This is a genomic window from Polaromonas sp. YR568 (genome assembly GCF_943372955.1).
Taxonomy (GTDB): Bacteria; Pseudomonadota; Gammaproteobacteria; order Burkholderiales; family Burkholderiaceae_C; genus Polaromonas.
In genome coordinates this window covers 1-56,762 of sequence record NZ_CALSAL010000007.1, presented here as the reverse complement: position 1 = coordinate 56,762, position 56,762 = coordinate 1, and the positions used below count along the sequence as shown (strand labels likewise).

The window sequence follows — 56,762 nt, the reverse complement described above, 5'->3', positions numbered from 1 at the left end:
CAATCAAGGCTTTTGGCGGGCCTATCCAGCGTTGGCGAAAGCTAATCTCAATTTTGCCGAGGTCGCCAGCCCTCGCACCTTTGAGCAGGATCCAAGCCTTGCCTGGGGGTTTTACGGCCACCGGCTTGATCTTTATCGCAAGACCGTGCCACACGCTGGATTCCATATCCTGCAGCGCTGGGCTGAACGAATGCCACTCGGTGCAAGGGTGTTCACGAGCAATGTAGATGGGCAGTTTCAGACGGCTGGGTTTTCTGAGGGGCATATTCATGAGTGCCACGGGTCCATCCATCACCTGCAGTGCATCAACCTATGCACACCAAGTGTCTGGAGCTCGGACGAATACGAGCCTCTGGTGGACGCCGACAACTGTCGACTGATGAACTCACCGCCACGCTGTCCAAATTGCGGAGAACTCGCGAGGCCGAACGTCCTGATGTTCAACGACTGGCATTGGGCGGAGGATCGTTCTCAGACGCAGGCTGGTATCGAAGCGAAGTGGCTAGCGACGATTGCAGAAAGTCAGGCGCGCATCGTTGTCGTTGAAACGGGGGCCGGGACTTCTATCCCGTCAGTACGACATTTCAGCCATCGAATCAGTCATGAGCTTGATGGATGCATCATTCGCATCAACCCGCGAGAGTGGCAGGTGCCAAGCTCCAGGGACATCGGTATAGCCGAAGGATCATTAGATGCCTTACGAGGCATTGATTTGGTTCTTGAAGACTGGTGAACCGCGCATTATTCTTGGTCCACGATATTTTGGCGGAGGGCACATCATGAGTGACTGGGATTTTCTGTACGAAATGAACGCACGTGGCTACAGCCCAGAGGAAATAGCTGATGCTGCAAGCTCTGGCGCAGCGCCTTGGGAGTGGGATTACCTGAGCAAAGAGTGGATTGAATCGGAGCTGAATGGCGAGCCAAGAAAAGATGTCCTCCCCGTTAAACCGAGCGAGACCTTCCGTAGCAGAGAGGGCTTTCCTTTCAGCGTCTCAGAGCAAGCCCATATTTTCCAGGAGCTGGTCTCCTGCGCATCTCGGCACTTTCAAAACACCGGCAGGTACTTGCAGGTTTGGGGTGAGTTGGGGGAAATTTATGCGGAGCTTCACTTTGGGCTGCGTCGGCACGAGACGCACCGGGCGGGTTCAGATGGCACGATTGACGGGAAGTTAGTCGAGGTTAAAACCATCTCCCCTGAGAAAAGTGGCGACCACGTCCAAGTCAAGAGTCAAGGTGATTTCGAGCAGTTGCTTATTGTTCGTATCGATCGCGACTTCCAGTTCCAAGGCAAGCTATTTAACAGGAGCGCCTTATTGGGTGGCTCTGGCAAGTTCCTCAGAGGTCGGATGAGGGATGGTGAAAGCAGCTCATAACAAGATAGTCGCCAAGACCATAGAAATTACTTGGGCATTGGCCAGTCAGCGCCAGAAAACCAGTCAGCAGAATGGCGATTCTTAGTCTTCGCACACTTGCGAGGTCGGGCCTCGGCAAACCGCTCCAGCTCAAGGCCACAGACATCGCCTGCAAGGTCAAGTACTGGAAATGCGTTGACGACAACTGGGCGGCGCCTCTCGCTACCTGCCAGAAGGCGTTGGGCTATGTCGAGTTCGCTCTTGTGTCTTGGCCAAACCAGTTTGATCTGGCGTCTTGTTCCCAGATGCCTGAGCTCATCAGACCTCATGATCTTGCAGAAGGCGTGATTGGATGCGACCAACTTGACGATCAGACGTAACTCAACAGGCGTTTGACGTGTAGCTGTTTTCAAAAGGTGATCAAGATCGACATAGCATTGATCATTTTGAGCGGTGCGAAGGCGAATGGCCTTGAGGTTCAGCTTGCTCGCCACCCTGATCAATTCCATCATGTCGGACTTAAAGCCCCGGGATTCAAGAATCTCCCAAAAGCGGGCTGGCGTCAGGCGCAATTCCCTGGCCAACTCATTCAGTGCTTCGAACTTCGGGCGAAGAGTGTCCCTCACTTCTTTGGCCTCTTGCTCGAGTTGGCTGGCGTCCTCAGTATCCATCCTGAAGAAATCCATCTGTGCTTTGGCGTTGAGGCTGAATTCCAATAATTCACCGCCGTCCTGAATACTCGTCCTCACTGTCAAACTTGAAATAATCTCTGGCGCCGCGAGGAGGTTCTTGATCGCCTCTATCAAGCGGTTCACGAGGCTTTGATGGCGATCGACAAGATAAGACTGATCATGATTTCGGACAAACAGATCAAAGAGCTTGATAGGCATGGATTTAGCCCTGTTTCTTTTGAAGAAATGCTGACATCGCGCCGACCAGAAAAGCCGAATGCACTTCGGTCATCCGACAAGCAGCCGATGGTGTCTTCTGCCCGTGAAAAACTGGTCGACGACAAACGATCAGATACCGAGACGCCCTGCCACCCCGCTTCCCCACACTTTCAAGCGATCGCTCGTGATCAAAGAGTGTGTGCGTAAGGTTCTGAATCTGAAGGTGCGTACCGCCTTCCTGTGCATGCTCGGCGGGGGTCGAAGCGCCACGAACAAGAAAATGTTCAGCAGGAACGCCTGCCTGCCTCATGAATTTGATGATCGGATCGCAATCTGAAGGCTTATCCAGCGAGATCGCTCCGCCCTTGAACGAGCGCAGCCAGCTTAGCCCAACTTCCTTTAGGGAGTCCGCATTCAGTTTCTTCAGGCCAGACCAGATCGACTGGTGAACGGAAAGCTTCGGTTGGTTGAAATTAAATCCCAGCTCGACTAGTCGCTGCTGGGTCAACTTCACCTTCACCTCCAGGGAATCGTACTGAGAATCCCACACGCTAGCCTTTTTCGTGCCGAGCAAGCCTCCGGTAATGTCCAGCGCGCACTCCACATGGGCAGTCAACGTGGACATGCTGATCCCGCAACGGCTGGTTATGGCAGTCGGCGGAAGGTCGCTGCAGATATCCATTAACACTTTCCGGATGAGCGTCACTTCATGGCGCTGCCTGGCAGTCGTTGATTTGAGAACATTTGGGGATTGGCCGTGTGACTGCTCCGAGGTATCAATATTGCGAGGCTCCGGTCCTGTTGCTACTGGGGCGACTGCGATCTGGGGAGGACCGATCAGACACGGAAACTTTGCAGCCAATTTCCGGTCAACCGCTTTGCGGAGCGCGGTGTGAGGGGTATGAAAGTAACAAATCAAGGTCGTTGCGACGCTTTTGTGGCCTGCGATGAATGCAATTTCTTGTAGACGTGCGGTGGCTTGGTTCGAATCAGTGATCTCAAAGGCTTGATTGATCATCCGTGTGACCACGCTGTGTCGCAAGGTATGAAAACTGACCGACGTGTCTCCTGTGGCCCATTTCAAGGTTTGATTCAAAGAACGAATACTCCTGCCGAACCGGTACAGCCTTTGTTCATCATGAGGGTCACCGAAGAGGAAGTGCTCACGGTGGGCATACTCCGTTTTTTCGCGCCGCTTTAACCAGTTCAAAAGTATCCCGCAGCTCTCCTCAGTCCCCAACGGTATGATCCGGCGGGCAGCTGTAGATTTGCCCTCATGAAGTCCACGGCGTGGAGCAATTTCCAACTGGACGTGTCTTGTACCGTGTACATCCATGAACCGTATGTTTAGTATTTGCAGCAGGCTGATTTCGCCAATTCGAATCGGGGCACGATCACCGATCCAAAGGATTACTGCCAGTTGTTCTTGCAGGCGTTCATCAGGCTCATGCGTTTTAATGAACTCGAAGGAAGCGCACAACTCGTTTGGCCACACGACGTTGGCGTGAACTGCCCGCTGCTCGACGGTTCCGTGATCGGGCAAGTAGGCTTCGATGCCTAGCTGGGATTGCAGGTATTTGTTGAGAGCGGCGATTGATTTGCTGCGAGTTGCTGTGGGTACGACGTTGCGCAGTGCAATTAGCTGGTTATGCCACGCCTCATCAGTGAGACTGAGTGGGTGGCAACCGGTCTTGGTAATCGCTGCGTGCAGATCCTTGGCCAGATCTTTCAAATAGCTCCTGATCAAATCTACATTCCCCTTAGCTGTTCGCGCCGTACCGCGATTCAGCATAAAGAGGGTGAAATCGAAAATCAAAGCTGCAGTAGGGTCGGCGGTCTCGAGGCTTCCAGAGAGCTTGGACAGGCTTCGAATGGCCGCCTCTCGTGAGCGGTCTGAGGATTTTCGTGGTCCTGCATCCCGATTTTCTTTTGACTTCAATGCGTCCAGAAGTGCTGTGATGAGCCACGCAGAGGATGAGGACACCTTAGCTTCAAAGAGCGAAGAACAAATTGCATCGCACAGTGTTTCCTCGTTCTGATCGGTGCGGCGCGGCGACGGCGAAAACTCAGCGGGATTCCTCGATGCCTGAAGTCGCCTGGCAAGCACGTCGGACGAGAGCGGCGTGATGGGTTGCTCATGACACAGGTCAGCAAACAACGGGCGCGGCAAATTGAAGTAATTCCACGCCGTGGCATCGTTGATGAGCCACTTGAGTAACGATTCTGGCGTCGCGCATTTCGGGAGCGGATACCAGTTGCTGAGAATCGTTGTGGCTTCTGCAAGGGCTGTGCTGGTATCAATCTCATCACTGCAAGGGATTCTTTGGAGAACCTTGTGTGTGTGGACAGAAAGCTCTTTGCAAAAAAGCCTGCGATTTCGAGCCCAATGGATGTAGATGGTCGGGTCAGCGCGATCCGATTTCAGCGCCGCCACAGTCATTTGCAGAATATCTTCTACTGCATGTGGCGTGTCAAAAACAGTGAGTGAGCAGATCAATGCACTGATAGGGTCGTTCAACCCGGGGATCCCAGCGGCGGCGCGCGTCAGAAACTCGTCATAGCGCTCGACAGCGACTCCAGTGGCCCTAGTGGGCGTCAAGTAACTGGCTCCGTTTGCGTCCCGAACGATGTTGAACATCCTCGGCGGTTGCATTGGCATAACTGCTTTCCGGCGGAGGATCATTTCTTCCTCCCCAGCCCAACGATGGGGCGAATTTTCATGTCTCCAAGTGTGGCGTCGATCGCGGCCGACATGGTCGACATCCAGTCTGAATCAATCCCCATACTGGTCATCAGATAGCTAGAGCGGCTACGGCTATGGTGACGCAGCCACGCCTCAGTCTCTTCGTGCGTCACCCCGAAACGTCGGGGGTCGTTCATGAAGAAGTGTCTCGAGAAATCGAGCGAAAGGCGAAGCTTCGCGTCCGTGAGATCACTGAAAATATCAGCCGACGAAGCTGGCTTGTAGCCATCTGATGCCAAAAACAGAAGCGGGACAGACTGCCGATCCAGTACACGCTGAATATGCCCGATGAGTTGGTTATGCGGGTCAATGTGTTCCATTCGGCGCATCAGTCGCTCAAGGTGGCAGAACCAGAGTTCAATCTGACACTTGAGCAGTTCGGGGCATGGGAGGACGCTCAAACCCATACTGGGGCCGTTGAGCTTGTGTTGGTAGTTGATCGTGCTCAGATGGGATGTTGGGTCGTCCGCTTGAATCGTCATCGGCGACTCATTACGGCTGCCAAGACATAGCGCCACCATCAAGGTAACTGCCCTGGTAAAGCAGTCATGAAAATGCAGGAGGCGAGGCAGCCCGCATCGACGTCCTGGTGCCGCCAAATGAACCTGCTCAACGCGCCACGTATACAGTGATTGAATGGCCTCTTGTGTGGGCGTCGAAGACGCCCCAACCGCCACATGGTGATCTGGACAAACGCTGACTGGATGACTCAGGCCGAGTGAGGTAAACCACTTCTGTTCTGCGACCAACATTTCCTTAGACGTGGCATTGAAGTAGGCGTGTGCGGAGTGGCCGATCAGACCAAACTGCAGGGTCAAATAAGCAGCCACTGCGGAGTCGACCCCAGCGCTGACAGCACTTGCGCCTGCGGTGGCAATGAGACGAGCGACCGTCACTCGGATCGCTCCCTCATGGATCCCGGGTATCGCAGTTTCTTCAGTGGAACCGTCCATCAGGTCGCTAAGGCGCTCGGCATTCGGGTTGTTGTAGTAAGCCTGTTGAATGACGACGCCAGCCTCTTTGGGAATCCGCAAGCGATGGACAGAACTTGTGGGCACAAATGATTGCCCCTCCTGCTTGTCCCGGTCATGGAAGACTTGAGCAAGGTCAATCAGGAATTCCATTGCCTGCACATCAAACTGAACCATAACTTCTGGTTTTCGAGCAGTCGCAAAAGGAATATTGAGAAATAAGGGCCAAGGCAGACCCACACGAAAGGCAGCTAGCTGGATGGCGGGCTTGAGCTCGTGGTGAAGGCAGCCGGAGTGCAAAGACTGGATGGTTGCCTGAAGCTCTATTGAGGTCAGCCGTGCCAATCCTGATCCTTCCCGATCTTCATGTTGCAGGCTGCGCGAGCGAGCGACTAAGCAGGCGGTTAGCCGCGCTTCGAACAGCAACTCGGCGCTCTTGAGGCCCCTTTTTTCAATACTGCAGTAGGAGCGTAAGTCGCCAACCAGACGGTTGGCGTAGTTTTTGATCTTCTGCTCATGGCGTAAGAAGGCGTCTTTGTCGAGTGTCTGCATGCAGGCGACCCGCGCCAGCTCAAGGGGCCCAGGACGCATCTGGCGATCGAGACGAACGGCTAAGAGGAACTCGGCTGCGATGAGCATGGCGGTTGACTGGCTAGCGTCTGCCGGCATCAGGGCAAGCAGGCTCCATGCGGGATGTTTTGTGGCGATCCCCCCCACGGCGTAGAGCTGAAGGCTGTCCTCCGCAGCACCCGCGTGTATCAGCTTGATCAGGTTGATCTTCAGGTCTAGCCACTCGACTGCCACGACAGGTTCAGAGACAAAGAGAGTGTCCATACACCTGATGAGATTCCGCCGCACGAAGGCTCGGGCGGGCTGACTCGCAGGTGCATTGAGTGCTTTATTGATCCGATAAGTCAGAAGCAAAATGTCGTATTGAGCGGGCGCATTTATGCCCGATGAAGAAGGGGAAATCGTCGTATCAAGGGTGTTTTCCATCACACAGCTCCAAAGTAGATTGAGTGGGGCCGATCCAGGGATCGCGAAGGAAATTGGGGCTTGAAATGCGCCCGACCGCATGTGCTGAAAACCATTGCATGCGACGCGCAGCAGCGCGCATCGCGAGGCAATTTGGGTTTTGAGCTATGTGACGAGACGCAAAATCGGTCTCGTAAGGATGAAAGGGTCTGTCAGACCCATGACGCGACTATGCCGTCGGTCAGGGCGGAGAAATGCTCTCCGCTGACTGGGATTTTCTTCGTGGCTGTGACCAGTCGGAAAATCTAGGCTGGGTTATTGGCCAGCTGCCACCCACTGCCTGACCCAAGGATGGGTTTTTCAGCGATTGATTTATTGAAGCACAGAATTTGACGCTTGCCAATATTTTGCAAGGCCTTCACATCAATTATTTCTACGGAGAGTCTTTGTCACTCGTTTGATTTGAAGGGTGGCGTAGCGTCGGCGACCGGATGAGGTGGTAGAAAAAAGCGGGCTTGTGGTCGGAAAACGCGGTTCTGTCTGGAAGGGCTGGTACGACCGCAGTGACGATTTTTGAAGTAGTTAATCGTGGTTAGATTGCATTTCCTTTGCCGACGCGGTTGATTTCTGACGGTGGCTAGAACCTGCTCGCTTCAATAAAATCAACGACTTAGCGTTTCGGGGTTAAGACTTGCAATCCAAATTGATGCACCAGCTCAGCAATTCTTTTGGCACTCCGAAGCCGTCATCCGATCAGTCGGTGCATCTGGAATACGCCAGCTTCGATTTGCTGGATGTCGGGCTCGAACTCAAGCCACGCGCTGCACATGACGCAGCAAACCTTCGCAAGCGTCCTCCACCAGATCAAGCACCTGATCAAACCCGCCCGCGCCGCCGTAGTAGGGGTCGGGTACCACCGGGCTGTCGTGTTGCAGGCAGAACTCGGTCAGGCGGCGAACCTTGCGCTGATGCGCTTCGGGGCAGATGTCCTGCACCAGCGCCAGGTTGTCCCAGTCCATCACCAGAATCAGGTCGTGTCGGGCAAGGTCGTCCTCGGTGATCTGGCGCGCCCGCAGATCGGAGAGGTCATAGCCGCGCCGGGCAGCGTGGTGGGCCGAGCGTTCATCGGGTGGACTGCCTGGGTGGTAGTTGTGGGTGCCAGCGGAATCGACGCGAATGCGGTCGGCCAGACCGGCTGCAACCAGCTTGTGGCGGAATACGCCGTGCGCGGTGGGGCTGCGGCAGATGTTGCCCATGCACACAAACAACACTGAAAACGTGGTCATGGATACTTTCCTGTGATGGCTATGGATGGATGCGCGCAATCGATTGCTGATGATTCGCGAAGGAGTCATGCATGCGGCAAGCGATCGACGCTGCTTGCCCAGGGGTGGCTCCTGCCACCGTGATTCTCTCTGATGCCCACCCGGTCTTTGCGGGAAACCGTGGTGTCGATCACGGGAATAAGGCTACGCTGCCGGCAAGCATGTGCAGAATTGGTTAACGTCCTTTAATCACATTTATTGCGCAACGGAGATTCCTATGCATGCATTCAAGACCGTAACGCTCGCTTTGTCGGTTCTGGTGCTCCTCGCGGGCTGCGCCTTCAAAGCGGTTGTTCCGGGCATGTCGCGTGAAGAGGTGCTGGCCAGTTACGGCAAGCCCACCCGCGTTGTGCCCTTCAACGGCGGCACACGGCTGCAGTACTCAACGCAGCCTGCAGGGCAAAACGCCGTCATGGTGGACCTGGACAACACCGGCAAAGTGGTGGCTGCACAGGAAGCGCTCAAGTCATCCGAGTTCTACAAGATTGGCATCGGCAAGTGGACGCGACCGGATGTTGAGTTGGCCTTCGGTCCACCCGCACTGGTGGACCGCGTGCGTTCGTGGCCGGGCGACATCATGACCTACCGCTGGCGCGATGGCAGCGAGAACATGCTGTTCTGGGTCTACCTCGATTCGAACAACGTGGTGCAACGAACCGGTCAGGGGCAGGATTACTCGATGGAAGCGCCCGATCCCAACTAGCGAGCCCACCGGGCCATTCAGTTCGGTGATGTGGGCGCGCGGCCGATCTCCGGCCAGCGCTGGTGCAGGTAAATCCAGGCGACCAGCCCGATGCACATCATGCCGAGCGAAACCAGCGCCAGTGCCTGCGTGGAATGCATCACCAGTGGCGCCACCACACCAGCCACCAGGCCATTGGCTGTCGAGCCCACAAAGGTCTGTAGCGACGAGGCCATACCGCGGCGATCCGGATGCAAATCAAGCACGAGCAGTGTGACCACTGGCACCATCAGGGCCCAGCCGAACGAGAACACCGCAATAGGCACCATGGCCCACCAGGCGTTCGGCACAAAGACGAAGTTGGCCACCACGTTCAGCAGTGATGTCAGCAGCATGATCACAAAGCCGTGTCGTATTTGCTGCTTGGGCGCGATCTTGCCAGCGAGCCGTCCGCTCAGCCACGCGCCCGACATGATGCCGGTGATGATGAGAATGAACAGCCAGAAATACTGGGTCGGTGCCAGCGCCAGATGCTCCCCCAGAAACACCGGGGCTGACAGAACATAAAGAAACATGCCGTTGAAGGGCACGCCACTGGCCAGCGCCAGCAGGAGAAAGCGCGGACTGGCACCGAGTTGCCAGTAGCCCCGCATCAGGTTGGGCACGCGGAAAGACTGGCGGTCGCTGGCGGGCAGCGTTTCCGGAAGAAAACGGAGATTCACCAGCCACAGCACTGCACCAATCCCGGTGAGGAACCAGAACACACTTTGCCAGCCCAGATGCACAAACAGCCAGCCGCCAAACAGGGGTGCAATGACGGGCGCCACACCAAAGTAAATGGTGACCTGGCTCATCACTTTCTGGGCTTGCGAGGGCGGATACATGTCGCGGATCACCGCGCGCGACACCACAATACCAGCGCCAGTTGAAAGGCCCTGCAGCGCACGGAAGAACACCAACTGGCCAATGCTTTCCGATAGCGCACAACCTGCCGAAGCGATGGTGAACATGGCGACGCCACACAGCACCACCGGCCTGCGCCCGAAGCTGTCGGCCAGCGCGCCGTGGAACAGGTTCATGAAGGCAAAGCCGAACAGGTAGGCCGACAGCGTCTGCTGCATTTCCACCGGCGTGGCGCCTAAGGACGTAGCGATGCCAGCGAACGCAGGGATGTAGGTATCGATGGAAAACGGCCCCAGCATGCCCAGCACGGCCAGCAGGGCGGCCAGTGTCCAGCGGGGTGCGCGCCAGAGCTGATCGGCGTTCGGGTTCATTCCTGCTTCAACTTCAATGCGGCTTCGTACAGCTCGTTGCGCGCTGCGCCAGTGATCTCGGCGGCGATGCGGACGGCGGTTTTCAGCGGCAGCTCGGCCAGCAGCAGGCGCAGCACCCGCAGGCCGTCGTCCAGCGATGCCAGAGGCGCTGCACCGTGCACAACCAGTGCGAATTCGCCGCGGGTGCGTTGCGGGCTGGTAGCCAGCCAGGCGGCAAAGTCCTCCGCCGGCATCGTGGCGATTTCTTCAAACTGCTTGGTCAGCTCGCGCCCCACGGTGAGGGGGCGTTCCTGCAGCGCGGCCAGCGCCTTGGCCAGCGCCTCTATGCGGTGGGGTGCCTCCAGCAGCACGGTGGCACGCGGGTCGGTCCGCAGCTGCTCAATCGCGTGATCTCGCTCACCGGCCTTGCTGGACAGAAAGCCCGCAAAGACAAAACCGCTGTGGCTGTCGGCGCTGCCCTCGGCGCGCGTCACGCCAGCGGCGCTGAGCAGGGTGGTCACGCTGCTGGCGCCGGGCAGCGGCACCACGCGAAAGCCGGCCGCCCTGACTGCTGCCACCAGCCGCGCACCCGGGTCGCTCACAGCCGGTGTGCCCGCATCGCTGACATAGGCCACGCGTTCACCGCGCTGAAGGCGCTCGATCACCCCTGCGGCGGCTTCGGCTTCGTTGTGCTGGTGGATGGCGAGCAGCGCCTTGTCGGCGCTGGTCTCCACGCCGTACTGGCGCAGCAGCGGCTGGGAGTGGCGTTTGTCTTCGCAGGCAATCGCGTTGACGATCTGCAGCACCTGCAGCGCACGCAGGCTGATGTCGGCCAGATTACCAATCGGCGTGGCGACCACATAGAGCGCCGCTTCCGGATAATGCTGCATGCCGGCTGCGGCATGTGCTGCGTCCCGTGCGAGATCGAAAGAAGCGTTCAATGTGGTTTTCCAGAAAACAGGGGGTCCGGTCAGCGACTGCTGCTGAGGCGGCGTCGGGGAAATCCGTGACCGGGCAGGTTACCACCAAGTCACGCGGCGATGCGGCCGAAGCAGCTGCTCTGCACCATCTGCAGCAGGCCGGACTGACGCTGGTCGAAGCCAATTATCGGACGCCCGGCCGGGGCGGTGGCGAGATTGATCTCATCCTGCGCGCGCGCGACGGCACACTGGTGTTTGTCGAGGTGCGGCAGCGCGCCAGCCAGTCCCATGGCGGGGCTGCGGCCAGCATCGGTGCGGTAAAGCAGCAGCGCATCATCTTTGCCGCACGCCACTACCTGATGCGCTTTGCCAGCCTGCCGCCGTGCCGCTTTGATGTGGTGCTGGTGGAAGGGGCACTGCAGGCAGGTGACCCGGCGCGCATCGAGTGGGTACAGGGCGCGTTCGACGCGTCCTGAATCGGGGACTACAGCTCCGTCACAGCCGCCAGCCGGCGCAGCACCTGCTGCACCACATCGGACTGCATGTCGCGGTAGAGCAGGCCTTCCTCCGCCTCTTTGGCCAGCACGGCCGACTCGTTGAAGCTGATGTCGCGCTGCTGCAGGATTTCTGCATCGGGAATCAGCATCTTGCCGGCCAGCGTGCGCAGCCGGAAGCGAAAGCGTAGCTTGAGCTGGAACTCACGTACTTGGCCAGACGCGTTGGTGCTGAGCACCACCTTCTCGCGCTGGTCCTGCAGCACATCGAGCACCACCTGCGCCTGGCTGATCAGTCGCGCATCGGTGATGACGCGCACCTTGCCGGTGGACTGCAGCGAGCGCCGGAGCTCCACGCCCAGCGGTGACGACTCTGCGATGCCGCTGTAGAGCGTGGTGAAAGCAAAGTTGGGCGCCTTGCGCAGCGCAAAGCCGCAGCCCGACAGACTGGCCGCAGCCACACCGGCAGTCGAGGCCATCAGGATCAGCAGGTTGCGGCGTTGCGGGGTTTGCATGGGTGGTACCTTGGTGGGTGTGGTGCGGTCGCTGTGGGTCAGATGACGATGTTGACCAGCCGGCCCGGCACGACGATGACTTTCTTCGCAGCTGCACCAGCGGCCTGTTTGATGAAGGCTTCAGACGCCAGCGCGGCGGCTTCGATGGCCGCCTTGTCGGCGCCTGCCGGGACAGTGACCGCACCGCGCAGCTTGCCGTTGATCTGCAGCACCAGCTCGATCTCGTCCTGCTGCAAGGCGCTGGCATCGACCTCGGGCCAGGGGGCATCGAGCAGGTCGCCAGCAGTCGCGGCATAGCCGAGTTCCGTCCAGAGGGCGTGGGTGATATGCGGTGTCGCGGGGTACAGGCAGCGCAGCAGGATGCCGAAGCCTTCGCGCAGCGCGGCTGCGGATGCGGGGCTGGCGGCGCCCTTGAAGTCTTCAAGCGCGTTGAGCAGCTTCATGCAGCCCGACACCACGGTGTTGTACTGCATGCGCTGGTAGTCGTAGTCCACCTGCTTGAGCACGGTGTGGATTTCCAGGCGCAGGGCTTTGGTGTCCTTGTCCATGGGTCCGGCGTTCCCCGATGAATCCAGCGCCTTGAGCTTGAAGCCGAAGTTCCACACCCGGCGCAGGAAGCGGTAGCTGCCCTCGACCGCCGCATCGTTCCACTCCAGTGTGGCCTCAGGCGGCGCGGTGAACATGGTGTACAGGCGCGCGGTGTCGGCGCCGTAGCGCTCGATCAGGTCCTGCGGGTCCACGCCGTTGTTCTTGCTCTTGCTCATGGTGCCCACGCCTTCGTAGTTCACCAGCAGGCCGTCGCTCTTGCGCTTGGCACCCGTCACCTTGCCCGAGGCGTCGTGGACGTCTTCCACCTCATGCGGCCAGAAGTATTCGATGCCGCCCTTGTCGCCCTTGCGCGAGTAAATGTGGTTGAGCACCATGCCCTGCGTCAGCAGCTTGGTGAAGGGCTCGTCGACCTTCACCAGACCCAGATCACGCATCACCTTGGTCCAGAAGCGGGCATACAGCAGGTGCAGGATGGCGTGCTCGATACCGCCGATGTACTGGTCCATCGGCATCCAGTAGGCCGCGCCTTCCGCGACCATGGCCTTGTCGTTGGTGGGATCGCAGTAGCGCATGTAGTACCAGGACGAATCGACAAAGGTGTCCATGGTGTCGGTTTCGCGGCGCGCGGGCTTGCCGCATACCGGGCAGATGACGCCCGCATGAAAACCTTCGTGCTTCACCAGCGGGTTGCCCGAGCCGTCGGGCACGCAGTCCTGCGGCAGGACCACGGGCAGGTCTTTCTCGGGCACCGGCACCGCGCCGTGCTCGTCGCAATGGATGATGGGAATCGGTGTGCCCCAGTAGCGCTGGCGGCTCACGCCCCAGTCGCGCAGGCGCCAGGTGGTTTTCTTCTCGCCCAGGCCTTTGGCCGCGAGGTCGCTGGCCACGGCATCTACGGCAGCCTTGTAGGCCAGGCCGTCGTACTTGCCGGAGTTGATGGCCACACCCTGCTGCTTGTCGCCGTACCAGTCAGCCCACGCGTCGGCGCTGTAGGTCTGGCCCTTCACGTCGGTGACCTGCTGAATGCGCAGACCGTACTTCTTTGCGAACTCGAAGTCGCGTTCGTCATGCGCGGGCACGCCCATCACAGCGCCGTCGCCATAGCTCATCAGCACATAGTTGCCCACCCACACCTCGACCTGCTCGCCGGTCAGCGGGTGTGTGACGAAGAGACCGGTGGCGATGCCCTTTTTCTCCTGGGTCGCCATCTCGGCTTCGGTGGTGCCGCCGGCTTTGCACTCTTCGATGAATGCAGCGACCTGGGGGTTTGATGCGGCCGCATGCAGCGCCAGCGGATGCTCTGGCGCCACGGCGCAGAAGGTCACGCCCATGATGGTGTCGGCGCGTGTGGTGAAGACATACATCTTCCCGTCGCCAATCAGTGTGCCCGATGCGTCCTGGATGCTGTGGGTGAACGCAAAGCGCACGCCTTCGCTTTTGCCGATCCAGTTTTCCTGCATCAGCTTGACGCGCTCGGGCCAGCCGGGCAGCTTGTGGCTCACGCAGTCGAGCAGCTCTTCGGCGTAGTCGGTGATCTTCAGGTAGTAGCCGGGAATCTCGCGTTTCTCGACCACCGCGCCGGTGCGCCAGCCCTTGCCGTCAATCACCTGTTCATTGGCCAGCACGGTCTGGTCCACCGGGTCCCAGTTCACGACCTGGGTCTTGCGGTAGGCGATGCCTTTTTCCAGCATCTTCAAAAACAGCCACTGGTTCCACTTGTAGTAGCTCGCATCGCAGGTGGCGACCTCGCGGCTCCAGTCGATGGCCAGTCCCATCGCCTGCATCTGCTTCTTCATGTAGGCGATGTTGTCGTAAGTCCACTGGGCGGGCGGCACCTTGTTCTTCAGTGCGGCGTTTTCGGCCGGCAGGCCGAAGGCGTCCCAGCCCATCGGCATCAGCACGTTGTAGCCCTTCATGCGCAGCTGGCGCGTGAGCATGTCGTTAATGGTGTAGTTGCGCACATGGCCCATGTGCAGCTTGCCGCTGGGGTAGGGCAGCATCGAGCAGGCGTAGTACTTCTTGCGCGTCGGGTCTTCTGTCACCCGGTAGGCGTCAGCCGCCGTCCAGTGGGTTTGCGCGTGGCGCTCGACGTCGAGATGGTTGTATTTGTCTTGCATGAAAAGCCTGGAAACCTGCGAAATCTGGTGTGCGCGGGGACATTCAGAAGATGTCCCGGCAAGGCGATGCCGCTTGCCGGCCCCACGTGGCGCCAGCGCGGCGAAACATTGATTTTAGAGGCTCGCCGCCAGATGGCGGGGCGGCGGTGTCAAGTCTGGCGCGGTGCGCGATTGAGCTAGCGGCCGGGGGCGGGTGCAGTGAGCCGATCCGCTCGATCTGCCACGAAGCCGATCCGGCTCAGCCCGGCCTGTTGCGCCATGCCCATCATCTGCACCACGCGGCCATAAGGCACGGCCTCATCGGCGCGCAACTGCACTTCGGTGTCGGGGTTGGCGCGGGCCGCTTCTGTCAGGCGCAGGGTCAGCGCTTCCAGGGTGGCGGGTTTGTCGTCGAGGAAAACTGCGCCGGACTTGTCAATCACCAGCGCAATGAACTCGGGGACTTCGGCGGATTTCGCGGCGTCGGTCTTGGGCAGGTCCAGCCGGATGGCACTGGCCAGCAGGGGCGCCGTCAGGATGAAGATCACCAGCAAAACCAGCATCACATCGACCAGTGGCGTGACATTGATCTCGCTCATGGGCTGCGGGCCCTGCGTGCGTTCAAGCCTCCCGAAACTCATGGTGCCCCCACGCTTGTCGCTGCGCGTACTTCGCTGCCCCCCGAGGGGGCTATTCTTCCTAGGGGCGGCCCGTCGGAAAAATGCATGGCTACCGTAATCACGGCTGGCTTGCTCACTTGGAGGTGCTGGCCGAAGCCACCAGTTCTCTTAAATCGCGGGCAAAGCCTTCAAGGTCTGCTTCGATGCGGCCGATCTGGCGACCGAAGACGTTGTAGGCCAGCACGGCCGGAATCGCCACGGCCAGGCCGGCGGCGGTCATGATGAGGGCTTCACCGACCGGGCCGGAAACCTTGTCGATGGTGATCTGCCCGGCCGTCGCGATGCCGATCAGCGCATGGTAAATACCCCAAACGGTACCCAGCAGTCCCACAAAGGGCGCGGTGGAGCCCACCGTGGCCAGCAGGACCTGACCATACTGCAGTTTGTGAAGCACGGCATGCAGTGCGTCACGCAGCACGCGCGTCAGTTGTTGCGAGAGGTCTCCCGCCGAGGCCAGTGTGTTGCCCGTTTGCAGTTGCGTCGCGGCGACCAGCGGCAGCACCAGCGCTTCGCGGTCAAACGCGGCCAGCTTCTCGCTGGCCTGCGTGATCGAGCTGGATTGCCAGAAGGCCGCAATGCTGCGGGTCACATCGCCAGAGGCGCGGTGCAGCAGCCACGCCTTCCAGACAATCACCACCCAGCTGGCGACCGACATGCCGAGCAGCAGCAGTGCCACGCCCTGGCTGACCGGGCCGCCCTGGGCGATGAGGGCCATGAAGTTCATCGATCAACCGCTGGCGCCCGGTGCCAGGCAGGCAGGGGCCAGACGCTCATTTCAGCCCCAGCACATCGAACATGTCGAACAGTCCGGTGGGCTGCGTTGCCAGAAAGCGCGCCGCCCGCAGGCTGCCCTGCGCGTAGGTGGCGCGGCTGGACGATTTGTGCGTGATCTCGATGCGCTCGCCGGTGCCGGCAAACAGCACGGTGTGGTCGCCCACGATGTCGCCGCCACGGATGGTGGCAAAGCCGATGCTGGACGGATCACGCTCGCCGGTCACGCCTTCACGGGCATAGACGGCGCAGTCTTTCAGGTCGCGGCCCAGTGCGCTGGCTATGACCTCGCCCATCTTCAAGGCGGTGCCGGATGGTGCATCCACCTTGTGGCGGTGATGGGCTTCAATGACTTCGATGTCGTAGCCGGTGGCCAGTGCGCGTGCCGCCATGTCCAGCAGCTTGAGTGTGACGTTGACGCCCACGCTCATGTTGGGCGCCATCACGATGGCGATGTCTTTCGCAGCGGCCGCAATCTCGGCCTTCTGCGCATCGGAAAAACCGGTGGTGCCGATGACGAGCTTGACGCCCAACGCGCGGCAGGCGGCCAGGTGGGCCAGCGTGCCTTCGGGGCGGGTGAAGTCGATCAGTACGCCTGAATGCTTCAGGCCGCTGTTGATGTCCGACTGGATCAGCACGCCGCTGGTGCGGCCGGCAAAGGCGGTCGCATCGAGCCCGATGGCGGGGCTGGAAGGAATGTCGAGCGCGCCGGTGAGCACGCAGTCATCGCTGGCGCTGACGGCTTCCATCAGCATCTGGCCCATTCGGCCGCTAGCGCCTGCAATGGCGATGCGGTGCGGGCGTGTCTCCAGGCCGGCCCCGCTCACTGCTTCGGGCTCTCGAGCGGTGGGTAGGCGGTGGCAGGTGCTGAAGCCCCTGCCGGAGGTGTGGCAGTGGCAGCCGGTTGCGCTGCTGACGGCTTGCTGGCGGCTTTGGCCAGCTGGTCTTCGGTGGCTTCGAGCACTGGCACTTCGCCCAGGGTGCGTTTGCTTGCCAGTCTGGAGATGAACTCCGACTCATTCGGCATGGTGTCGCCGGCGAAGCGCTCCAGCTGGTTGCCCTTGAAGAACACGGTGTACTTGTACGACTGCGGTTCCACGCCCTGGCGCTTGAGCGTGAAGACGTAATCCCAGCGGTCGGCATGGAAGAGGCTGCTGACCAGCGGCGTGCCGAGAATGGCCTTGACCTGCTCACGCGTCATGCCAGGGCGAAGCAGCTCCACTTGCTCGCTGGACACGAAGTTGCCCTGAATCACATCGACCTTGTAAGGGCTGACCCAGTTGATCGGGTTGAGGGAACTGGCGCTCATGCCGCTGGTCATGTCGCGCAGGCTGCTGCAGGCAGACAGCGCGGTACAGGTCAGGACGACAAGTGCGGTTTTGACGCTGTAACGATGATTTTCAGACATGGCTGACATAGTGGAAGGTGTGGCGATATGATCAATCATTGTAGCGGTTGAGGGTTTCCCGCCGGTATCCGGGCGCCTCGGGCTGACGGCTGTTGGCGAGCCCCTTCATGGCTGGTTTTACCGCAGAGAGTTTTCCATGAACAACATCGACGAACTGAAAAACACCGGCCTCAAGGCGACTTTGCCGCGGCTCAAGATTCTGGAGATCTTCCAGACCGGCAAGCAGCGCCACATGACCGCCGAGGATGTGTTCCGCGTGTTGCTGGAAGAGCGCTCCGACATTGGCCTGGCCACCGTTTACCGCGTGCTCACCCAGTTCGAACAGGCGGGTCTGCTGAACCGCAGCAATTTCGAGTCCGGCAAGGCGGTGTACGAAATCAACGAAGGGCAGCACCACGACCACCTGGTGTGCCTCGATTGCGGCAAGGTCGAGGAGTTCTACGACGCCGAAATCGAAAAGCGCCAACATGCAGTGGCCAAGTCCAAAGGCTTCGCCATCACCGACCACTCCCTGTCGATCTACGCCAACTGCACCAAGGACAAGTGCCCCAACCGCAACGGCACCCCGGTGCGGCATCACCACGCCTGACCGTCAGGTGGGCTGAGCCCTTCGATACGCGGAGCGTACCCTGCCCTGAGGTATCGAAGGGTCAGGGCGAACGGAAATTATTGAGACGGTCAAGAGATACGGAGGTATTCAGACCAGCGGAGCCGTGGAACCGGCTTAGCCGGGCCACAGGCGGACGGCCCCCTCGGGGGGCAGCGCATTACACGAAGTGAAAAGCGTGGGGGCTCAATCATCATTTTCCATCGCCCTCTTGTGCCGCTCCACAAACTCCTGATAGGTGTTGATGCCGCGCAGCTGCAGGATGGCGTTGCGCACGGCGGCTTCCACCAGCACGGCGATGTTGCGGCCGGCTTCCACCTGGATGATGACCTTGCGCACCGCCACGCCCAGCACGTCCTGGGTCAGCGGTTCGTAGGGGATGCGCTCGTAATCGCGCTCCAGCGTTTCGCGCCGCACCAGGTGCACGATCATTTTGAGCCGCATTTTGCGGCGCACGGCGGTCTCGCCAAAGATGGCCTTGATGTCCAGCAGGCCGATGCCGCGCACCTCCAGCAGGTTCTGCAGCAGCTCGGGGCAGCGCCCCTCAATGGTCGTCTGGTTGATGCGGTACAGGTCCACCGCATCGTCGGCCACCAGACCGTGCCCGCGTGAAATCAGCTCCAGCCCCAGCTCGCTCTTGCCGAGGCCCGACTCGCCGGTGATCATCACGCCCAGACCGAGAATGTCCATGAACACGCCGTGCATCGAGGTGCGGTCGGCAAAGTGCTTCGACAGGTAGGCCCGTAGCACGTCGATCACGAACGCGGCTGATTCCGGCGTCGAGAACATCGGCAGCTGGGCCCGCTCGCACAGCGAGATGAGCGTGTCGGGCGCGGTCTGTCCGTCGGCCACGACCAGCACTGGCGGCTCCAGCGTGATGATGCGGGAGATGCGGCGGGCGCAGTCCTCGGGGCTGGCGTTGGTGAGGTAGGCGACCTCGCGCTCGCCCAGAATCTGCACCCGGTAGGGGTGGATGTAATTGAGGTAGCCCACAAGGTCGGCGCCGGAGCGGGCTGCACGCACGGCGACCTCGTCAAACCGGCGTTCCGAGGCCCCAAGGCCAGCCACCCACTGCCATTTCAGCGAGCCGCGGTGGTCTTCAAACAGGACATCAGCACTGACAACGGTGGGTTTCATGCCGACCTGTGGGGTGGGAAGGCCCTGAAGGCCTAGGGGTGAACGGCGTGGGCGGACTGCCAGCCCGCAATCAGCCCGTGCAACGCGGCTGCGTCGATGCTGCTTTTCAGCTGCTCGCGCAAGGCGCTGTCGCTCAGCAGCTCAGCGATCTCCGACAGGATTTCCAGGTGTTTTTGCGTGGCCGCTTCGGGCACCAGCAGAAAAATCAGCAGTGCAACGGCCTGCTCGTCGGGGGCGTCAAATCCGATCGGCGCCTGCAGCAGGAACACGGCTGCCATTGGCGCCTTCAGACCCTTGATGCGCCCGTGCGGGATCGCCACGCCATGCCCCAGACCGGTGGAGCCCAGGCGCTCGCGGGCGAACAGGCTGTCGGTGATCAGCGCACGGTTCAGGCCGTGCTGGTTCTCGAACAGCAGGCCGGCCTCTTCAAAAGCGCGCTTCTTGCTGGTCGCTTCCACGCTGACCAGCACCTGGGAGGGGGGCAAAATTTGCGAAAGACGGTTCATGACTTTGGTCGCCGGATTATGCACTTTGCCGGGAAGATGACAAAAAAAGAGCGCAAAAAAGCCGCTTGACAGGACAAGCGGCTTTTGGTGCGCTCAGTGTGCGGTTCAGTGCACGGCGCGGGTGACTCAGAGTTCGCGCTTGGCCGTCGCGTGGTGGTGGTCCTGCTTCTTGGTCTTGTAGCGGCCCACCTGGCGGTCCAGCTTGTCGGTCAGTTCATCGACGGCGGCATACAGGTCAGCATGGGAGCTTTCGGCAAACAGGTCACAACCCTTGACATGCACATTGCACTCGGCTCGCTGACGTCGCTCTTTTTCCTTCATGTTGTCCACTGTCAGAAGGACTTTCACATCCACCACCTGATCAAAATGCCGGGTAATCCGGTCCAGCTTCGTGGTCACGTAGCCGCGCAGTGCGGGGGTGACTTCAAGGTGGTGGCCGCTGATCGTCAAGTTCATAAAGAGACTCCTTTTCCATGGGTTGGAAGGGGGTTGAAAATGCCGCACCCCGGTGCAAGGCGGTACGGCAGGCGGGACACTCTCTTGGATTCACTATGCGCCCGAAGCCTGTTGAATGCAACCTTGCAGCGCAATAAAAATGAAACCTTCTGAAAAAACCGGTGGCCTGACAGGCCCGCTGTGAACGCGCTCGCCGCCAGGGGCTGCGGCTTGATGGTTGACCGTCTCATCCAAGCCATTGATTTTTCAGCGATTTTTCGGCAAGGTGGCGGGCGGATTGCTGTGAATGAATGCAAATTGATGCGGGTTGGTGGCGGCTTGTCAGAACACGCGCCGTTGGCCGACAGATTCATGCAATCCATTCAAATCCGCACCCAAATCCACACCATCAACCCGGCCATCCACACCCACGCACCGATCCATGTCCCTGGAAACCATCATTTCTTCTGCCCTCACCCGCCCGGACGACGAGAACCCGGCACTGGTACTGATGGGCGGCGGCGCCCGCACCGCTTACCAGGCCGGCGTGCTGCATGCGCTGGCCAGCATGCTCAGTCTGGCGGGCACCCGCGGCTTTCCGTTCAGGATTCTGGTGGGCACCTCGGCGGGCGCGCTGAACGCCAGTTTTCTGGCCAGCCGCTCCAGCGAGGGGCTGCAGGCCTTCGCCGAACTGGCCAGCTTCTGGTCCGGCCTGCGCTCCTCACAGGTGTACCGCCTGAAGGTGCCTGCGTGGATACGTTCCAGCCGCATTGCCGCCGCGCTGTTTCTGTCGCAGCAGGTGCGGGCGCAGCAGTCGCTGCTTGACAGCACGCCGCTGGTCGACACCCTGCACCGCGCCATTTCGCTGGAGCGCATCGAGCGCGCCCTGCAGGATTGCACGCTGCGGGCGCTGGCGGTCACGGGCTCGAGCTACACCAGCGGCGTGCACTGGACCTTCTGCCAGATGGCCAGGCAAAAGCCGTCCGACCTGTGGAGCCGCCCGGGGCGGCGCGCCGAGTTCCAGCCTATCACCATCGAGCACCTGATGGCGTCCGCCGCCATTCCCTTTCTGTTCCCGGCCACGCCGCTGTGGGTGGACGGGCACCGCGAGTTTTTCGGCGATGGCTCGATGCGCCAGAGCTCGCCGCTGTCGCCGGCGCTGCACCTGGGCGCCAGCAAGGTGCTGGTGATCGGTGTCGGCCAGCCCGAGCGCGCCGGCCTGGTCAATCCGGCCGATGCCAGCATCAGCGGCCAGCCCACGCTGGGCGCGATTGCAGGGCACGCCATGGCCAGCGTGTTCCAGGACACCCTGCAGGCCGACGTGGAGCAGGCCCAGCGCGTGAGCCGCACGGTGCGGCAAATGCCGCGCGAGATCGCCGCGATCATGCCCTACCGCCCGGTCGATGTGCTGGCGATGGCGCCCTCGCAGTCGCTCGACGCGCTGGCGCAGGCGCACGCGGGCGAGCTGCCACCCGGCATCCACAACGCGCTGGCTGGCCTCGGTGCGTTGGGCGCCAAGGGCAGCCCGGGCGGTGCGGCGCTGGCCAGCTACCTGCTATTCGAGCCTGGTTTTGTGAAGGCCCTGATGGCTTTGGGCGAGCAGGACGCCTATGCCCGCAAGGACGAGCTGCTGGCTTTTTTCAACGAAGGTCCGGCGCGCATTTGAAGCTGCGCGAGGGTGGATGGAATGCGCCTGCGGTGCCATAATCGCAGCCAACTCAACGACGGAGAAATCCTTGGAAAGCAGCCCCAGTCGGCCGCTTTCAATCCCGTGCACCGACGCAGGCTGACCACCAGCAGCTGCCAGAAGGGGTTGAAAGCGATGCCACCATCCTTCCCCCTTTATTCCTGTGCGCGGCAGCTCTGGCTGCCTTGTGCCGGAGCTTGAATTCACAGGCAGCCCCTCATGCTGAACATCTTCACGCTCGCCAACGGGCGCCTCTTCCAGGAGGAAATCGAGTCCCTGGAAGAACTCTCCAAATTCCAGCCGATCTGGGTCGATCTTGAGTCGCCCACGGTCGAGGAAAAGCGCTGGATCAAACAGTACTACGGCCTGTCCATCCCGGAAGACGCGATGGACGAGGACATCGAGGAATCCGCGCGCTTCTACGAAGAAGACAACGGCGAGCTGCACATCCGCTCCGACTTCCTGATCGCCGACGACGCCGAGCCCCGCACGGTGCGGGTGGCCTTCATCCTGAACCTCGTCAACGACGACCTGCGCAGCAAGGGCGTGCTGTTCTCCATCCACGACGAAGACGTGCCGGTATTCCGGCTGCTGCGCATGCGTGCCCGCCGCGCCCCTGGCCTGATTGAAGACGCCAAGGAAGTGCTGCTCAAGCTGTTCGATGCCGACGCCGAATACTCGGCCGACACACTCGAAGGCATTTATGTCGAGCTGGAGAAAGTCAGCGCCCAGGTGCTGTCAGGCGATGTGACCGACGCACTCGCCGGCGAGGTGCTGGGTGCGATTGCCCGCCACGAAGACCTGAACGGCCGCATCCGCCGCAACATGATGGACACCCGCCGCGCAGTCAGCTTCATGATGCGCAGCAAGATGCTCAATGCCGAGCAGTTCGAGGAAGCGCGGCAGATCCTGCGCGACATCGACTCGCTCGACTCGCACACTGCCTTCCTGTTCGACAAGATCAACTTTTTGATGGATGCCACGGTCGGTTTCATCAACATCAATCAGAACAAGATCATCAAGATCTTCTCGGTGGCCAGTGTGGCCCTGCTACCGCCGACGCTGATCGCCAGCGTGTACGGCATGAACTTCACGCTGATGCCCGAGCTGAACTGGGCGCTGGGCTACCCCTATGCGATCGCGTTGATGGTGGCCAGTGCGGTGGTGCCGATGTGGTACTTCCGGAAGCGCGGCTGGTTGAAGTGAGCCGCCGGGGCGCGTGCTGAAGCGCCGCAGCGCCCATGTGTCTGAATCCTGATACGGTCACGCCCGCATCAGCGTGCTTTTGCCGAACAGGCTTTCGATCAGATCCAGCGCCAGCTCGGCCGTGCCGTTGCGCACGTCAAGCGCGGGGTTGAGCTCCATCAGATCGAGTGAGCCCAGGCGGCCGGTGTCGGCAATCATCTCCATGCAGAGCTGCGCTTCGCGGTAGGTGGGGCCGCCCTTGACGGCGGTGCCCACACCGGGCGCAATGCTGGCGTCAAGAAAATCCACGTCAAAGCTCACATGCAGATGGGTGTCGGCGTCAAGGCCTTCGAGCGCGGTGGCCATGGTGTGGCGCATGCCCATCTCGTCGATGTAGCGCATGTCGAACACCTCCAAGCCCGACTGGCGCACAAAGCGCTTCTCACCTTCGTCCACGCTGCGGATGCCGATCTGCCGCAGCACCGAAGGCTGGATGGCCGGGAACACGCCGCCGATGCCGGTCAGCTCCACCGGTCCGTGGCCGCACAGCACTGCCACCGGCATGCCGTGGGTGTTGCCGGTGGGGGTGAGCGCGTTGGTATTGAAGTCGGCGTGGGCATCGAGCCACAGGACGCGCAGCTTTTTGCCGACCTGCCGGCAGTGGCGCGCCACTGCGCTGATGGAGCCGATGGCCAGGCAATGGTCGCCGCCCATCAGGAGCGGCATTTCGTCCTCGCTGAGCGCGCTGTATACCGCGTCGTGCACGCCGCGGTTCCAGGCGGCGACTTCGGCGAGATGGCGGTAGCCGTTGACCGGCGGTAGCCAGGGGTTGGCCGGGCCGCTCACATTACCGTGGTCGGTGACCGCCAGGCCGTGGCCTTCCAGTGTGGCCTGCAGACCGGCCACGCGCATCGCTTCCGGGCCCATCGATGAGCCGCGCGCGCCGGCGCCGATGTCGGTGGGTGCGCCGATCAGGCGGATGCGCTGCGTCATGGGGCGGCCAGCTCGGCGGGCACGCGCTGGGCCAGTGGCTGCTGTGGGCGATGTGCGGCGGTGGTCGTGCCGCTGGCCAGCAGCGAGAAGAGATTCTTGGGATTGTCCAGGTGCGGGATCAAATCAATCTCCTCGGGCTGGTGGTGTTGCCGCTGCAGTTTATACAAATAGCGCAGCGCGGAGTAGTCTTCCAGCGCAAAGCCGACCGAGTCGAACACAGTGACTTCCGCAGGCGAGGCGCGGCCGGTGGCGGTGCCGCTCAGGATGGCGGCGAACTCGGTCACTGCGAAGTCGGCAGGCATCTGCTGGATTTCGCCCTCGATGCGCGATTGCGGCTCGTACTCGACGACCACGCGGGCATCGGCGCGGCGCAGGATGTCGGCATGCAGCTCGGTCTTGCCCGGACAGTCGCCGCCCACCGCGTTCAGGTGCATGCCGGGTGCAATCATTTCCGGCGTGAGGATGGTGGCGTTGCGTTTGTCGGCCGTGACGGTGGTCACGATGTCGGCGCCAGTGACCGCCTCGGCCGCCGAATTGCACACAGTGAAGCTCACGCCCTGCCAGCCTTGGGCGCGCAGGTTGCGCAGCAGCTTGTCGGTGGCGGCCAGGTCCACGTCGTACAGGCGGAACGCGCGGATGCCCAGCATGTGCTGGAAGGCCATCGCCTGGAACTCGCTCTGCGCGCCATTGCCGATCAGCGCCATCACCCGGCTCTCGGGCCTGGCCATCCAGCGGGCGGCCAGCGCCGACATCGCGGCGGTGCGCAGCGCGGTGGTCACTGTCAGCTCCGACAGCAGCAGGGGGTAACCCGTCTCCACATCGGCCAGCACGCCAAAGGCGGTGACGGTCAGCAGCCCGCGCGCGGTGTTTTTGGGGTGGCCATTGACGTACTTGAAGGAATACATCTGCCCGTCGCTGGTGGGCATCAGCTCGATCACGCCCACTGGCGAATGGATGGCGTGGCGGGCCGACTTGTCGAAGTCGCCCCAGCGGCGGTAATCGGCCTCGATTTCGGTGGCCAGCCCTGCCATGAAGGCAGCGGGCCCGGTGCGCGCCACGATGCGCTGGATACCTTCAATGCCGATGTAGTCGACCATGGTGTTGTTCCCTGAGTTCTTTGGTGGTTTGTCTCTGACGTACGGGCGATGCCGACAGGCAAATGCCGCCTTGAAAGTGATTGTCCAAAGCCTCTCAGTCAAATAAAAGCCAGAAAACTGATCAATTCATCAGATAAGCCTAGCGAAAAGTCAGATGTAATTGACGTTTTGTTCATAAAATTGGCCCATGGATGACACCGACCGCCAACTCATCTCGCTGCTGCGCGACAACGCCCGGGCGTCGGTGGCCTCGCTGGCCAAGGTGCTGCGGGTGTCGCGCGGCACGGTGCAGAACCGGCTCAACCGGCTGGAGGCCGACGGCACCATCGTCGGCTATACCACCCGACTCAAGCCGCAGGTCGAGGGCCATCAGATCCGCGCGCTGATGACGGTGGCCGTCGAGGGCAACCGCATCGACCGCGTGCTGGTCGCGCTGCGCGGCGACCCGGCGGTGACCGCGCTGCACACCACCAACGGCCGCTGGGACATCGTGGCCGAGCTGCGCGCCGAAAGCCTGGAGGCGTTTGACCGCGTGCTCAGCCGCATTCGCCTGCTCGAAGGCATTGCCAACACCGAAACCAGCCTGCTGTTGTCGACCAGCAAGCTTTGATTTTTTATTGGCTAAGTTCTGAGGCCGGGACTCGCCCCGGCGGGCGACTCACTTTCTCTTGCTTCGCCAAGAGAAAGTAAGCAAAGAGAAGGCGACCCGAAGTCTGGGTCCCTCCGCTTCGCTACGGGCAACCTGCGCTGCTCGATTACGGCGGCAGTCCGCACAACTCGCCTTCGGCTCAAACAAGTGCGGCCTGACCCTCCGCCTCCATCTACGCTGCTCGGCCCAGCCACACGGGGCAAGCGGGAGCGGATACCGGAAAGCCAATACAAACAAGGACACGCCACGGCGTGTCCTTGTGGACTTCGGTATTTGTCTTTTGTATTCCTCTTTCCCTACCCCTTGTGAATGCGCCGAGGAGCGGAGGTTCAGGCGGATCAGGGCTGGCGTTGTCTGAGCCGAAGGCGAGTTTAGCCAGACCCCGCCTGGACCGAGCACCGCAGGTTGCCCGTAGCGCAGCGCAGGGACGCAGGCACCAGGGTCGCCTTTTCTTGGGTTACTTTCTTTTGGCGAAGCAAAAGAAAGTGACTGGCAGCCGGGCAACCCCCGGCACCAGTCCTCCACAAAATCAGTACCGTACGATCAACAACAAGATTCCGACAAACTCTCCAAAGCTAAACTCTTTCCATGAATTTGGCGCCGACCCAACTGCAGGAACACCTCAAGCGGGGTTTGCGCAGCCTGTACACCCTGCACGGCGACGAGCCGCTGCTGGTGCAGGAGTTTGCTGACGCGCTGCGCGCCGCTGCCCGCGAGCAGGGCTACACCGAACGCACCGTGCACACCGTCGCCGGCGCCCACTTCGACTGGAGCGAGGTGCTGGCCAGCGGCGGCTCGCTCAGTCTGTTTGCCGACAAGCAGATCATTGAAATCCGCATCCCCAGTGGCAAGCCCGGCAAGGACGGCTCGGTGGCGCTGCAGCAACTGGCCGAGCGGTCGCAGGGCGACGACTCCACGCTAACGCTGGTGCTGCTGCCCCGTCTGGACAGCATGACGACCAAGGGCGCGTGGTTCGGCGCACTCGAAAGCTATGGCGTCACCGTCAAGTTCGACCCGATCGAGCGCCGCAACCTGCCGCAGTGGATCGCGCAGCGCCTGCAGCAGCAGGGCCAGCGCGTAGCCGCCGGTGAGGAGGGCCAGCGCACGCTGCAGTTTTTTGCCGACCGGGTGGAAGGCAACCTGCTGGCCGCCCACCAGGAAATCCAGAAGCTGGGCCTGCTGTACCCGCCGGGGCAGGGCGATGGCGTGCTGAGCTTCGACCAGGTTGAGAACGCGGTGCTGAATGTGGCGCGCTACGACGTGTTCAAGCTGTCGGAAGCGGTGTTGGGCGGCCAGACGTTGCGCGTGGCCCGCATGCTTGACGGCCTGCAGTCCGAAGGCGAATCCGAGGTGCTGGTGCACTGGGCGCTGAGCGAAGACATCCGCAGCATGAAGCGGGTGAAAGACGCCATCCAGGCGGGCCGACCCATGCCGATGGCGCTGCGCGAGAACCGCGTCTGGGGCGTGAAGGAAAAGCTCTTCGAGCGCGTGCTGCCGCAAATGGGCGACACCACGCTGGCCAACCTGCTGCATGCGGCGCACAAGGTCGATGGCATTGTGAAGGGCCTGAAGCAACCCGACTGGCCCGCCGATGGCTGGCAGGCGCTGCACCGGCTGGCGGGCATGGTATGCGAGCAGTGCACCGGAGGCGCCCGGGCACGTTGACCGGCGCACGCCTCTGGTTGGGCAGAAAAGCCGATCCGGCCGCGAATCGGCGAAAATAGCGTGATGAACGCGCCCGACTCCCTTCACACCCTGGCCCCGGGCCCAGACGCCAATGCGGGCGTGGCGCCCCTCATGGCCACGCTGGGCGCGCAGGCCAAAGCCGCTTCCACCCAGATGGCACGCGCACCGGCCGCCGTCAAAAGCCGGGCGCTGGTTGGGCTGGCGGCCCTGTTGCGGCAAAGCGCCGACGCACTCGGAGCGGCTAATCAACGCGACCTGCAGCGCGCGCAGGCGGCGGGTCTTGCCGGCCCGATGCTGGACCGGCTGAAGCTGACCCCCAAAATCATCGACACCGTGGCCGTGGGCTGCGAGCAGCTGGCCGCGATGCCCGATGTGATCGGTGACATCATCGGCATGAAGGAGCAGCCCAGCGGCATCCGCGTGGGGCAGATGCGCGTGCCGATTGGCGTGTTCGGCATGATTTACGAAAGCCGGCCCAACGTGACGATTGAAGCCGCGTCGCTGGCCATCAAGAGCGGCAACGCCTGCATCCTGCGCGGCGGCTCCGAGTCGATTGATTCCAACAAGGCGCTGGCCACGCTGGTGCAGCAGGCGCTGATGCAGGCCGGGTTGCCGGCCGATGCGGTGCAGCTGGTGCCGACAACCGACCGCGAGGCCGTGGGCCACCTGATCGCCATGCCGCAGTTTGTCGATGTCATCATTCCGCGCGGCGGCAAGGGCCTGATCGAGCGCATCAGCCGCGACGCCAAGGTGCCCGTCATCAAGCACCTCGATGGCAACTGCCATGTGTATGTCGATGATCCCTGCGACATCGACATGGCCGTCAAGGTGGCCGACAACGCCAAGACGCAGAAGTACAGCCCCTGCAACGCCAGCGAAGGCCTGTTGGTGGCACGCGGTGTGGCCGCTGACTTTCTGCCGAAGATCGGCGCCATCTACGCGGCCAAGGGTGTCGAGATGCGCTGCGATGCAGAGTCGCTGGCACTGCTCTCGGGCCTGGCTGGTGCCACGCTGCGTGCCGCAACCGAGCAGGACTGGTTCGAGGAATACCTCGCGCCCATCATCAGCATCAAGTTGGTGGCTGGTGTGGACGAAGCCATCGCCCACATCAACCACTACTCCAGCCACCACACCGACGCCATCCTCACGCGCGACCACATGCACGCACAGCGCTTTCTGCGCGAGGTGGATTCCGCCAGCGTGATGGTGAATGCGAGCACCCGCTTCGCAGACGGCTTTGAGTTCGGTCTGGGCGCTGAAATCGGCATCAGCACCGACAAGTTTCACGCCCGCGGCCCGGTGGGCATCGAGGGCCTGACCTCGCTCAAGTACGTCGTGCTGGGCCAGGGCGAGGTGCGGGTTTGAACCGTACTGCGGCCCCCGTCTCGGCTACAACACAGAGTTTGCGATGAAGGTCATTCCCCGCCCCTTGCCCTTTGTTCTGGTGTCGTCTGGCCACGGCTCGCTCATCGTCAATCGCAACGACTTCCACATGGTCGATGCCACGCGCGGCTATGGCGTCGGGCACCAGATCTTCGAGAGCTCGTATTTCGACCCGCAGGAGGTCGAGCTGGTGCTGGGCCTGCTCACGCTGCGCCGGCAGACGGCTGGCGATGGCGTGGTGGCCATTGACGGTGGTGCCAACATCGGCGTGCACAGCATCGAGTGGGCGCGCCACATGCACGGCTGGGGCGAGGTGATTGCGGTTGAGGCGCAGGAGCGGGTGTTTTACGCGCTGGCCGGCAACATCGCGCTCAACAACTGCTTCAATGCCTCGGCCCACCATGCGGCGCTCGGCGCGCAGGCTGGCAGCATCACCATTCCGCGACCCAACTACCTCAAGCCGGCCAGCTTTGGTTCGCTGGAGCTGCGCCAGAGCCAGCGCAACGAGTTCATTGGCCAGGCGATTGATTACTCCGAGGCGGGCGGGCAGGCCGTGAAAATGATCGCGGTCGATGACCTGAAGCTGCCCCGGCTGGATTTCCTCAAGCTCGACATCGAAGGCATGGAGCTTGAGGCGCTGGCCGGCGCGGCCCAGGCCATCGAGGCCCACAAGCCGCTGATGCTGATTGAAACCATCAAGACCGATGCCGCAGCTGTGCGGCGCCTGCTGGAGCAGCAGGGCTACCGCCATCACCAGATCGGCATCAATCTTGTCGCCATTCATTCCAGTGACCCCTGCAATGCGCTCATCAAAATCACGTGAGCCGGTGGCGGGCCTCTGGCCGGCCGCTGCAGCGACACCTCTACTCTTTTCTTTTCCCCGGTTTTCTTACTTCCGGTTTTCTTGTTAGGACGCCATGGTTCCGCACCTCATCACCGCCCTGAACGGCCCCATCAACGAACTGGAGCAGCGCGTCCTCGACTCCACCCCCGCCATCGAACGCTGGTTCCGGCTGGAATGGATGGAGCACACGCCGCCGTTCTATTGCTCGGTCGATATCCGCAATGCTGGCTTCAAGCTGGCGCCGGTCGACACCAACCTCTACCCCGGTGGCTGGAACAACCTCACGCCCGAGATGCTGCCGCTGGCGGTGCAGGCCGCGATGGCCGCCATCGAGAAGATCTGCCCCGAAGCGCGCAACCTGCTGGTGGTGCCCGAGAGCCACACGCGCAACACTTTCTATCTGTCCAACCTGCTGCAGCTGCGCCGCATCTTTCATCAGGCCGGCCTGAATGTGCGCTTCGGCTCGCTCAGCAGCGAAATCAAGCAGCCCACTGCCGTGAACTTGCCTACCGGCGAGAGCATCACGCTGGAGCCGCTGATCCGCACCGACCGGCGCCTGGGCCTGAAGGACTTCGACCCCTGCACCATCCTGCTGAACAACGACCTGTCGGCCGGTGTACCCGGCATTCTGGAAGACCTGCACGAGCAGTACCTGCTGCCGCCGCTGCATGCCGGCTGGTCGGTGCGCCGCAAGTCGCGCCACTTCAAGGCCTATGAAGAAGTCTCCAAGCGCTTCGGCAAGTTGCTGGGCGTGGACCCGTGGCTTATCAACCCGATGTTCGCGCAGTGCGGTGAAGTCAACTTTGCCGAAGAAACCGGCATGGATTGCCTGACCACCAACGTCGACGCACTGCTGACCAAGATCAAGCGCAAGTACAAGGAATACGGCATCAATGAAAAGCCGTTCGTCGTGGTCAAGGCCGACAACGGCACTTACGGCATGGGCATCATGACGGTGCGCGACGTGAAGGACCTGGAGCAGCTCAACCGCAAGACCAAGAACAAGATGAGCACCACCAAGGACGGCCAGGCGCTGTCCGAGGTCATCATCCAAGAAGGCGTGCTGACCAACGAACGCGTCAACGAAGCGGTGGCCGAGCCGGTGGTCTACATGATGGACCGTTATGTGGTCGGCGGCTTTTACCGCGTCCATGCCGAGCGCGGCGTCGATGAAAACCTCAATGCACCGGGTGCCAGCTTTGTGCCATTGGCCTTTGCTGATAGCGGGCGCTTACCTCAGCCAGGCGAGAAGCCGGGCTCCAGCAGCCCGAACCGCTTCTATATGTATGGCGTGATCGCCCGCCTGGCCATGCTGTCGGCCAGCTACGAACTCGAGGCCACGGACCCTGAGGCCGAAGTCTACGATTGAACACCCCTATCGTTCTCACTCCGCTTCGCGGCGTCTAGGGCCTGTTAACGCTATTTTTGCAAATGCGAACGGTATGAAAACAGTGCCAATCAAGGCGCAGGGCGCAGCCCAGACCGGGTGTCTGGGCAAGCCGTGCAACGCCGAGTGGCGCTGTTTTCATACCGTTCCCTCCGGGTTGCGATCAAAAAGACCCTGGGCGGCGTTGCAAAGCCTTGTCGGGGGCCTACCCCGACGGCGTTTTGCGCCTTGCCCAATGCCTTTTTGACTCGCAACGCATCTTGCAAAAATAGCGTTAACAGGCCCTGGTGCCTTTTCCCCTTGCAGGGGACGCTGCGAGGCATCCGGCAAAGCCGGACTGCCCGCAGCCGCTTGGGAAGTCGGGCGGACCGTCAAAACCGGGGGAATACAGCCCCTCGGCCTTTGGTGCGCACAAGTTGCTGCGCTGCAACAATCGCCAGATTTGTGCGCTTTAGGGGTGCCTGCCCGCTTGCATGCGCCGTCTGAGGGCGCAAAATAGCGGTCCCAAAGGCAACCATTCCTGGTTCCGCCCGGGGTGTCTGGTCTGACCGGATGCCCGTGGCACTGGTATCGGGAAGTTTCTGTGTCAAACCAAAAATCATCTCTTGCGGCGCTCACCCTGGGCGCCATCGGTGTCGTTTACGGCGACATCGGCACCAGTGTCCTGTATGCCGTCAAGGAAGTTTTCGGCTCCGGGCACGTCCCGTTCACCCCCGACAACATCTACGGCATCCTGTCCATCTTCTTCTGGACGCTGACCGTCATCGTCTCGATCAAGTACGTGGCGCTGGTGCTGCGGGCCGACAACAACGGCGAGGGCGGTTTGATCGCCATGCTGGCGCTGGCCTCCACAGCCGTCAAGGACAAGCCCCGCCTGCGGCGCATCCTGCTGATCATCGGTATCTTTGGCACCTCGCTCTTTTATGGCGACGGCGTCATCACCCCGGCCATCTCGGTGCTGTCAGCGGTCGAGGGGCTGGAGATTGTGTCTCCCACCTTCAAGCAGGGCGTGATTCCCATCACGCTGGTCATCCTGTTCTGCCTGTTCGCAGTGCAGAAAAAAGGCACCGCCGGCATCGGCAAGTTTTTCGGCCCGATCACGCTGGTCTGGTTTTTGGTGCTGGCCTTGCTGGGCGTCTCGCAGATCATTCACCACCCCGAAATCCTCGCGGCTGTGAGCCCCCACTACGCGGTGATGTTCATGTGGGCCAACCCCGGCACCACCTTCATCATCCTGGGTGCCATCGTGCTGTGCGTGACCGGCGCCGAAGCGCTGTACGCCGACCTCGGGCATTTCGGCAAGAAGCCGATCCGCGTGGCGTGGTTCGCCGTGGTCATGCCCGCGCTGGTGCTGAACTACTTTGGCCAGGGCGCGCTGCTGCTTGGCAACCCCGAGGCCGTGAAGAACCCCTTCTACCTGATGGCACCCGACTGGGCCCTGCTGCCGCTGGTCGGCTTGGCCACAGCTGCCACGGTGATCGCATCGCAGGCACTGATCACCGGCGCCTTCAGCGTCACCAAGCAGGCCATCCAGATGGGCTACCTGCCGCGCCTGAACATCCAGCACACCAGCGTGCGCGACACCGGGCAGATCTACATGCCTTTCGTCAACTGGGGCCTGTTCATCACCATCGTGCTGGCGGTCGTGCTGTTCCGCTCGTCCAGCAATCTGGCGGCGGCTTACGGCATCGCGGTGTGCGCCGACATGCTGATCACCACGATCCTCACCTTCTTCGTGATCCGCTACGGCTGGAAATACCCGCTCAGCCTCTGCATCGCCGCCACCGGCGTGTTCTTCGTGGTCGACTTCGCCTTCTTCGCCTCCAACATGATGAAGCTGTTCGCTGGCGGCTGGTTCCCGCTGGTGATTGGTGGCGTGGTCTTCACGCTGATGATGACCTGGAAAGAAGGCCGGCACATCCTCACCCAGAAGCTACGCGCCGACTCGATTGACCTGCCCGGTTTTCTGGACGCGGTGTTCGTCAGTCCACCCGCCCGTGTGGAGGGCACCGCAGTGTTCCTGACGGCCGAGCCCGGCACAGTACCGAACGCGATGCTGCACAACCTGAAGCACAACAAGGTGCTGCACGAGCAGAACCTGTTTGTGACGGTGCGCAACCACGAGGTGCCGTGGATCGGCCTGACCAAGCGCCTTGAAATCGAATCACTGGGCCACGACTGCTGGCAGGTGATCGTGCACTACGGCTTCAAGAACGACCCCGACCTGCCCAAGGCGCTGCGCGAGCTGCGCGGACGCGGCTGCGAACTGGAGCCGATGACCACCAGCTACTTCCTGTCACGCGACACTGTGATTCCTACCATCGGCAGCGGCATGGCGGCCTGGCGTGAGAAGCTGTTTGCGCAGATGCACCACAACGCAAGTGGGGCGGCGGACTTTTTGAATTTGCCTAATAACTCTGTGGTGGAGTTGGGTAGCAAGATTGAGATTTGATTCTTCGGTATTTGGGTTGTTTGCTGAGGGTTGAGGCCGGGGGTTGCCCGGCAGCAACTCACTTTTCTTTTGCGTCGCCAAAAGAAAAGTAAGCAAAAGAAAAGGCGACCCTGGTGCCTGCGTCCCCTTCGCTGCGCTACGGGGCAACCTGCGGTGCTCGGTCCAGGCGGGGTCTGGCTAAACTCGCCTTCGGCTCAGACAACGCCAGCCCTGATCCGCCTGGCCCTGCGCTCCTCGGCGCATTCACAAGGGGTGGGGCAGGAAAACAGAATACAAATACCGAACCCGACAAGGACACGCCGCTGCGTGTCCTTGTTGTCTTGGTTCCCGCTCCCGATTTACCCGTGTGGCTGGGCCGAGCAGCGCAGATGGAGGCGGAGGGTCAGGCCGCACTTGTTTGAGCCGAAGGCGAGTTGTGCGGACTGCCGCCGTAATCGAGCAGCGCAGGTTGCCCGTAGCGCAAGCGAAGGGACCCAGACTTCGGGTCGCCTTCTCTTTGCTTACTTTCTCTTTGCGAAGCAAGAGAAAGTGAGTCGCCCGCCGGGGCGAGTCCCGGCCTCAAGACTCAGCCCAACACCAACGCTCAAAATCGGAAAACAGCCTCAAAATACGCCCATGACCCAACCTCGCTTCTGGTCCGACCTCAAAACCACCGACTTCGCCCAACTCGACCTGGCCCGCTGCATCGCTGTGCTCCCGGTGGCGGCGATCGAACAGCACGGTCCGCACTTGCCGCTCAATGTCGATGCCACGCTGGTTGACGGCGTCATCGCCGCCGCGCTGCCGCATCTGCCTGCCGATCAGCCGGTGCTGTTCCTGCCCACCCAGTCGGTCGGCCTGAGCCCTGAGCACACGCGCTTTGCCGGCACGCTCACGCTGAAAGCTGAAACCGTGATCCGCCTGTGGACAGAACTTGCCGAGTCAGTCGCGGCCAGTGGTGTGAAAAAGCTGCTGCTGCTCAATTCGCATGGCGGTCAGGTGGGCCTGCTCGATGTGGTGGCGCGCGATCTGCGCGCCCGGCTCGGCATGCTGGTCTACAGCGCCAGCTCGTTCAATCTGCCGCTGCTCGGCGAAGACGGCAAGTCACTGAGCGGCCTGTTCGGCGACCACGAGCACCGCTTCGGTATCCATGCCGGTGAGATTGAAACCTCAATGATGCTGGCGCTGAAACCCGAACAAGTGGACATGGCCCAGGCGCAGAACTTTCATTCGTCGTCTGAAGACCGCTCCAAAAAATTCAGCATCCTCGGCGATGGCCGCAGCGCCAAGCTGGGCTGGCAGATGCAGGACTACAACCCGCAGGGCGCTGTGGGAAATGCCGCTGCCGCGACGGCAGATAAGGGCCGTACGGTGCTGTCGGCTGTAGGTCGCAGTTTGGCGCGCTTATTGGTTGAGATGGATCAGTTGCCTGCAGGCACACTGATTGAACGACGCAAGGAACGATAAGGCGATGGCCGCGCATTCTCGTTGCGTTATCACTAGCTGTTGTCGCGAGTTATTAGCGCGCCTTAGTTATCGGTTTGGTGATCGCCCTCTTTCGTGGCGTTTGAGGAACCGAGCCATGCGTTACGCAGTTTCTTGAACCCATTTGGCAACCCAGCGATCAAGCAACAAGGGTGTATTGGCGGAAAAAAGCTTTAACCAATGAACTCTTTCGTCACTTGGAAGTACCCGTGATGCATTCAACACAGCTCTTCTGCCCCATCCGCCCAAGTTGTAGATTGAGGCTTTATGGTGGCGCACCCATGCAACGTTTCTTGTAGTTATAGCTGCGATCGCTTGGTTCTCAATATTCGTTCCCGAATAGATAAGACCTCTCAAAATTGGGCTTGCCATGTACTCCTTATACTGAGCGATGTAAGACTCCACCCAGTAACGTACCAGTTGGGCGTCCAATGCTGGAGATTCAACAATCGCCTCCAAGTGCGGGCGTAGCTTAGCTGGCATGGCTGCATCAGTGACTTCGTGTAAATAGAGAACTACGTCGTTAACTACAGGTGCGAAAAAATCAAAATGTTCAAGAAGATGTTCGGCTATCACATCAATTGAATTGCGACGTGCGGTCCGAATTACGCTACGCGCCAGTCCTAGATCCAAATGATCGTATTTGATGACCTTCTGGATAGCTTCGATTAATTCATCGTCAGGATCGTCAAACTCATCTTCATCGAAATCATCTGAATAGGGGTTGAACTCCTCAAGGCTCTCTATAAGATCAGCTTTCTCGTCAGCATAATGATTGTGAAAATGCTTCTCGGTAAAAGCCTTGGAATCAAGAAGCTCTGTCTTTTCAGAAGAAACCGTTAGACGGTGGTTTTCATATAGATAAAGCGTCAGTTTCTCAAGGACTTTTAGCAATTCCCGCGGTGAGTTGGCGAACAAGCGGATGTCGTCAACATATCTGGTGTGTGCAACACCTTGTGCCCGGAGAAAATTATCTACGTCAATTAGTACTGCTTCCGCCATAACAATACTGGCGGCAGGACCTACAGGAACACCCTGTGACGACTTACTATTTAGAGTCAATAGGAAGTTTTCGATTTCAACGGCGAATGGCTTCAAAGCCGGGTTCGATGATTCGATTGCGTTATTTAGGCGGTGCAAGTAGATTTGGTTATAAAAGTCCGTTATGTCCGTAACCAAGACATGAGAGAACTCTGCGAGTAGCTCTTCCGTTCTTGACTCATAGTCAGCCCAACCTGAGCCCTCAGAGAAAAAGCTGCCGTTAGCTACATTGAAGCGATAAGAACAGGCTACCTTCTCGCTCGCGTCTATTCTCGCGTTCTCAATGGATGGCGCGGCTTCATATGCCAAAGCTGTGTAAATTACTGCGTCAAGCGGCTCAAGTTGATGAACCACTCTAAACCCACCTTTCGGTTTCCCAATCGTCATCGCTCTCGGTGGCGTTACCCATAATTTCGACACGTTTTTCGACATCAGCTCCTTCTTTACCTCATCCCACTGGTGCCACAGTGCTTCAAACTCAGCCGGCTTAGGGAAGAAGTCCGAGTCGTAGAAGCGCTCGATATGTTCTTTTGCGAAGTCGAGTGCAGGTTCTGAGAGGATGGCCATTGAGCTGATCTTGATAGTGATTTGCGCGATGCATACCTTAACGACTTACGTTCTGACTTTGCCAATGAAGCTTCTGTCAATACCAGTCCATATTAGGTGACTTAGAAGGCTCGATGCATTAAAAATGAAGAAGCGCTCAAAATTCTTGCCTAAGTACAGTGATTCGCCCTATCACTGTCAGTCAGGATTGGCGCAAAGTAGCCGCTTGCCAATCTAGGGCTGGCCGAACTCTTGCGCGGTCCCATAGGTTAATGGTGTGACGCCCCCCAGGCGTAAAAAACCAAGCCCCCAACAAGCGGTAACCTGTTGGGGGCTTTGTCTTGTCAGTCGGGCCGGTAAGTCCGCTGTCATGACCAAAGTATCGCCCAGCTTGGGCCGAATAATTTGCCTGATTTCCTGTTTTTCAGACGTATTTCAGATAAATATTCCACTGAATTGGTTAATTCAGATAAATTGTCTGCATGGACAATCTGGACCGGAAAATCCTTCAGGTTTTGCAGGCCGATGCGCGCACCAGCCTGCAGGAGATCGGCCACGCCGTGGGCCTGAGCCCTTCACCCTGCTGGGGGCGCATCAAAAAGATGGAAGAGGCCGGTGTGATCGAGGGCTACACCGTGCGCCTCAATGCGCAGGCGCTGGGCCTGGGCGACACGGTGCTGGTGCAGGTCACGCTCGACAGCCACTCTGACAACACGCTGGAGAAGTTTGGCGAAACCCTGGCCGCGATTCCTGAGGTGATTGAGGCCTGGCTGGTGTCTGGCGAATATGACTACCTGCTGCGCATCGCCGTGAAAGACACCAAGGACTACGAGCGGCTGCTGCGCGAGCGGCTCTACAAGATCAAGGGCATTCGGCACAGCAAGTCCAGCTTTGTGCTGCGCACCCTCAAGAAGGCTGACCTGCCACTGCTGCCAGGTTGATGGCCCGCGTGGGGCCAACGTGTGGCCCGCATCGTCAGGTCGCGGGCAGCACCATGTCGCTGGTGCCGGTGCACACCCAGCGTGGGCATTCGCGCGAGGTGTCGATGCAGCCACCCGCCACGTACACCCCCTTGGGGTCACGCATGCGCATCATCAGCGAGAGGATGCGCGCGGTCTCCTGCGGGTCGGCAAGCGATGCCTTGACGCCCGCCTCAACAATGTTTTCGTCAATCCGAAGATGGCCCTGCGCGTCGGTGTAGGTGGCATCGCGCCAGTGGTAAATCTCGACGCACTTGGCGGTCAGCGTGAATGGCTTTTCGCGCTTCCAGAAGTTGGTGAACAGGCCACCGCCCAGATAGAACACCCACGAGCCCTCGTAGCCCGAGACATCAGACGAATGCTCGTCCGGGTTGCGGAACCACAGCCGGTCGCCAGGCACGTAGTAGCGCGGTGGCAGCGGGTCTTCCATGGTGCCGTACTCGCGCAGGAACACGTCGTGGAACTTGCCCGACATGATGGCGCTGCGCTCCCAGCGCTGCTGCAGCGCGGCCAGCAGTGGCGGGTTGCACTGTTGCAGCTCTTCGGCAATCGCCAGCAGGATCACGTACTCGGTGGCGCGGTAGCAGGAGAAGGAATACAGCCGCCCCGAGGCATCGGGCTGCGTGGCTTTCTGCAGCGCCGGAATCAGCGCGTGGCCGGGACGCACGGTGAAGCCGTCGTCTTCTGAGTAAGTCCAGCAGTCCTCGGGCCGGTCCACCTCGGTGGTGTGAAAGGCCAGCGCTGTCTTGCGGCCGGCCTGCACGATGTTGCGGCGGATGTGCACATGGGCGACCAGCTCATCGAAGCCGGGGAAGGCAAAGGCCACCGGGCTGGCCAGCATGGCGATCAGGATTTCGCGCTCCAGGTCGTCGGTGCTGGCGGTGGTGTCCAGCTTCAGGCGCTCGGCAAGTCCGGTGGTGTCGTGGTCGGGTAGCCAGGTGGTGGCCAGCTCGGGGCGCAGGCAGAAGCCGGCGGCGAGCTCATCATCTGGCGCAGACGAATGGCACACGGCATCGCCGAGGCCCAGGCGTGCCAGCAGGGTCTGAAAGGCGGTCTCTGCAGTGGCGCGTGCGGTGGGTGAGCCGGTGATGAAGTGCACGCCTGCAGTGCGAAGGCGTGGTGTAGTGGCCTCGGTCATGGTGCGCGACAGTATGTGGGCTCCACGCGGGTTCGGCAATAGCAAAAACACCCGACACGCGCCTTCTGACTGCTCCCTGACAGCGCGGCCGTAGGGCACACCCGCGCGAAGCGGTCAGGCGTAGGTGATCCAGTCCGCGTGCTCGGGTGAATCGAGGTGGGGCAGCGTGTTGTACGTCACCAGCATGTGGCGTTTGGGCGTGAAGGCAAATTCGGTGATTGACGAATTACGGATGCGCAGGTTCAGCTCGATGGTGGTTTCGGCGCTGGTGCCCAGCACATGACCCACGGCGGTGGCAATCGGCCCGCCGCTAGAGACCATGAGCACGTTGCCGCTGTGCGAGGCGCGCACATGGTCGAGCGCGGTGGTCACACCCGCCACAAACTCGGGGTAGCTAGGCATGCCGCGTGGGCTGACCACACCGGCCATCCACTGCGCGAGGCCGTCCTTGAGCAGGCGAAAGTGGTTGCGGTATTGCTCCGGCGAATCGGGCTTTGCCAGCGGCTGTGGGTGCACCGTGGCAATCACGGCATGGCTGTCGTACTCATTGAGCCCCGCCCGCTGGGTGCCCGGCAGCGCGGTGCCGAGGCCGGTGCAGATGCTTTGCAGGGTTTGCTGCTGCCGCTGCAGTGTTCCAGTGAAGGCGGCTTCAAAGCTGATGCCCTTGTGCCGGAAGTATTCGCCCAGCCGCACGCTCTGCCGGCGACCCAGTTCACTCAGCTCGTCGTAGTTCTCGGCACCAAAAGAGGCCTGGCCGTGGCGCACCAGATAAAGCGTTCCCATGCCGCGATTGTGGCGAACCCGGCCGTGGATTTTTGTCCCGTGGGTGACGGGGCGCTCAGGCGGCTGTGCGTTTTTCGGCCAGCAGGCGCAGCGCCAGAAGGCCCAGCACTGTGCCCATCACATAGCGCTGGACGCGCATCCAGCGCATGTTGCGGTTCAGTAGCCCGGCGATGGCTGCAGCAAAACAGATCAGCACGGTGTTCACGCCGGTGCTGACACTGATCTGAACAGCGCCAAGCGTCAGGATTTGCAGCAGCAGGTCACCGCGCTCAGGGTGCAGGAACTGCGGGAAGAACGACAGGTAAAACATGGCCACCTTGGGGTTGAGCAGGTTGGTCATGAAGCCCATCAGGAACAGGTTGCGCGGCGGGTCGCTGGGCAGGGTACGCGTTTCGAAAGGCGCCAGGCCACCTGGTTTGACCGCCTGCCAGGCCATCCAGAGCAGATAGGTGGCACCGGCCACCTTGATGGCGTCAAAGGCCAGCGGCACTGCCAGCAGCAACGCCGTGAGCCCGAAAGCCGCCGCCAGCAGATGCACGAGGAAGCCCATCGCCACACCACCGAGCGAAATCAAGCCAGCGGTGCGTCCCTGACACAGCGTGCGCGAGATGCAGTAAATCATGTTCGGGCCTGGCGTCAGTACCAACACCAGAGCCGCAAGGGCAAACCAGACGAGTTCAGTGGCAGTGAGCATTCACGGGTTCCTTGATGACAGTGTGACAAGACCGCGCGGCGTGTGCAGCGCGGCGGTGAGACCTGGTGGACCTTGCTCTGCGGCAATGCCCTGCAATCCAATGGCTGCGTAACTCGCACGCAGCAGGCCGGCTTGCGTGTGGCTAGCCTGCACCGATTGCACCGATTGCAGCGTGATGCCCGAGGGGGCCATGCCCCGTGCCGGGTGCACATCGCCCCACTCGATGAGCGTGGGCAGCGTGCCGTTCAGCAGCCGCTGGCCGTCAGCGCGAACGGTGATCTTCCAGCTCAGCAGGCCTTGCGGCGTCATGCGCGAAGCCTGCAGTACTTCGCCGCGATCCAGCCCGTGCTGGGCCAGCGCATGCACTGCGGCCTGTGCGTCTGAGGTGCGGGCGACGAAGTGCGCGAGTTGCGGGCCGGTCGCTTTCAGTTGCTGCTGCAAGGCCGCGTCATCCAGATCAAACCAGCGGCGGTAGCCTGCGGGTCGGGCACAGGGCGCGCCGGCGTGGATGGCGATGATTTCGAGATAGGCCAGCGGCCAGGCCTCGCAGGCGATGGACAGCAACCGGTTGTGCGTGCCCATCAGCGGATGCTCGCCACCCGGCCCGGGCGTGACGCCCAGCGTGCGTTCGCACCAGGCCACGCCTTCGTCCAGCGTGGCGGCCAGCACCACCAGATGATCGAGCTGTGAGTGCAATGCGTTCATCGTGGGGCTCACATCACAGTGTGACCTGCCCATCCACGCAGGTGACGGACTCACCGCCCACCCACACCTGGCCTGCCGCATCCTGCTCGATGTGAATCTGCCCCGCACGGCCCAGGCACACGCCTTGCGACGCCACATACTTCGCTGGCGCGTGGCCCTCAGCAATCAGCCACTGGGCAAGGCTGGCGTTCAGGCTGCCGGTGACCGGGTCCTCGTCAATGCCGACCGGGGCCACAAAGCCTCGGACTTCCATGTCGGGCGCGAACTCGCCAGCGGCGGCGGTGTGGCTGGTGCCGAAGGCACGCGCTTCCCGGTTGGCGCGGGCAATCAATGCCGGTGCGGGTTCGCTCGGGTAGAGCGCAGCCACACCCACCTTGGCGTCCAGCCGCGCCAGCGTTTTGTGGTCGGGTGTGAGCTGCAGCACGGTCTCGGGCGCGTCGAGCAGCAGGCCCAGCCAGACGGGGCCGTTGTCGAGCAACTGCGCCGCGCGAATCTGCTGCGGTGCCAGCCCCATCGCGGCGACCACCTGCGCCAGCATCACCGGGCTGGGGGCGGAGCGCTTCAATGCCGGTGCTGCAAAAGCCAGCCGCTGCGTGCCCGGCTCGCGCCGGATTTTCACCAGACCGACCTTGCACTCCTGCACGATGAATTCGTTGTCTTTCGGCTGCCCGCCGGCCTGCAGCCAGCTGTGGCAGGTGCCCAGCGTGGGGTGGCCGGCAAACGGCAGTTCACCGCCCGGCGTGAAGATACGCACGCGGTAGTCGGCACCCGGCTGGGTGGGTGGCAGCACGAAAGTGGTTTCTGACAGGTTGGTCCAGCGGGCAAAGCGCTGCATGGCCTCGTCGTCCAGACCACTGCCGTCCAGCACCACGGCCAGCGGGTTGCCCAGATAAGGGGTGGGCGTGAACACGTCCACCTGTTTGAAATTGCGTTGCTTCATCATTGGTTTCAAAGATTCATTTCACATGTCATGACAGGGCTTGGTCCAGCACACCGCGTGAGGCGGGGCGGGCCAGCAGGGTCTGGTACCAGCGCTCCACATGGGGGCGTGCGGTCCGTGTCTGCGGCAACCCAAACCAGCGGTGGACTTCGCAGGCCACGGGAATGTCGGCCATGGAAAAGCGTTCGCCGACCATGAAGCTGCGGTGGGCCAGGTGCGAATCAAGCCTTTCCATCAGCTTCTCGACTGCCGCGTTGGATTCGCTCAGCACGGCGTCATCGCGCTGACCGGCAGGCGTACGCACCAGCTGGATGAAGCCGGGGCGACTGGCCGGGTTCAGCGTGGTTTGCTGCCAGTCCATCCAACGCTCGGCATCGAAGCGTTCGCGAAGATCAGCCGGATACATCTGTCCGGGCGAGTGTTTTGCGCACAGGTAGCGCACGATCACGTTGGACTCCCAAAGCACGAAGTCCTCGTCCTGAATGACGGGCACCAGCGAGTTGGGGTTCAGGGCAATGTACGCCGGCTCCTTGACCAGGCCGAACAGGCCGCCCGCTTCTGTGCGCTGGAAGTCCAGCCCCAGTTCTTGCGCGGCCCAGACGACTTTACGCACATTGATGGAACTGAGGCGTCCCCAGATATGCAGCATGTGTGTTCTCCGTGTAGCGCGTTCAGGCGCCGGCTTCTGCGAGCTGTGCCGCCGGGACAGATTGGCCCTGCATGTCCCTGATGGCGGCAGCCAGTGCGGCAATGCCGATGTTGATCTGCTCCACGCTCGAGGTCACAAACGACAAGCGAAGCGAGCGCGGGTCGGGCGTGGCCGCATAAAACGCCCAGCCCGGCACAAAGGCCACATTGCGCTCGACGGCCTTGGGCAGCAGGTCAATCGCGTTCATGCCTTCCGGCAGGCGCGCCCACAGGAACATGCCGCCGTCGGGCGTGTTCCAGCTCACGCCCTCGGGCATCTCGCGCTGCATGGCGGCCAGCATGGCGTCGCGCTGCGACTTGTACAGCGCGCGTATGGTCGGTACGTGGCGGTCCAGAAAGCCGCCCTTCATCACCTCGGCCACCATGCGCTGATTGAAGCCGGGGCTGTGCAGATCGGCCGCCTGCTTGGCCTGCAGCAGCTTGGGGTAGAGCGCCTTGGGCGCAACCATGAAGCCCAGCCGCAGGCCCGGTGCCAGCACCTTGGAAAACGAGCCGAGGTACACACAGCCTTCGGGGTTGCGTGCGGTCAGCGGCAGTGGTGGCGGGGTGTCAAACCAAAGATCGCCGTAAGGGTTGTCTTCCACCATCGGCAGGCCCAGCCGTGCCGCTTCGGCGCTCAGTGCTGCACGGCGCGCCTCGGTCATGGTGCGGCCGGTGGGGTTCTGGAAGTTGGGCAGCACATACAGAAAGCGGGCGCCGGTTGCTTTGCTGGCCAGATCGTCAAGGTCCACGCCTTCCGCGTCATTCGCCACGCCCACCACTTCGGGCTCCATCGGCGTGAAGGCCTGCAGGGCGCCGAGGTAAGTGGGTGTTTCCACCAGAATGCGGCTGCCCGCGTCGATCAGGATTTTGGCGATCAGGTCCAGGCCCTGCTGCGAACCGGTGGTGATCAGCACCTGGGCCGGGTCCACCTTCCAGGGCAGCATCGCCGCCACGGCTTCGCGCAGCGGTGCATAGCCTTCGCTGGCGGCGTACTGCAGAGCGGCGTTGCCGTCTTCGCGTAGCACCTTGTCGCAGGCCTCGCGGAAGGCGCTGACCGGAAAGGTCTTGGGCGAGGGCAGGCCACCCGCAAAGCTGATGATGCCGGGCTTTTCTGTCACCTTCAGGATCTCGCGGATCACCGACGGGTTCATCTTGTGGGCGCGTTGCGCCTGCGTCCATTGCATGGTGGTTTTCTCGTTCATGTCACTCTCCTCCTTGCGGGCCGTAAAACACGACCCAGGTCACAAAATCGGTACTGAAATTCTCGAAGCGGTGTTCGGTACCCGCTACGACAAAAAACGCGTCGCCGGGGCGGGCGTCGAAACGCTGGTCATGGATGATGATCTCACCCTGCCCGGCCTGCACAAAATAAAGTTCGTCCTGCGTGTGCGGCTGCTGCCGGTCCTTGCCGTCGGCATTGCTTCCTGGCGCAAACACTTCCACGCTCATGCTGCCGCCTGCCATCAGCGTGGCAAACGGCACACCCTCTGGGTATTCGGGGGTGGGGGCGCCGGGCAGTTGCCGCAGCGCTTGCTGGAGGGAGACTTTCATGGGTTGACAGGCTCAGTCGACGATGAACAGTTTGGCGCCACCCGGTGCGCTGGAGCGGTGCGCTTCGGCGCCATCGGCCACCTGATAGCTCATGCCGGGCAGCAGCACATGCACCCGGCCGTCCTCCAGCTCGGTGTGCAGCTCGCCTTCGAGGCACAGCAGGATATGGCCCTTGCGGCACCAGTGGTCAGACACATAGCCTGGGGTGTATTCCACCACCCGTACCCGCACATCACCAAACTGCCGGGTGCGCCAGAACGCCTTGCCCTGCAGCGCGGAATGCTCGGTGCGCGGCACGCTGGACCAGTCGGTGGTGCCAAAGGGAATGTCGGCGATGTTCATGACAGGCTTGGGTGGGGATCAGGGGGCAGTCGGGCTCTTGAGCCGGAGCAGGCTCAGACCCAGCAGTCCGAAAGCGCCGCCGCAGAGGCGGTTGAAGATGCGGACGCGACCGGGTGTGCCAAACCAGCGCCGGGTGTGGCGTGCCAGCAGCACGTAAAACAGATGCGAGGTCAGCACGCAGGCCGCGAAAGCGCTCGTCAACGCGAGAAACTGCGGCAGCATGGCTGCCTCCGGCTGGATGAACTGCGGGAAGAGGGCGGTGAAGAACAAAATACTCTTCGGGTTGGTCAGCGCCACCAGCAGGCCTTGCCTGAACAGTGCGGCATTGCTTTTGCCAGACGGCGCATCGTTGGTCAAAGGCGTGTCGAACATCGAGGTCTTGCTGGTCCACTGGCGCCAGCCCAGATACACCAGATAGATGGCGCCGAGCATCTTGAGCACCGCGAACAGCCACGCCGAGGTGTGCAGCAGGGTGCCGAGGCCGGCCATGGCCGCAGCGGAGACGGAAAACACGCCCAGCACATTGCCCGACGAGCTCCACAGCGTCTTGCGCGGCCCCCAGGCAACCGCGTTGGATACCGCTAGCAGAATGCCCGGCCCGGGGCTGAGCGCGGTGACCAGCGAGATGGTGATGAAAAGCAGCCAGGCGGAAGTGGTCATGGTCTTGAATCGGGTAGGAGAGGGGACACAGGAGACTGGGCAGGCGCAGCAGGGTGAACCGGCATTTTCTTGCCGATGAAGACGGTGGCGATCACCGCCAGGCTGAAGCCCACGGTGACGGCGTCCATGCGCTCACCCAGAAGCGGCACCGCAAACAGCATCGACAAAAACGGTTGCACCAGCTGCACCTGGCTCACGCGCACCGTGCCACCGAGCGCCAGGCCGCGGTACCAGGCAAAGAACCCCAGCCACATCGAGAACACCGCCAGATAGGCAAAACCGCCCCACGCCGCCGCCGAGACGGGCGTGGCCGGCCAGGTGATGAGTGCCAGCGGCAGCGTCAGGGGCAGTGCGATCACCAGCGCCCAGCAGATCACGTGCTCGGCCTGCATGCGTTGCGACAGCTGCGCGCCGTAGCCGTAGCCCACGGCCGCGCAAGCCATGGCGGCCAGCAGCAGGGTGTCGGCCAGACTGATCGACAGGCCTGCGGCGCCCTGGCCGGAGCGCAGCACCGCAAACACCACCACCAGCGCAGAGCCCAAGGCCGCGCAGGCCCAGAAGCCGAGCGAGGGGCGCTGGCGGTGCAGCAGCGCGCCCACGGCCGCAGTGGCCAGTGGCAGCACACCGACGATCACGCTGGCATGCATGGCCTCCACATGCCGCATGGCCACCGAGGTGAGCAGCGGAAACCCGAACACCACACCCCCAGAAATCAGCACGAGCGGCCACCAGTCGCCACGCTTCGGCAGCGGCGCGCGGGTGACCAGCAGGAACACACCCGACAGCAGCGCCGCCACCACCGCACGGCCCACCGCGATGAAGACGCCCGACATCTGCGGCGCATCGGGCGTGCCCACCGCCAGCCGCGTCATCGGCAGCGTGACGGAAAAGATCACGATGCCGAGCAGGCCCAGCCACAGGCCCTTGTGGAGCCGGGCGCGTGCGTCGCTGGTCATGACGGTGGTGGTCATGACGGTGGTGGTCATGAGGCCAGCATCCAGAAGGCCGTCACCACCAGCACACCGGCCATGACGAGGTTGAAGATTTTCAGGCGGCGGCCGGTGCCGTCGGGCCCGGTGAGCCAGTGCCGCAGCAGGGAGCCGACCAGCGCATAGGTGAGGTTGCTGACCAGCGCATAGGCCAGCATGACCGGCAGCACGATGGACAGGCGCGTGCCTGCATCAGCATGCCCTGCGATCCAGCCGCTCACGATGCTCAGCGCCAGCATCCACGCCTTGATGTTCACAAACTGCAGCGCCGCGCCTTGCCAGAAGCCCACGTTCAACCGTGCCGCTTCAGCATTGCTCAGCTGGCGTGAGTGGGCGATCTTCCAGGCCAACCACAGCAGGTACGCCACACCCACCACCTTCACGGCCAGGGCCAGCATCGGCACGGCCAGCAGCAGCGCACCGACACCGAAGGCGCACACCAGCAGCAGCACGCCCCAGCCCACCGGCACCGACAGCACAAACGGCAGGCTGCGCCGCAAGCCGCCATTGGCGGCCAGTGCGGTCGACAGCGTGGTGTTGGGCCCCGGCGAGAAGCTCATCGCCGTGGCCAGCACCAGCAGCGCGGTGAATTCTTGCCAGTTCATGTTTGCCACTTTATAGTTGTCACCAGTACACGACCAGTACAGTTGTTGCGACAAACTCCGGAACTGTATTGGTCAAATAGTCAGCACACCACGCTGAAGCGATCCCGAATTCACCCGGAAGCATTTGCAATCCTTCAGACCGCAGGCCCCGCCATGTTGATGAAAACCTCTTCCCAGTCGCTCACCGCGCAGCTCAGCGCGCGTTTTGCCGAGCGCATTCGCAGCCGCTTGCTGGCGCCGGGCGCGCGACTGCCGTCGGTGCGGCTGTGCGCGCAGCAGCAGGGCGTGAGTGTGGCCACCGTGGTGGCCGCTTACGACCAGCTGCTGGCGCAGGGGCTGGTGGTGGCGCAGAAGAACCGGGGGTTTTTTGTGCGTGAGGCGTCCCGCACGGCACCGCCCGCTGCACCGCGCGCGGACAAATCTGTGACCGTGAAGCCGCAGCCGGAGGCCGCGGTATCCCCAGCGCCCATGGACAGCTGGAGCACCGCCACCTGGATCGCCACGCGCCAGGCGCCGGTGGACGCCACCGCCCTGATTCGCGGCATGTTCCACAAAATCAGCCACAAGCCGCAGCCTGGCATGGGCGTGTTCCCGGCGGACTGGCTGGAAACCACCTTCATGCCGGCGGCGGTGCGCAAGGTGTCCAGCGTCAGTGCGCTGCGCGACTTTTCACTGCAGTACGGCGAACCGATGGGCGACAGCGGCTTGCGCCGGGCGCTGTCGCAAAAGCTCGGCGCCATCAATGTGCCGGCCACGCCTGCGCAGATCATCACCACGGTCGGCGCCACGCACGCGCTCGACATCGTGAGCCGCACGCTGCTGCGCGCTGGCGACTGCGTGATGGTCGAAGAGCCCGGCTGGGCGGTGGAGTTTGCGCGGCTCGACGCGCTGGGCATGCGCATCCTGCCGGTACCGCGACGCGCCGACGGGCCCGATCTGGAGGTGATGGCGAAGTACTGCGAGGCGCACAGCCCCAAGCTGTTTGTCAGCGTCAGCGTGTTCCACAACCCCACCGGTTACTGCCTCACCCCCGGCAGTGCCCACCGTGTGCTGCAGCTGGCCAACCAGCACAACTTCCACATCGTTGAAGACGACACCTACAGCCACTTGGCACCCGAGCACGCCACCCGGCTCTGCGCGCTCGACGGCCTGCAGCGCACGATTTACGTCAGTGGCTTCGCCAAGATTCTGGCACCCGGCTGGCGCGTCGGCTTCCTGGCCGCGCCGCCGGAGCTGGTGGAGCGCCTGCTCGACACCAAGCTGCTCGCCACCCTCACTACGCCCGCCTTGCTGGAAAAAGCGCTGGCCTGGTGCATCGACCAGGGCCAGTTGCGCCGGCACGCCGAGCGGGTGCGCACCCGGCTCGACCAGGCGCGTGCCCGCAGCGTCAAGCTGGCGCTGGCGCACGGCTGCACGTTTGCGGCGGAGCCAGCCGGTCTTTTTGGCTGGGTCGATACCGGCGTGGACACCGACGCCCTCTCGCAGCGCATGCTGGACGAGGGCTACCTGATTGCGCCCGGCGCGCTGTTTCATGCAGTGCGCACCCCGAGCCCCTTGATGCGCATCAACTTCGCGACCACGCAGGAGGCTGCGTTCTGGAAGGTGTTTGCGCGTTTGCGTGACGGCATGAAATAGATATTTACAAGCTGGGGTGCCGGATGACATGTTTTGAAGGCGTTTGCCTCTTGCGCGGCAGGGGCCCGGCACCTTAAGGTGTGGGAGCAGGTCGTCCGGCCTGCGTCCGGGCGTCATTGCCAGGGCCCACCTGCAACTTCCAACCCGAGGACATGCCGATGAAAACCCGCCGACAGCTGATACAACTGATTCCCGCGACCACGCTTTCCAGACTGCTGCCACTGGCTGGCCTGTCTGCCACCGCCGGCCTGCTCAGTGCCTGTGGCGAGAAGGCCACCACCACCGCCGTCCCCTCGGCATCGCCCGCCCCTGCGCCCGCACCCGCACCAGCCCCTGCCGCCGCACCTGCAGCGCCCGCGCCAGTGGCCGCGACTGGCCCGTTGGTCGATGAAAAAGACGCGCAGGCCACTGCCTTGGGGTACGTGAGTGATGCCACCAAGGCCGACAAAGCGAAGTACGCCAATTACGCCGCCGGCCAGAACTGCAGCAATTGCGCCTTGTACCAGGGCGCTGCAGGTTCTGCGCAAGGCGGCTGCCCGCTGTTTGCCGGCAAGCAGGTGTCTGCCCAAGCCTGGTGCAGTGCTTACGCGAAGAAGGCTGGTTAAGGCCCGCTAGGGTTAGCTGAGGCTCGCCTGCTCTTTCGCTGCACGGCGTCAGAGCATCTCTTCAGGCGCGAACGGCGAGATCAGCATCAGCAGCAGCTTGAGGCCAAGACTGGCGTCAGGCTCTGTGCGCGTGTCTTTCAGGGTCGAACCCTGGGGCGCGCGCCACAGCAGCTGGTCGTCCACCAGTTCCACGCGCCAGGCGCCCTGCGCCATCGCAGGCTCGATCAGCGCACGGGCTTCTTCAGACAAGGCCTGGTTGCTGATGACCAGACCGACCTCGCTGTTCTGTAACTGGGAACGCAGGTCGAGATTCATCGAGCCGACCACCAGCAGGCGCTGGTCAATCACCGCCGTCTTGGCGTGCAGGCTGGAACGGGAGCCACCGGTTGAGTCGCCCATCGATCCCCCGCCGGACCGCAAGCCACGCACCGTGCCCGGCTGCTCGGCATGCATTTCGTAAAGCTCCACGCCCATGGCCAGCAGCGCCCTGCGATAGCGGGCATAGCCCACGTGCGCAGCGGGTGCGTCGTTGCTCGCCAGAGAGTTGGTCAACACCCGCACCCGCACGCCGCGTTGGCGGATGTCGGCAAACTGCTTCATCATGCGCTCGCCCGGCACGAAGTAGGGCGACACCAGCAGCACATCGCTGCGGGCTTCGGCCATCAGTTGCAGCAGGCCGTCTACTGCGGTGTCCTGCGCATCTCCGGTGCTGTCTGCATCGGCGGCGATCTTTGAGGGCTTGTCGACCAGCAGCGTTGAGGGTGCCCAGGTCCAGGTCAGTAGCCGCAGGTCGGTCGAGTCGCCCAACGCGGGGACGGTGCTGGCGGCGGCTGGTTTCACCGGCGCAGGGGTGAGCGCCGCATCCGATGTGCCGGTGGCCTGCGTGGTTCCGGGAGGCGGGGGTTTGAGGGCGTCAATATCGGCCTTGCTCATCAGTGACTGCACCGGATAGGCCAGCGGGTCGTTCCAGTACTGGTCGAAACTTCGGGACAGGTCTCTCGCAATGCGGCCGGCCGCGAGGATGTCGATGTCGATGAAGTTGGTGCCTTCGCTCTGGCCAAAGTAGGTCTCGCCCAGATTGCGGCCACCCGCAATGGCCACGGCGTTGTCGGCCACAAAAATCTTGTTGTGCATGCGCCGTTGCATGCGCTGCGTGTCCTGCAGGTTGCCCAGCACCCGCATGACCAGCGAACCCCGTCCGCCCGGCAGCGGATTGAACAGCCGCACTTCAATGCCGCGCTCGAAGGCCAGCTTGAGCACTTGGGCGTTCTTGCCGGTGGTGTTGAAGTCGTCGAGCAGGATGCGCACCCGCACACCCCGCCCAGCTGCTTCACGCAGCGCGTCCATCATCCGGTCGGTGGTTTCGTCGGCGTGGATGGCGTAGTACTGCAGGTCCAGTGTTTTCTCTGCGGCCTTGATCAGCGTCATCCGGCTGGTGAAGGCCAGCTCGGCACTGCCCACCAGTGCAAAACCGGAATCGTTACGTGTGCCGGCGCGTGCCGCACGGGCATTGACCAGCGTGCCGAGCCGGGTCTCGGTCGGGTCGGCGAGCGCTGTCGAGGTGGGGCGGCTGACTTCTGTGGGCAGCGAGGCGCAGCCGGTGAGCCACAAGCCCATCAGCAGGCTGGTGCACCGGATGGCGTTCAGCACGAGGCCGGAGGTGGGGAGGCTTGAAAATGCGGGCATGGTTCTCCCGACTGTAAGCCTGCGCGATCTTCTGCGCGGCGTGAACCGCAAGGACGGCGCCGCTGATGGCTGTAGGCGCACAGCGCAACTGGTGCGCTGGCGCTCCAAAGGCGGGATTACGAGAGGTGTTCCCAGCGCTGCAGCGCGGCCATCAGCTCTTCCTCGATCTTGCTGTTGCGCGCGTTGAGTTCGGCCGCCCGCTTCGGATCGCGGGCATACAGCGTGCCGTCAAACAGCTCCTGCTCAATCGCTTTCTGCTGTGACTCCAGCTGTTGAATCAGTGCGGGCAGTCCGTCGAGTTCCCGCTGCTCCTTGTAGCTGAGCTTCTTCTTCGGGGCTGCAGCGCCTTCTTTGCTTGCCTCGGCCGGGCCTTTGCTGTCCGATTTGCTGGTGCCTTTGTTGCCGGGCTTGGTGGCCGTGCCTGCCGGGCTTTTGCCGCCTCCACTGCCGGTGATCTGCGCCGCACGCTTCGATTGCGTGAGCCAGTCGGTCACGCCGCCTTCGTACTCGCGCCAGAAGCCCGGGTTGTCGGGTGTGCCTTCATAGGCAATCGTGCTGGTCACCACGTTGTCGAGGAAGCGCCGGTCGTGGCTGACGAGAAACACCGTGCCCTCGTAGTTCTGCAGCAGGTCTTCCAGCAGCTCCAGCGTGTCGATGTCGAGGTCGTTGGTGGGTTCGTCCAGCACCAGCACATTGGCGGGCCGTGCGAAGAGGCGCGCCAGCAGCAGGCGATTGCGCTCGCCACCCGACAGCGTGCGCACCGGCGAATTGGCGCGTGCTGGTGAAAACAGGAAGTCGGTCAGATAGCTCTTGACGTGCTTTTTCTGGCCGTTGATCTCCACCCACTCGCTGCCGGGGCTGATGAAGTCTTCCAGCGTGGCGTCAAGGTCGAGGCTGTCACGCATCTGGTCGAAATAGGCGACCTGCAGATTCGCCCCCTGGCGGACCTTGCCGGGCGGCGTGGTCACATCCGGCTGCAGCTCGCCCAGGATCAGCTTGAGCAGCGTGGTCTTGCCGGCGCCGTTGGGGCCCAGCAGGCCGACCTTGTCACCGCGCAGCAGCGTGCCGGTGAACTGGTTGACGATGATTTTCTCCGCACCCGGGTGGCCGAAGCTCTTGGACACATTGGTCAGCTCGGCCACGATCTTGCCGCTTTTCTCGCCGCTGGAGACATCCAGGTTGACGCGGCCCACCGCGTCGCGCCGCGCTGCGCGGGTCTGGCGCAGCGCTTCGAGCCGGCCGATGCGGGCCACGCTGCGGGTGCGGCGTGCTTCCACGCCCTTGCGGATCCAGATTTCCTCCTGCGCCAGCAGCTTGTCGGCCTTGGCATTGATCACCGCCTCCTGCGCCATCTGCTCTTCCTTCTGAATCAGGTACTGCGCAAAATTGCCGGGGTAGCTGTTGAGCTTGCCGCGGTCCAGCTCGACGATGGCGGTCGCGACCTGGTCCAGAAAGGCGCGGTCGTGGGTGATGGTGATGATGCTGCCGTTGAAATTGACCAGCAGTTCCTCCAGCCAGGCGATGGAATCCAGGTCCAGGTGGTTGGTGGGCTCGTCGAGCAGCAGCACGTCGGGCTTGGCGACCAGCGCCTGTGCGAGGGCGACGCGCTTTTTGGTGCCGCCGGAGAGCGAGCCGACGATGGCGTCCTTGTCCAGGTGCAGGCGGTGCAGGGTTTCCTCCACGCGCTGCTCCCAGTTCCAGCCGTCCAGCGCTTCAATTTCGGACTGCAGCGCATCTAAATCGGTGTGCTCGTCAGCCGCCAGGTACTGTTCGACCACCTGCCGGGTCCGCGCCAGCCCCGCGCTGGCGGCGATGAACACGGTGGCATGCGGGTCCAGGCTGGGCTCTTGCGGCACATAGGCAATGCGCAGGTTTTGCTGCAGTTGCAGCGTGCCGTCATCGGGCTTTTCGAGCCCGGCAAGGATTTTCAGCAGTGAGGATTTGCCCGTACCGTTGCGGCCGATCAGGCCGATGCGCTGGTTGGTTTCAAGCGAAAAATCAGCGTGGTCCAGCAGGGCCACGTGGCCGAAAGCCAGCTGGGCGTCAAGTAAGGTGATAAGTGCCATATATAGAGAGGATTATCCCGGGGCTGGCTTCTGGGCCGGTTCGGGGCTCGTTCGGGGCCTTGATGGCGCGCCGTTGTTACCTTTTGCCACGGCCGGAATCGCTATAGTGGTTTTCCGGTTTCACACCCTTGAGGAGCGCACGTGGAGACACCCATCCGGCTGGACATCAATGGCCGCAGCCTGGCTGCCCGGGCGTACCCGGACATGCCCCTGTTGTGGCTGCTTCGCGATGTGCTCAACCTCACAGGCACCAAATACGGCTGTGGCGTGGGGGCCTGCGGGGCCTGCACGGTCCGGGTTGACGGTGCGGCGGTTCGCGCCTGCATGACACCGGTTTCTGGCGTGATCGGCAAGCGCATCCAGACGATAGAGGGGCTCGGTTCCCCCGACAAGCCCCATGCGCTGCAGCGCGCCTGGATTGCCGAGCAGGTGCCGCAGTGTGGCTATTGCCAGTCCGGCATGCTGATGGCGGCCGCGGCGCTGCTGGACAAAAAACCGCGCCCCACCGATGCCGACATCGATGCGGCTATCACCAACCTGTGTCGCTGCGGCACCTACCAGCGCATCCGGCTGGCCATTCGCCGCGCGGCCAGCGGGCCGGCCGTGCCAGTCGGGCCAGCTGGCGCGCTGCAAGCCAGGTCATGAAGCGCCGCTCCTGGTTGTTGAGCGCCACTGGCGCCGCAGGGGCTCTGGTGATCGGCTGGAGCCTGTTGCCGCCCCGGTCGCGGCTGGGCAGCGCCAGCCATCCGTGGCCCGCTCTGGACGGAATCGATGGCGAAAATGGCCGCGCTGAAGGCGTGGTGCTCAATGGCTGGATCAAGGTCAAGTCCGACGGCTCGGTGGTATTGGCCATGCCGCGCAGCGAGATGGGGCAGGGCGTGCACACCGCGCTGGCCATGCTGGTGGCTGAAGAGATGGACCTGCCGCTGGTGCGCGTCAGCGTGGAGCAGGCGGGCGGCGACGCGATTTACGGCAATGTCGCCATGCTGGTCGGCAGTCTGCCCTTTCATCCGCTGGAGCGGGACGACTTATCCGAAGACGGCGCCCCCAGGGTGCGGCCCACCACGGTTCGGCTGGGCGAGTGGATGATGCGCAAGCTGGCGCGCGAGCTGGGCATCAACGCCACGGGCGGATCTTCCAGCGTGGCGGATGCCTGGGAGGTGGTCAGGACGGCGGCCGCCACGGCCCGCGGTTCGCTGCTGGGTGCCGCTTCGCTCGACTGGAAGTTGCCCGTCGCTGAGCTGATGGTCACCGACGGCGTGATGTCGCACCCTTCTGGTCCGTCAGCACACTACGGCGAGCTGGCCCGGTTCGCGGCCGCCACGCCGCCGGGCGAGGTGAGGCTCAAGAGCCGGCAGACCTGGAAGCTGATTGGCCGCCCTGCGCCTCGCCTCGACATCCCTGCCAAAACCAATGGGCAGGCTGTGTTCGGCGTGGATGTGCGCCTGCCCGGCATGGTGTACGCCGCCGTGCGCATGTGCCCCATGCTGGGCGGGTCGCCCGGGGCGGTGGATCCGGCGGCGGCACTGGCGATGCCCGGTGTAGAGCGTATCGTGCGCTTGCAGGGCTTCGCCGGGTCAACCGCCGGCTTTGCGGTGGTGGGCGCCACCTGGTGGCATGCGCAGCAGGGCGCGCTGGCGGTGAAGGTGGACTGGCAGCAGCGACCGGCCGGTGCGCTGGACTCCGCACGGATCGAGCGCGATCTGCTGGCGGCACTGGACACCGGTCCTGCCCATACCTTCTACACGCGTGGCGATGTGACTCTGGCGCAGGGCAGCGCCACGAGGACGGTGGAATCGGTCTACCGCGCACCCTATCTGGCGCACGCCACGCTGGAGCCGATGAACTGCACGGCGCAGGTGGCTGGTGGCAAGGTGCGGCTGTGGGTGCCGACCCAGGTGCCGCAGATGGCGGTGGCCCAAGCCGCGCAGGTGGCAGGCGTTGCTCTGGAGGACGTGTCGGTCACGGTCACCCTGCTGGGCGGCGGCTTCGGCCGCCGGCTGGAGGTTGACGTGGTGGCGCAGGCGGTGCGCGTGGCGATGGAATGTGGCGGCCGGCCGGTGCAGCTGATGTGGTCGCGCGAAGAGGACACCACCCACGACTTCTACCGGCCCATGCAGGTCGCCCGGCTCCGCGCGTGGTTCGGACCGGACGGACGGGTGAGCGGGGTGAGCCTGCTGTCGGCGGGCGATGCCATCACACCGCGCTGGCTGGAGCGCAACGCCCCCGGGCTCGCCAGCCCGGTGGATGCCCCGGACAAGAGCGCGGCAGAGGGCCTGTTTGATGTGCCCTACCGATTTGCGCACCAGCAGATGGCCCAAGTCGCCACCCGTTCCCACGTGCCGGTGGGCTACTGGCGTTCCGTGGGGCACTCCCATAACGCGTTCTTCATTGAAAGCTTCATGGATGAGTTGGCGCTTCAGGCCGGCATGGATCCTGTGGCTTTTCGCCTGCCGCTGCTGCAGGAGGCCCCGCGCCACCGGGCGGTGCTGACGCTGGCCGCGGCAAAAGCCGGGTGGGGCACGCCCCTGCCAGCGGGCCGGGCACGGGGTGTGGCGCTGCATGAGTCTTTCGGCACCATCGTCGCGCAGGTGGTTGAGGTTTCCCTCGCAGCGGACAGCCCTCGGGTTCACCGCGTGGTGTGTGCGCTGGATTGCGGCACGGTGGTCAATCCCGGTGTGGTGGCCCAGCAGATGGAGGGCTCGGTGGTGTTTGCGCTCAGTGCCGCCCTGCACGGCCGGATCGATATTACCGAAGGCGTTGTCCGGCAAAGGAATTTCCCCGGACACCCGCTTGTCTCGCTGAGGGATGCACCGCAGGTCGAGACGTATCTTGTGCCGAGTGGACGAGCCCCCGCAGGCGTGGGGGAGCCTGGCGTGCCCCCACTGGCGCCTGCGTTGGCGAACGCCCTGTTTGCTCTTTCCGGGCGCCGTCAGCGGCAGCTGCCATTGCGGGCCTGAAAGGGCTTGAGCGGCCAGATGCAAAACTTTTGGGCGCACTCTTCAAAGCGCAGAAATTCCGTGTTACAGTCTATGGCTCTGCTGATAACGCAGCGCAGCGCTCCTAAAGAGAAATCGCAGCGGCAGCAGATAAAAATTTGGATTCGAAGTTGACTGGGACGAAATTTCCGGTATAGAATTCAAGGCTCTGCTGAAAACGCAAGTACTTTCCGGAAACGGAAAGGTGGCAGAAAAAAAGAGTTTAAAAGTTTGACTGGGCTTCAAAATCCGGTATAGAATTTAAGGCTCTGTCAAATTTGACGAAAGTCGCAAAGTTGATAAAACTAAGCGCTCAGTCAGACGAGACAAATAACCTTCAGGTTGACCGGGATTAAAAAATCGGTATATAATTTGAGGCTCTGCTGATTACAGCAAACGACAAAAGCAAGCGGCCAAGCTGCTTGCAAGTAGTCAGGATCATTAAAAATTTACAGCCGATAAGTATGGGCGTTTGAAGGCGATTGCCAGACAACTCAACGCAAGTTGACGAGTCAGGTCTTTTGACCTTAAACGCTCATAGAGATAGAACATGTGAAATCGTCAAGATTTCTCATCAATTCCGTTTTTTATGAGTTTTCTTCCCGCAGTCAAATGCGGGGAGTTGAAATATTGCAGTGATTAAACTATAGAGTTTGATCCTGGCTCAGATTGAACGCTGGCGGCATGCCTTACACATGCAAGTCGAACGGTAGAGTAGCAATACTCGAGAGTGGCGAACGGGTGAGTAACATATCGGAACGTGCCCAATCGTGGGGGATAACGTAGAGAAATTTACGCTAATACCGCATACGATCTAAGGATGAAAGCGGGGGATCGCAAGACCTCGCGCGATTGGAGCGGCTGATATCAGATTAGGTTGTTGGTGAGGTAAAAGCTCACCAAGCCGACGATCTGTAGCTGGTTTGAGAGAACGACCAGCCACACTGGGACTGAGACACGGCCCAGACTCCTACGGGAGGCAGCAGTGG

At 62.0% G+C, this 56,762-nt stretch carries 51 protein-coding genes and 1 rRNA gene (1 of these 52 running past the window's edge); 20 read left to right on the top strand and 32 right to left on the bottom strand.

Annotated features, from left to right (window positions below; genetic code table 11):
- Together AAG793_RS14595 and AAG793_RS14590 are read left to right on the top strand one after the other, a co-directional pair.
- A protein-coding gene (locus AAG793_RS14595) for a Sir2 family NAD-dependent protein deacetylase (protein WP_341909420.1) crosses the window boundary here: on the top strand, positions 1 to 733 show its 3' portion. It extends 125 nt beyond the left edge of the window; the window shows 733 of its 858 coding nt (coding positions 126-858); the start codon falls outside the window, past its left edge; the stop codon is at positions 731 to 733.
- 46 nt (positions 734 to 779) lie between these two features.
- The gene (locus AAG793_RS14590; RefSeq protein WP_341909418.1) at positions 780 to 1,376 is read left to right on the top strand and encodes a hypothetical protein; all 597 of its coding nucleotides are present in this window, start codon (positions 780 to 782) and stop codon (positions 1,374 to 1,376) included.
- Positions 1,377 to 1,402: 26 nt separating this feature from the next.
- Here the strand turns inward: AAG793_RS14590 and AAG793_RS14585 are convergent, their stop codons facing one another.
- From AAG793_RS14585 to AAG793_RS14570, 4 genes are all read right to left on the bottom strand, one after another.
- Entirely contained in the window at positions 1,403 to 2,245 is an 843-nt protein-coding gene (locus AAG793_RS14585) for a hypothetical protein (RefSeq protein WP_341909416.1), read from the bottom strand.
- Between the two features lie 4 nt (positions 2,246 to 2,249).
- The gene (locus AAG793_RS14580; protein WP_341909414.1) at positions 2,250 to 4,763 is read right to left on the bottom strand and encodes a site-specific integrase; all 2,514 of its coding nucleotides are present in this window, start codon (positions 4,761 to 4,763) and stop codon (positions 2,250 to 2,252) included.
- A 161-nt stretch (positions 4,764 to 4,924) separates the two neighbouring features.
- Positions 4,925 to 6,955 carry a hypothetical protein gene (locus AAG793_RS14575; RefSeq protein ID WP_341909412.1) on the bottom strand — a complete coding sequence of 677 codons (2,031 nt, stop codon included), beginning with the start codon at positions 6,953 to 6,955 and terminating at the stop codon, positions 4,925 to 4,927.
- A 788-nt stretch (positions 6,956 to 7,743) separates the two neighbouring features.
- Positions 7,744 to 8,220: a low molecular weight protein-tyrosine-phosphatase gene (locus AAG793_RS14570; RefSeq protein ID WP_341909410.1), complete on the bottom strand. Its 477-nt coding sequence runs from the start codon at positions 8,218 to 8,220 to the stop codon at positions 7,744 to 7,746.
- A gap of 256 nt (positions 8,221 to 8,476) precedes the next feature.
- On the opposite strand from AAG793_RS14570, the gene AAG793_RS14565 reads away from it, so the two are divergent.
- A complete protein-coding gene (locus AAG793_RS14565) occupies positions 8,477 to 8,962 on the top strand; it encodes a hypothetical protein (protein WP_341909408.1) in 486 nt (161 codons plus the stop codon).
- Between the two features lie 17 nt (positions 8,963 to 8,979).
- On the opposite strand, the gene AAG793_RS14560 is transcribed toward AAG793_RS14565, so the two are convergent.
- Together AAG793_RS14560 and rsmI are read right to left on the bottom strand one after the other, a co-directional pair.
- A complete protein-coding gene (locus AAG793_RS14560; protein WP_341909406.1) occupies positions 8,980 to 10,215 on the bottom strand; it encodes a multidrug effflux MFS transporter in 1,236 nt (411 codons plus the stop codon).
- Positions 10,212 to 11,084, bottom strand: a complete 873-nt coding sequence (gene rsmI, locus AAG793_RS14555; RefSeq protein WP_341909469.1) for a 16S rRNA (cytidine(1402)-2'-O)-methyltransferase — start codon at positions 11,082 to 11,084, stop codon at positions 10,212 to 10,214. Before rsmI ends, AAG793_RS14560 begins: the two co-directional genes overlap by 4 nt.
- Before the next feature lie 50 nt (positions 11,085 to 11,134).
- Here rsmI and AAG793_RS14550 point away from each other — a divergent pair, with 50 nt between their 5' ends.
- The gene (locus tag AAG793_RS14550; protein WP_341909404.1) at positions 11,135 to 11,590 is read left to right on the top strand and encodes a YraN family protein; all 456 of its coding nucleotides are present in this window, start codon (positions 11,135 to 11,137) and stop codon (positions 11,588 to 11,590) included.
- 8 nt (positions 11,591 to 11,598) lie between these two features.
- Here the strand turns inward: AAG793_RS14550 and lptE are convergent, their stop codons facing one another.
- The 6 genes from lptE to AAG793_RS14520 all read right to left on the bottom strand — a co-directional run bounded on the left by lptE (position 11,599) and on the right by AAG793_RS14520 (position 17,627).
- Complete coding sequence (gene lptE, locus AAG793_RS14545; protein ID WP_341909401.1) at positions 11,599 to 12,123, bottom strand: LPS assembly lipoprotein LptE; 525 nt, start codon at positions 12,121 to 12,123, stop codon at positions 11,599 to 11,601.
- A gap of 38 nt (positions 12,124 to 12,161) precedes the next feature.
- Positions 12,162 to 14,789 (bottom strand): leucine--tRNA ligase, encoded by a 2,628-nt coding sequence (gene leuS, locus AAG793_RS14540; protein ID WP_341909399.1) that lies wholly within the window; start codon positions 14,787 to 14,789, stop codon positions 12,162 to 12,164.
- A 176-nt stretch (positions 14,790 to 14,965) separates the two neighbouring features.
- Positions 14,966 to 15,409 carry a biopolymer transporter ExbD gene (locus AAG793_RS14535; RefSeq protein WP_341909397.1) on the bottom strand — a complete coding sequence of 148 codons (444 nt, stop codon included), beginning with the start codon at positions 15,407 to 15,409 and terminating at the stop codon, positions 14,966 to 14,968.
- 112 nt (positions 15,410 to 15,521) lie between these two features.
- Positions 15,522 to 16,172, bottom strand: a complete 651-nt coding sequence (locus tag AAG793_RS14530; protein WP_341909394.1) for a MotA/TolQ/ExbB proton channel family protein — start codon at positions 16,170 to 16,172, stop codon at positions 15,522 to 15,524.
- Positions 16,173 to 16,218: 46 nt separating this feature from the next.
- The gene (dapB, locus tag AAG793_RS14525; protein WP_341909467.1) at positions 16,219 to 17,031 is read right to left on the bottom strand and encodes a 4-hydroxy-tetrahydrodipicolinate reductase; all 813 of its coding nucleotides are present in this window, start codon (positions 17,029 to 17,031) and stop codon (positions 16,219 to 16,221) included.
- An 11-nt stretch (positions 17,032 to 17,042) separates the two neighbouring features.
- Positions 17,043 to 17,627 carry an outer membrane protein assembly factor BamE gene (locus AAG793_RS14520; RefSeq protein ID WP_341909393.1) on the bottom strand — a complete coding sequence of 195 codons (585 nt, stop codon included), beginning with the start codon at positions 17,625 to 17,627 and terminating at the stop codon, positions 17,043 to 17,045.
- Between the two features lie 136 nt (positions 17,628 to 17,763).
- Here AAG793_RS14520 and fur point away from each other — a divergent pair, with 136 nt between their 5' ends.
- On the top strand, positions 17,764 to 18,216 hold the full coding sequence (gene fur, locus AAG793_RS14515) for a ferric iron uptake transcriptional regulator (RefSeq protein ID WP_341909391.1): 453 nt from the start codon (positions 17,764 to 17,766) through the stop codon (positions 18,214 to 18,216).
- 204 nt (positions 18,217 to 18,420) lie between these two features.
- Here the strand turns inward: fur and hprK are convergent, their stop codons facing one another.
- From hprK to raiA, 3 genes are all read right to left on the bottom strand, one after another.
- Positions 18,421 to 19,371 (bottom strand): HPr(Ser) kinase/phosphatase, encoded by a 951-nt coding sequence (gene hprK, locus AAG793_RS14510; protein WP_341909388.1) that lies wholly within the window; start codon positions 19,369 to 19,371, stop codon positions 18,421 to 18,423.
- 32 nt (positions 19,372 to 19,403) lie between these two features.
- Positions 19,404 to 19,877 carry a PTS sugar transporter subunit IIA gene (locus tag AAG793_RS14505; protein ID WP_341909387.1) on the bottom strand — a complete coding sequence of 158 codons (474 nt, stop codon included), beginning with the start codon at positions 19,875 to 19,877 and terminating at the stop codon, positions 19,404 to 19,406.
- A 126-nt stretch (positions 19,878 to 20,003) separates the two neighbouring features.
- Positions 20,004 to 20,333, bottom strand: coding sequence for a ribosome-associated translation inhibitor RaiA (gene raiA, locus AAG793_RS14500; protein ID WP_341909385.1), 330 nt, complete (start codon positions 20,331 to 20,333; stop codon positions 20,004 to 20,006).
- Between the two features lie 421 nt (positions 20,334 to 20,754).
- Between raiA and AAG793_RS14495 the strand changes: the two genes are divergently transcribed.
- Both AAG793_RS14495 and corA read left to right on the top strand, forming a co-directional pair.
- Positions 20,755 to 21,978, top strand: a complete 1,224-nt coding sequence (locus AAG793_RS14495) for a patatin-like phospholipase family protein (RefSeq protein WP_341909383.1) — start codon at positions 20,755 to 20,757, stop codon at positions 21,976 to 21,978.
- A 240-nt stretch (positions 21,979 to 22,218) separates the two neighbouring features.
- Entirely contained in the window at positions 22,219 to 23,205 is a 987-nt protein-coding gene (corA, locus tag AAG793_RS14490) for a magnesium/cobalt transporter CorA (RefSeq protein ID WP_341909381.1), read from the top strand.
- Between the two features lie 57 nt (positions 23,206 to 23,262).
- Here corA and rocF read toward each other — a convergent pair whose 3' ends face one another.
- Both rocF and AAG793_RS14480 read right to left on the bottom strand, forming a co-directional pair.
- The gene (gene rocF, locus AAG793_RS14485) at positions 23,263 to 24,177 is read right to left on the bottom strand and encodes an arginase (protein ID WP_341909379.1); all 915 of its coding nucleotides are present in this window, start codon (positions 24,175 to 24,177) and stop codon (positions 23,263 to 23,265) included.
- Positions 24,174 to 25,274, bottom strand: coding sequence for an ornithine cyclodeaminase (locus AAG793_RS14480; protein WP_341909378.1), 1,101 nt, complete (start codon positions 25,272 to 25,274; stop codon positions 24,174 to 24,176). The genes rocF and AAG793_RS14480 overlap by 4 nt, the downstream gene beginning before the upstream one ends.
- 187 nt (positions 25,275 to 25,461) lie before the next feature.
- On the opposite strand from AAG793_RS14480, the gene AAG793_RS14475 reads away from it, so the two are divergent.
- From AAG793_RS14475 to AAG793_RS14445, 7 genes are all read left to right on the top strand, one after another.
- Positions 25,462 to 25,884, top strand: coding sequence for an Lrp/AsnC family transcriptional regulator (locus AAG793_RS14475; protein WP_341909376.1), 423 nt, complete (start codon positions 25,462 to 25,464; stop codon positions 25,882 to 25,884).
- A 627-nt stretch (positions 25,885 to 26,511) separates the two neighbouring features.
- Complete coding sequence (gene holA / locus AAG793_RS14470) at positions 26,512 to 27,588, top strand: DNA polymerase III subunit delta (RefSeq protein ID WP_341909373.1); 1,077 nt, start codon at positions 26,512 to 26,514, stop codon at positions 27,586 to 27,588.
- A gap of 132 nt (positions 27,589 to 27,720) precedes the next feature.
- Positions 27,721 to 28,974, top strand: a complete 1,254-nt coding sequence (locus tag AAG793_RS14465; RefSeq protein WP_341909465.1) for a glutamate-5-semialdehyde dehydrogenase — start codon at positions 27,721 to 27,723, stop codon at positions 28,972 to 28,974.
- A 43-nt stretch (positions 28,975 to 29,017) separates the two neighbouring features.
- Positions 29,018 to 29,815 (top strand): FkbM family methyltransferase, encoded by a 798-nt coding sequence (locus tag AAG793_RS14460; protein ID WP_341909371.1) that lies wholly within the window; start codon positions 29,018 to 29,020, stop codon positions 29,813 to 29,815.
- Between the two features lie 94 nt (positions 29,816 to 29,909).
- On the top strand, positions 29,910 to 31,205 hold the full coding sequence (gshA, locus tag AAG793_RS14455) for a glutamate--cysteine ligase (protein WP_341909369.1): 1,296 nt from the start codon (positions 29,910 to 29,912) through the stop codon (positions 31,203 to 31,205).
- Positions 31,206 to 31,806: 601 nt separating this feature from the next.
- Positions 31,807 to 33,675 (top strand): potassium transporter Kup, encoded by a 1,869-nt coding sequence (locus AAG793_RS14450; RefSeq protein ID WP_341909367.1) that lies wholly within the window; start codon positions 31,807 to 31,809, stop codon positions 33,673 to 33,675.
- 615 nt (positions 33,676 to 34,290) lie between these two features.
- On the top strand, positions 34,291 to 35,121 hold the full coding sequence (locus AAG793_RS14445; protein ID WP_341909364.1) for a creatininase family protein: 831 nt from the start codon (positions 34,291 to 34,293) through the stop codon (positions 35,119 to 35,121).
- A gap of 120 nt (positions 35,122 to 35,241) precedes the next feature.
- Here AAG793_RS14445 and AAG793_RS14440 read toward each other — a convergent pair whose 3' ends face one another.
- Positions 35,242 to 36,747 carry an RNA-directed DNA polymerase gene (locus AAG793_RS14440; RefSeq protein WP_341909363.1) on the bottom strand — a complete coding sequence of 502 codons (1,506 nt, stop codon included), beginning with the start codon at positions 36,745 to 36,747 and terminating at the stop codon, positions 35,242 to 35,244.
- A gap of 461 nt (positions 36,748 to 37,208) precedes the next feature.
- On the opposite strand from AAG793_RS14440, the gene AAG793_RS14435 reads away from it, so the two are divergent.
- On the top strand, positions 37,209 to 37,667 hold the full coding sequence (locus AAG793_RS14435) for an Lrp/AsnC family transcriptional regulator (protein WP_341909361.1): 459 nt from the start codon (positions 37,209 to 37,211) through the stop codon (positions 37,665 to 37,667).
- 34 nt (positions 37,668 to 37,701) lie between these two features.
- On the opposite strand, the gene AAG793_RS14430 is transcribed toward AAG793_RS14435, so the two are convergent.
- The 12 genes from AAG793_RS14430 to AAG793_RS14375 form a co-directional block, all read right to left on the bottom strand.
- Positions 37,702 to 38,844: a hypothetical protein gene (locus AAG793_RS14430; protein WP_341909359.1), complete on the bottom strand. Its 1,143-nt coding sequence runs from the start codon at positions 38,842 to 38,844 to the stop codon at positions 37,702 to 37,704.
- A gap of 114 nt (positions 38,845 to 38,958) precedes the next feature.
- Positions 38,959 to 39,627 carry a histidine phosphatase family protein gene (locus tag AAG793_RS14425; RefSeq protein WP_341909357.1) on the bottom strand — a complete coding sequence of 223 codons (669 nt, stop codon included), beginning with the start codon at positions 39,625 to 39,627 and terminating at the stop codon, positions 38,959 to 38,961.
- Positions 39,628 to 39,682: 55 nt separating this feature from the next.
- Positions 39,683 to 40,321, bottom strand: a complete 639-nt coding sequence (locus AAG793_RS14420) for a LysE family translocator (RefSeq protein ID WP_341909354.1) — start codon at positions 40,319 to 40,321, stop codon at positions 39,683 to 39,685.
- Positions 40,322 to 41,017 (bottom strand): VOC family protein, encoded by a 696-nt coding sequence (locus AAG793_RS14415; RefSeq protein WP_341909463.1) that lies wholly within the window; start codon positions 41,015 to 41,017, stop codon positions 40,322 to 40,324. It abuts the gene before it with no gap.
- 22 nt (positions 41,018 to 41,039) lie between these two features.
- A complete protein-coding gene (locus tag AAG793_RS14410) occupies positions 41,040 to 41,966 on the bottom strand; it encodes a PhzF family phenazine biosynthesis protein (RefSeq protein WP_341909353.1) in 927 nt (308 codons plus the stop codon).
- 28 nt (positions 41,967 to 41,994) lie between these two features.
- Positions 41,995 to 42,615 carry a glutathione S-transferase gene (locus AAG793_RS14405; protein WP_341909351.1) on the bottom strand — a complete coding sequence of 207 codons (621 nt, stop codon included), beginning with the start codon at positions 42,613 to 42,615 and terminating at the stop codon, positions 41,995 to 41,997.
- Between the two features lie 22 nt (positions 42,616 to 42,637).
- The gene (locus AAG793_RS14400) at positions 42,638 to 43,858 is read right to left on the bottom strand and encodes a PLP-dependent aminotransferase family protein (RefSeq protein ID WP_341909349.1); all 1,221 of its coding nucleotides are present in this window, start codon (positions 43,856 to 43,858) and stop codon (positions 42,638 to 42,640) included.
- Between the two features lies 1 nt (position 43,859).
- Positions 43,860 to 44,207, bottom strand: coding sequence for a cupin domain-containing protein (locus AAG793_RS14395; protein WP_341909347.1), 348 nt, complete (start codon positions 44,205 to 44,207; stop codon positions 43,860 to 43,862).
- A gap of 12 nt (positions 44,208 to 44,219) precedes the next feature.
- A complete protein-coding gene (locus AAG793_RS14390; protein WP_341909345.1) occupies positions 44,220 to 44,549 on the bottom strand; it encodes a DHCW motif cupin fold protein in 330 nt (109 codons plus the stop codon).
- Positions 44,550 to 44,567: 18 nt separating this feature from the next.
- Positions 44,568 to 45,209 (bottom strand): LysE family translocator, encoded by a 642-nt coding sequence (locus AAG793_RS14385; protein ID WP_341909343.1) that lies wholly within the window; start codon positions 45,207 to 45,209, stop codon positions 44,568 to 44,570.
- Positions 45,206 to 46,195, bottom strand: a complete 990-nt coding sequence (locus tag AAG793_RS14380) for a DMT family transporter (RefSeq protein WP_341909340.1) — start codon at positions 46,193 to 46,195, stop codon at positions 45,206 to 45,208. Before AAG793_RS14380 ends, AAG793_RS14385 begins: the two co-directional genes overlap by 4 nt.
- Positions 46,192 to 46,803 (bottom strand): LysE family translocator, encoded by a 612-nt coding sequence (locus tag AAG793_RS14375; RefSeq protein ID WP_341909338.1) that lies wholly within the window; start codon positions 46,801 to 46,803, stop codon positions 46,192 to 46,194. Before AAG793_RS14375 ends, AAG793_RS14380 begins: the two co-directional genes overlap by 4 nt.
- Positions 46,804 to 46,956: 153 nt before the next feature.
- Here AAG793_RS14375 and AAG793_RS14370 point away from each other — a divergent pair, with 153 nt between their 5' ends.
- Positions 46,957 to 48,438 carry a PLP-dependent aminotransferase family protein gene (locus AAG793_RS14370; protein ID WP_341909337.1) on the top strand — a complete coding sequence of 494 codons (1,482 nt, stop codon included), beginning with the start codon at positions 46,957 to 46,959 and terminating at the stop codon, positions 48,436 to 48,438.
- A gap of 362 nt (positions 48,439 to 48,800) precedes the next feature.
- Entirely contained in the window at positions 48,801 to 49,043 is a 243-nt protein-coding gene (locus AAG793_RS14365; RefSeq protein WP_341909462.1) for a high-potential iron-sulfur protein, read from the top strand.
- 48 nt (positions 49,044 to 49,091) lie between these two features.
- Here the strand turns inward: AAG793_RS14365 and AAG793_RS14360 are convergent, their stop codons facing one another.
- Together AAG793_RS14360 and AAG793_RS14355 are read right to left on the bottom strand one after the other, a co-directional pair.
- Entirely contained in the window at positions 49,092 to 50,729 is a 1,638-nt protein-coding gene (locus AAG793_RS14360) for a phospholipase D family protein (protein WP_341909335.1), read from the bottom strand.
- Between the two features lie 116 nt (positions 50,730 to 50,845).
- A complete protein-coding gene (locus AAG793_RS14355) occupies positions 50,846 to 52,795 on the bottom strand; it encodes an ATP-binding cassette domain-containing protein (protein WP_341909333.1) in 1,950 nt (649 codons plus the stop codon).
- Positions 52,796 to 52,948: 153 nt separating this feature from the next.
- On the opposite strand from AAG793_RS14355, the gene AAG793_RS14350 reads away from it, so the two are divergent.
- The 3 genes from AAG793_RS14350 to AAG793_RS14340 form a co-directional block, all read left to right on the top strand.
- Complete coding sequence (locus tag AAG793_RS14350; protein WP_341909460.1) at positions 52,949 to 53,440, top strand: (2Fe-2S)-binding protein; 492 nt, start codon at positions 52,949 to 52,951, stop codon at positions 53,438 to 53,440.
- Positions 53,437 to 55,755, top strand: coding sequence for a molybdopterin cofactor-binding domain-containing protein (locus tag AAG793_RS14345; RefSeq protein WP_341909331.1), 2,319 nt, complete (start codon positions 53,437 to 53,439; stop codon positions 55,753 to 55,755). Before AAG793_RS14350 ends, AAG793_RS14345 begins: the two co-directional genes overlap by 4 nt.
- 659 nt (positions 55,756 to 56,414) lie before the next feature.
- A 16S ribosomal RNA gene (locus tag AAG793_RS14340) occupies positions 56,415 to 56,762 on the top strand; the annotation flags it as partial.

Bases quoted from the DNA above. Each gene is read 5' to 3' on its own strand.
- AAG793_RS14565 (WP_341909408.1), top strand. From the start codon at position 8,477: ATGCATGCATTCAAGACCGTAACGCTCGCTTTGTCGGTTCTGGTGCTC.
- lptE (WP_341909401.1), bottom strand. From the start codon at position 12,123: ATGCAAACCCCGCAACGCCGCAACCTGCTGATCCTGATGGCCTCGACT.
- AAG793_RS14520 (WP_341909393.1), bottom strand. From the start codon at position 17,627: ATGTCTGAAAATCATCGTTACAGCGTCAAAACCGCACTTGTCGTCCTG.
- gshA (WP_341909369.1), top strand. From the start codon at position 29,910: ATGGTTCCGCACCTCATCACCGCCCTGAACGGCCCCATCAACGAACTG.
- AAG793_RS14430 (WP_341909359.1), bottom strand. From the start codon at position 38,844: ATGACCGAGGCCACTACACCACGCCTTCGCACTGCAGGCGTGCACTTC.
- AAG793_RS14345 (WP_341909331.1), top strand. From the start codon at position 53,437: ATGAAGCGCCGCTCCTGGTTGTTGAGCGCCACTGGCGCCGCAGGGGCT.
- AAG793_RS14390 (WP_341909345.1), bottom strand. From the start codon at position 44,549: ATGAACATCGCCGACATTCCCTTTGGCACCACCGACTGGTCCAGCGTG.
- AAG793_RS14590 (WP_341909418.1), top strand. From the start codon at position 780: ATGAGTGACTGGGATTTTCTGTACGAAATGAACGCACGTGGCTACAGC.
- AAG793_RS14385 (WP_341909343.1), bottom strand. From the start codon at position 45,209: ATGACCACTTCCGCCTGGCTGCTTTTCATCACCATCTCGCTGGTCACC.
- AAG793_RS14355 (WP_341909333.1), bottom strand. From the start codon at position 52,795: ATGGCACTTATCACCTTACTTGACGCCCAGCTGGCTTTCGGCCACGTG.
- AAG793_RS14495 (WP_341909383.1), top strand. From the start codon at position 20,755: ATGTCCCTGGAAACCATCATTTCTTCTGCCCTCACCCGCCCGGACGAC.
- AAG793_RS14440 (WP_341909363.1), bottom strand. From the start codon at position 36,747: ATGGCCATCCTCTCAGAACCTGCACTCGACTTCGCAAAAGAACATATC.
- rsmI (WP_341909469.1), bottom strand. From the start codon at position 11,084: ATGCAGCATTATCCGGAAGCGGCGCTCTATGTGGTCGCCACGCCGATT.
- AAG793_RS14360 (WP_341909335.1), bottom strand. From the start codon at position 50,729: ATGCCCGCATTTTCAAGCCTCCCCACCTCCGGCCTCGTGCTGAACGCC.
- corA (WP_341909381.1), top strand. From the start codon at position 22,219: ATGCTGAACATCTTCACGCTCGCCAACGGGCGCCTCTTCCAGGAGGAA.
- AAG793_RS14435 (WP_341909361.1), top strand. From the start codon at position 37,209: ATGGACAATCTGGACCGGAAAATCCTTCAGGTTTTGCAGGCCGATGCG.
- AAG793_RS14480 (WP_341909378.1), bottom strand. From the start codon at position 25,274: ATGGTCGACTACATCGGCATTGAAGGTATCCAGCGCATCGTGGCGCGC.
- holA (WP_341909373.1), top strand. From the start codon at position 26,512: ATGAATTTGGCGCCGACCCAACTGCAGGAACACCTCAAGCGGGGTTTG.
- AAG793_RS14400 (WP_341909349.1), bottom strand. From the start codon at position 43,858: ATGAACGAGAAAACCACCATGCAATGGACGCAGGCGCAACGCGCCCAC.
- AAG793_RS14395 (WP_341909347.1), bottom strand. From the start codon at position 44,207: ATGAAAGTCTCCCTCCAGCAAGCGCTGCGGCAACTGCCCGGCGCCCCC.
- AAG793_RS14410 (WP_341909353.1), bottom strand. From the start codon at position 41,966: ATGAAGCAACGCAATTTCAAACAGGTGGACGTGTTCACGCCCACCCCT.
- AAG793_RS14420 (WP_341909354.1), bottom strand. From the start codon at position 40,321: ATGCTCACTGCCACTGAACTCGTCTGGTTTGCCCTTGCGGCTCTGGTG.
- raiA (WP_341909385.1), bottom strand. From the start codon at position 20,333: ATGAACTTGACGATCAGCGGCCACCACCTTGAAGTCACCCCCGCACTG.
- leuS (WP_341909399.1), bottom strand. From the start codon at position 14,789: ATGCAAGACAAATACAACCATCTCGACGTCGAGCGCCACGCGCAAACC.
- rocF (WP_341909379.1), bottom strand. From the start codon at position 24,177: ATGACGCAGCGCATCCGCCTGATCGGCGCACCCACCGACATCGGCGCC.
- AAG793_RS14375 (WP_341909338.1), bottom strand. From the start codon at position 46,803: ATGAACTGGCAAGAATTCACCGCGCTGCTGGTGCTGGCCACGGCGATG.
- AAG793_RS14550 (WP_341909404.1), top strand. From the start codon at position 11,135: ATGTGGTTTTCCAGAAAACAGGGGGTCCGGTCAGCGACTGCTGCTGAG.
- AAG793_RS14465 (WP_341909465.1), top strand. From the start codon at position 27,721: ATGGCCACGCTGGGCGCGCAGGCCAAAGCCGCTTCCACCCAGATGGCA.
- AAG793_RS14570 (WP_341909410.1), bottom strand. From the start codon at position 8,220: ATGACCACGTTTTCAGTGTTGTTTGTGTGCATGGGCAACATCTGCCGC.
- hprK (WP_341909388.1), bottom strand. From the start codon at position 19,371: ATGAAACCCACCGTTGTCAGTGCTGATGTCCTGTTTGAAGACCACCGC.
- AAG793_RS14575 (WP_341909412.1), bottom strand. From the start codon at position 6,955: ATGGAAAACACCCTTGATACGACGATTTCCCCTTCTTCATCGGGCATA.
- AAG793_RS14405 (WP_341909351.1), bottom strand. From the start codon at position 42,615: ATGCTGCATATCTGGGGACGCCTCAGTTCCATCAATGTGCGTAAAGTC.
- AAG793_RS14535 (WP_341909397.1), bottom strand. From the start codon at position 15,409: ATGAGTTTCGGGAGGCTTGAACGCACGCAGGGCCCGCAGCCCATGAGC.
- fur (WP_341909391.1), top strand. From the start codon at position 17,764: ATGAACAACATCGACGAACTGAAAAACACCGGCCTCAAGGCGACTTTG.
- AAG793_RS14505 (WP_341909387.1), bottom strand. From the start codon at position 19,877: ATGAACCGTCTTTCGCAAATTTTGCCCCCCTCCCAGGTGCTGGTCAGC.
- AAG793_RS14370 (WP_341909337.1), top strand. From the start codon at position 46,957: ATGTTGATGAAAACCTCTTCCCAGTCGCTCACCGCGCAGCTCAGCGCG.
- AAG793_RS14560 (WP_341909406.1), bottom strand. From the start codon at position 10,215: ATGAACCCGAACGCCGATCAGCTCTGGCGCGCACCCCGCTGGACACTG.
- AAG793_RS14445 (WP_341909364.1), top strand. From the start codon at position 34,291: ATGACCCAACCTCGCTTCTGGTCCGACCTCAAAACCACCGACTTCGCC.
- AAG793_RS14530 (WP_341909394.1), bottom strand. From the start codon at position 16,172: ATGAACTTCATGGCCCTCATCGCCCAGGGCGGCCCGGTCAGCCAGGGC.
- AAG793_RS14460 (WP_341909371.1), top strand. From the start codon at position 29,018: ATGAAGGTCATTCCCCGCCCCTTGCCCTTTGTTCTGGTGTCGTCTGGC.
- AAG793_RS14380 (WP_341909340.1), bottom strand. From the start codon at position 46,195: ATGACCACCACCGTCATGACCACCACCGTCATGACCAGCGACGCACGC.
- AAG793_RS14475 (WP_341909376.1), top strand. From the start codon at position 25,462: ATGGATGACACCGACCGCCAACTCATCTCGCTGCTGCGCGACAACGCC.
- AAG793_RS14585 (WP_341909416.1), bottom strand. From the start codon at position 2,245: ATGCCTATCAAGCTCTTTGATCTGTTTGTCCGAAATCATGATCAGTCT.
- AAG793_RS14425 (WP_341909357.1), bottom strand. From the start codon at position 39,627: ATGGGAACGCTTTATCTGGTGCGCCACGGCCAGGCCTCTTTTGGTGCC.